This window comes from Paenirhodobacter sp. (assembly GCF_047600745.1).
Taxonomy (GTDB): domain Bacteria; phylum Pseudomonadota; class Alphaproteobacteria; order Rhodobacterales; family Rhodobacteraceae; genus Rhodobacter.
Map to the genome: position 1 here is coordinate 114,237 of NZ_JASGKI010000003.1, position 56,190 is coordinate 170,426.

Genomic DNA, 56,190 nt, shown 5'->3' on the forward strand with positions numbered 1-56,190 from the left:
GGGGGCGGCGCTGTTCGGCGCGGCCTGGGCGGCGGTGCCCGCGTGGCTCCAGGCGAAGCGCGGCAGCCATATCGTCATCACCACGATCATGTTCAACTATATCGCGGCGGCGCTGATCGTCTTTCTGCTGGTCGAGGTGCTGCGCCCGGTGGGGCAGATGGACCCCGCCTCGGCGCGCTTCGGGCCGGGGGCGGCGCTGCCGAATTTCAGCCAGATCCCGGGGCTGAACCTGATCTTCGCGAAGAAAGTCCCGGCGAATGTGAGCTTCTTCGTCGCCATCGCGGCCTGTGTCGGCGTCTGGGTGCTGCTGTGGCACACACGGCTCGGCTATGAGATCCGCGCCTTCGGCAAATCGCAGACCGCGGCGCGCTATGCCGGGATTTCGGCGGTGAAGGTCATCGTGCTGTCGATGCTGATTTCGGGCGGTCTGGCCGGGCTGATGTCGGTGAACAATGTGATGGGCGAGGCCGGTCGGCTGTTGCAGAACTCCTCCGAAGGGGCGGGTTTCATCGGCATCGCGGTGGCGCTGATGGGGCGCAACCATCCGCTGGGGGTGTTTCTGGCGGCGCTGCTGTTCGGGTTCCTGTATCAGGGCGGGGCGGAGATGGGCCTTTGGACCACGATCCCGATCGAACTGCGGCTGCTGATGCAGGGGCTGGTGATCCTGTTCACCGGCGCGCTGGATACGATGGTGCGGATGATGCTGGCGCCGTTCTTCCGGGGGGCACGCTGATGGATATCGAGACGCTGATGCAGATCCTCGCCTCGACGCTGCGTCTGGGCACGCCGTTGCTGTTCGCCTGTCTGGCCGGGCTGTTTTCCGAACGGGCGGGGATTTTCGACATCGGGCTTGAGGGCAAGATGCTGATGGCGGCGATGGCATCGGGCGCGGTGGCCTTTCTGACGGGTTCGGCCTGGGTGGGGCTGGGCGCGGGGGTGGTGGCGTCGCTGGCGCTGGCGGCGGTGCATGGGGTGGCGGCGATCACCTTCCGGGGCAATCAGCTCATCTCGGGCGTCGCGCTGAACTTCATCGCCTCGGGCGCGACGGTGCTGATCGCGCAGAGCCTGTTCCAGCAGGGCGGGCGGACCCCCGCGCTGGCCGGAGAGGCGCGCTTCGGCCCCATAGCCCTCCCCTTCGCCGAGGCGCTGCGCCCGGTGCCGGTGCTCGGTCCGTTCTATGCCGATGTGCTCTCGGGGCAGTCGGTGCTGGTCTATATCGCGCTCGCCTCGGTGCCACTGTCGTGGTGGGTGCTTTACCGCACGCGCTTCGGGCTGCGGCTGCGGGCGGTGGGGGAGAACCCGGAATCGGTCGATACGGCAGGGGTTTCGGTGACCCGGCTGCGGTTTGCGGCGGTGGCGATCACCGGCCTGCTGTGCGGGCTGGCCGGCACCTATATGGCGACCGCGTTGCAGGCCGGTTTCGGGCGCGAGATGACCGCCGGGCGCGGCTATATTGCCCTCGCCGCGCTGATTTTCGCGAAATGGCGGCCGTGGTATGCGCTCTGGGCGACGATGCTGTTCGGTTTCCTTCAGGCGCTGGCGCTGCGCCCCGATGTGATCGAGGGGGTGGCCCATGTCGCGGTTCCGGTGCCGCTGCTGGACGCGCTGCCCTATATCCTGACCGTGATCGTGCTGGCGGGCTTCGTCGGCAAGGCGATCCCGCCGCGTGCCGGAGGAGAACCCTATGTCAAGGAACGCTGATCTGGTGCGCGACCGCGCGGGGGCGGAGCCGCCGCGGATCGGGCTGGTGCTGGGCTCGGGCCTCGCGGCGCTGGTGGGGGCGGTCGATGGCGTAGCGATCCCCTATGCCGACCTCGACGGGTTTCCGCAGGCCGGGGTGTCGGGGCACAGCCCGCAACTGGTGATCGGCACGCTGGAGGGCACGCGCGTCGCGGTTTTCGGCGGGCGGGCGCATTACTATGAACACGGCAATCCGGCGGCGATGCGGGCGCCGCTGGAACTCCTGCGCGATCTGGGCTGCGGCGATCTGCTGCTGACCAATGCCGCCGGGTCGCTGCGTGACGATATTCCGCCCGGCGGGCTGATGCTGCTGAGCGACCATATCGCCTTTGCCGGGACCAATCCGCTGATCGGCGAACCGACGGATGCCCGCTTCGTCCCGATGACCGAGGCGCATGACCCAACGCTGCGCGCCGGGCTGCGCACTGCTGCGGCGGCGGAGGGGATCGCGCTGCCCGAGGGGGTCTATTGCTGGTTCTCCGGCCCCTCCTTTGAAACCCCGGCCGAAATCCGCGCCGCGCGGATTCTGGGCGCCGATGCGGTGGGCATGTCCACGGTACCGGAGGTGATCCTCGCGCGGTTCCTGGGCCTGCGGGTCGCGGCGGTGTCGGTGATCACCAACATGGGCGCGGGGTTGTCCGGCGAAAGCATCAGCCACGACCACACGAAGGCAATGGCCCCCCAGGGTGCGGCGAAACTCGAACGCATTTTCCGAAGATTCCTGCGCGGGCTCTGACGCGGCCCAAAGCGTCATTTGACACGCCCCGCCCGCCGGGCGACACTCAGCCAGCCCGCCAATCGGATCAGCCATGCAGATCTATCTTCCCATCGCCGAGGTATCGGTCAACGCCTTCATCCTGCTCGGCCTTGGGGGAGTCGTCGGCCTGTTGTCGGGGCTGTTCGGCGTGGGGGGCGGGTTCCTGATCACGCCGCTGCTGTTCTTCATCGGCATCCCGCCCGGCGTCGCGGTGGCGACCGGGGCGAATCAGGTGGTGGCCTCCTCCGTCTCCGGCGTTCTGGCGCAGTTCAAGCGCAAGGCGGTGGATGTGCCGATGGGCATCGTGTTGCAGATCGGCGGGCTGATGGGGTCGCTGATCGGGATCTGGGTGTTCAACCGGCTGACCGCGATCGGGCAGATCGACGTGGCGGTGCAGCTTTGCTATGTCGTCTTCCTCGGCTCGGTCGGGCTCTTGATGCTCCAGGAATCCATCCGCGCGCTGGTCAAAAGCCGCCGCGCCGTCGCCGTCAAGCGCAAGCCACATGGCTGGATCCATCACCTGCCGTTCAAGATGAAATTCCGCGCCTCGGGCCTGTATATCTCGGTGATCCCGCCGATCCTGATCGGCATGGGGGTGGGGATTCTGGGCGCGATCATGGGGGTGGGCGGCGGCTTCATCATGGTACCGGCGATGATCTACCTGCTCGGCATGCCGACGAAGGTGGTGATCGGCACCTCGCTGTTTCAGGTCATCACGGTGTCGGCCTTTACCACGATGATGCACGCGGTCACCAATCAGTCGGTGGACATCGTGCTGGCGCTGCTGCTGATCCTCGGCGGCGTGATCGGGGCGCAGCTCGGCACGCAACTGGGCGGGCGGCTGAAGGCGGAGCAGCTGCGGATCCTGCTCGCGCTGCTGGTGGTGGGGGTGGCGCTGAAGCTGGGGCTCGACCTGCTGATCCAGCCGTCGGAACTCTATACCGTTTTCGCGGGGAAAGAGTGATGCGCTTTCTCCTCGCGCTCGTGCTGCTCGCCCTGCCCGCCCATGCGGCGGATGAAAAGGTGGTGGCCGGGCTGAGCCATGACAACATCGGCATCACCGCCGCCTTCAACGGCTCCGAGGTGCTGATCTACGGCGCCGTCAAGCGCACCGCGCCCGAGCCCGAAGGCCCGCCGCTCGCCGTCATCGTCACGCTCGAAGGACCGGCGCAGCCGCTGGTGATCCGGCACAAGTCGCGCAAATGGGGGATCTGGATCAACACGACAAAGGTCCGCGTCGCCTCTGCGCCAAGCTATTATTCCGTCGCCACCTCCGGCCCGATGGAATCGGTGCTGAGCCTGAAGACCGACGTGACGCAGCGGATCTCCGTCCCCACCGCGATGCGCGCCTTCGCCGGCCCGCTGGAGGTCGAAGACGCCCGCCCCTACACCGCCGCGATGCTGCGCCTGCGCGAGGAGGAGGGCATCTATTCCGTCCACGAAGGCGCGGTGCGCATCGTCGAGGATACGCTCTTCCGCGCCGATTTCAGCCTGCCCGCGAACCTCGTCGAAGGGGATTACAAGATCCGGATCTTCCTGCTGCGCGGCGGCGAGGTGCTGGACAGCCGCAATGCCGCGATCGCGGTGCGCCGGGTCGGGCTGGAACGCTGGCTGCATATGCTGTCGCGCGAACATGCGCCGATCTACGGGGCGCTGGCGCTGGCCATCGCGGTCTTTGCCGGATGGGCGGCGGCGGCGGCGTTCCGGCTGCTGCGCCGCTGACGGCCAGATATAGCGGGCGGCGCCGGATCGTCCCGCCAATGATTGTGGCATGGCGGCTTTTCATGAGCGGAAAACTGCTTTACCAAGGTAAAGATCCTCCGTGCCGTTCCCGCGGCGCGGCTCCCTGTGCCAGAGCTTCCGCATGAAACCAGGATTTGCGCTCAACCTCTCTCACGACGGCATCGGCCTGTTGCGGCGCACCGCGACGGGGTGGGAGACGCTGGGCGAGGTTCCGCTCGATTCTCCCGATCTGAGCGGGCGGCTGGCCGATCTGCGCGACCGCGCCGCCGTCGATGGCCCGGTGGCAAGCAAGATCGTGATCCCCGGTTCGCAGGTTCTGTATACGACCATCCGGGCCCCCGGCCCGGACCCCGAGGCCCGCCGCGCGCAGATCGCCGCCGCGCTGGACGGCATGACGCCCTATGCGGTCGCCGATCTGGTCTTCGACTGGTGCGGCGAGGGCGAAACCGTGCAGGTCGCCGTCGTCGCGCGCGAGACGCTGCGCGAGGCCGAGTGTTTCGCCGAGGATTGGGGCTTCCACCCGGTTTCCTTCGGGACGATCCCGGAGCCCGGGCAGTTCACCGGCGAGCCGTGGTTCGGCCTCAGCACCCCGGAAGCGCAGGCGGACCGGGATCCGCTGCCGCTGCAAGTTCAGACCGACACACCCGCCGCCGAACCGGAAGACAACGCCTTCGAGCCCCCGGAAGACACCGCACCACCCGAAGCCCCAGAGTGCAACGCCGGACCCGAAACCCCGGAAAACGCGCCGGAGGGCCGCGCCACCGATTCAACGCCGGACGCTGCCGAAGCGCCCGGCACCGAGGGCGCTCCGGACGCCCCCCCGGACATGGAACCCGAGGCCGCGCCCCCGGAGAACGTGGCCGAACCATCGGAAAACGATACGGAAATGGCGCCGGGCCCGGAGATGCCTCCAAACATGGCGGTCCCTGCGGAGGAACCCGTTCCGCAGGACGCCCTCCTGTCCGAAGCGCCGCAGGATACCACCCCTTCGATGGAGGATGAGCCGTCCGCTTGCGAAGAACCCGAACTGCCTTTGGCGGGGGCGGCACCGGCGGAGGAATCGGTTCCGCAAGACACCCCTCCGGCACCGCAGGATACCACCCCTTCGGCGGAGGATGAGCCGTCCGCCTGCGAAGAACCCGAACTGCCTTTGGCTTCGGCGGCACCGGCGGAGGAACCCGTTCCGCAGGACGCCCCCCCGCCCGAAACCGCGGAGGCCCCGCCGCAGGAGATCCTCCCCCCTCCGGCGATGGACGCCGAGGATTCGGACGAGGCTTTGGCTGTCGTGGAAGAGCCCGTTCCGGAGCGCGAGGAACCTGAGCCCCCCAAGCCCACCCCCGTGCCTCCGGCCCCGCTGACCGCCGTTCCGGCGGGGCGTTTTGCGGACCCTTCGGACCATCGCGCGCCTGCCCTGCCCGGGGTTGCGCGCGGCGCGGTGCGTTCGGGTGTCGCGCAGCGGCCGGCGCGGAGCGCGGCGGCGCAGCGGGTCATGATCGGGCTGACGGCGGGGCTTGTGCTGGCGCTGCTGACGGCTTCGCTCTGGGCGTCCCGGGCGGAGGACGCCATTCCCGTCGAAGCGCCGGTCGTCGCGGACATCGCCCCGCAGATCGTGGACCCCGAGTTGATGATGCCAGAATGGGTGGTGGATGCCGCGCTGACGGTCGAAACGCCCGCCGGGGACGTCGCGCCAGAACCCCCGATCGTCCTGGCCGCGAATGACATCGTGCCGACGGCGAAGGGCGTCGTCACGCCGCAGGGGATCACGCTCTATTCCGGCCGCCCGCCGCAGGCCCCGAAGCCGCGCCCCGAAGGTATAGCGGAGACGGCTGCGCAGAAATCGCGTCCGGAGGCGCCGCAACCCGAACCGGCGGATCCGGCGCTGGCCGGGGTGCGCCCGAAGCCGCGCCCGATGGCCGTGATCAGTGCCGGGGAAACCACCCGGCAGGCCGAAGCGGAAACCGAGGGCGCGACGGAACAGGCGGTCTCCGTCTCGCGCCGTCCGGTCAGCCGGCCGCGCAACTACCGGCAATCGGTGGAACAGGCGCTGGCGGCGGCGATCGCGTCGGAACCCGTTCCGCCCGCCCCGCGCCAACAGCCCCCCGCGCCCGTCGTGCAGCCCGCGCCCGCACCGGTCGTGCAACCGGCTCCGCAGCGGCAGCAGCCCCGGCAACCGGCGGTGCAGCAGCCCACCGCCCGCGATCCGGTTGTCGTTCTGGACGAGCCGGAGCCGACGCAGCCCACGCGCAAGGCGCCCACATCGGCCTCGGTCGCGAAACAGGCGACGCAGAAGGACGCGATCCGGCTGAAGGAGATGAACCTGATCGGCCTTTACGGCGCGCAGGGCAGCCGCCGCGCCCTGATCCGGATGCCGAGCGGCAAGATGATCAAGGTCGGCGTCGGCGACGCGCTCGACGGCGGGCGGGTCACGGCGATCGGCGAGGGGCAACTGACCTATCAGAAGGGCTCGCGGCTCTATCAGTTGAAACTGTTGCAGGGCAGCTAAGATCACGGTCGCGGAATCGCGCGTGTTTTCCGGGTTTTCGCCTTGTCGCGACGGTCAGTTGCGCTATGGCTGAACCCGTCCCGCCGCCCGAGTCCCGCCATGACCAGCTTTCTGCTTCAAGCCACGCTTTACCTGTTCGCGATGGTGATCGCCGTCCCGTTGGCGACGCGCTCGGGGCTGGGCTCGGTGCTGGGCTACCTGATCGCCGGGATCGTGATCGGGCCGGTGCTGCATCTGGCGGGCTCCGAGATGAACAGCCTGCAACATTTCGCCGAATTCGGCGTGGTGATGATGCTGTTCCTGATCGGGCTGGAACTGGAGCCCAAGGCGCTGTGGCAGATGCGGGACAAGCTGATCGGGCTCGGCGGGTTGCAGGTCGTGCTGACGATGGCGGCGGTCTGCGCGGTGATGCTGGCCTGTGGCGAGGAATTCCCGACGGCGCTGGCGCTCGGCATGATCTTCTCGCTGTCCTCGACCGCTATCGTCTTGCAAACGTTGAACGAAAAGCGGCTGTTGCAGACGGCGGGGGGGCGGTCGGCCTTTGCGGTGCTGCTGACACAGGATATTGCGGTGATCCCGATGCTGGCGATCCTGCCGCTGCTCGCGCTGCCCGGGGCGCGGGCGCTGGCCAAGGCCGAACATGGCGAAAATGCGGCGGTGCATTTCATCCAGGAACTGCCCGGCTGGGGGGTGACGCTGATCACGCTGGCCGCCGTCGCGCTGATCGTGGTGGCGGGGCACTATCTGGCGCGGCCGCTGTTCCGCTTCGTCCACCTCGCGCGGCTGCGCGAGATCAATACCGCGATGGCTCTGCTGATCGTGGTCGGGATCGCGTCGCTGATGAATACGGTCGGGCTGTCGCCGGCGCTCGGCACCTTTCTGGCGGGCGTCGTGCTGGCGGACAGCGAATTCCGGCACGAGTTGGAATCCGACATCGAGCCGTTCAAGGGCCTGTTGATGGGGCTGTTCTTCATCACCGTCGGCGCCGGGATCAAGTTCGAGGTGATCTGGGCGCAACCGTTCCAGATCGCCGGGCTGGTGGCGGCGCTGATCGCGCTCAAGGCGGCGATTCTCTATGGCCTCGCGGTGGCGTTCCGGCTGCGCGGCGCGGACCGGGGGCTGTTCACGCTCGGCCTCGCGCAGGCGGGGGAGTTCGGCTTCGTGCTGGTGTCCTTCGCGGTCGGGCAGCGGATCCTGCCCGCGGCGATCGCGGAAAAGACGCTGGTGGTGATCGCGCTGTCGATGCTGATTTCGCCCCTGCTGTTCATCGCCAACGAACATCTGTCGCGCCGCCTGCGCCGCGAGGACACGCCCGAGGAAGACCGGATCGAGGAGCAGCAGCCGATCATCATCGCCGGGGTCGGCCGCTTCGGGCAGGTGGTGAACCGGATGGTCACCATGTCGGGCTTTCGCACCACGGTTCTGGATACCGATCTGAAGACGATTCAGGTGATGCGCACCTTCGGCTTCAAGGGCCATTACGGCGATCCGACCCGGCCGGATCTGCTGGCGGCGGCGGGTCTGGCCAAGGCGCGGGTGCTGGTGGTCAGCCTGGACGACCGGGCTTCGGCGAACCGGCTGGTGGCCTATGCGCGCAAGATGCGGCCCGATCTGCATATCATCGCCCGGGCGAAGGACCGCGAACATGTGTTCGAGCTCTACAAGGCCGGGGCCAATGACATCGTGCGCGAAATGTTCGATTCAAGCCTGCGCGCCGGGCGCTATGTCCTTGAAAACGTGGGGCTGAGCGAATTCGAGGCGGCGGAACTCGAACGGCTGTATTTCAAGTTCGACCGGGCCTCGCTGCGCGATCTGGCGAAATACTGGCAACCCGGCGTGCCGATCATGGACAGCCCGGGATACGTCCGCCGGGCGCGGGAGTTGAACACCGAACTCGAAGCCGCGATGATGGCGCGGTTCTCGCGCCGCGCGGATCTGACGGAGGAAGACGAGAAGCCGTTGCAGGCGGACTGATCCGCGCGCCGCAAATGCAAACGGGCGGCACCGAAGCGCCGCCCGCCAGATATCAGGCCGCGCGGCCGACCAGAACGTCATCCACCTTCTTCGCCGCACCGGCTTCGTCGGTGCCCGAAACGGCGGCGACTTCGCGGGTCAGCCGTTCCAGCGCCGCTTCATAAAGCTGACGTTCGGAATAGCTCTGCTCGCGCTGATCGTCGGCCCGGTGCAGGTCGCGCACCACTTCGGCGATCGACAGCAGGTCGCCCGAGTTGATCTTCTGTTCGTATTCCTGCGCCCGGCGGGACCACATCGCGCGCTTGACCTTGGCCTTGCCCTTCAGCGTCTCCAATGCCTTCGTCACCACATCCGGGGTCGAGAGGCTGCGCATTCCGATATCGAGCGCCTTGGCCGTGGGAACCCGCAGGGTCATCTTGTCCTTCTCGAACGAAATCACGAAAAGCTCCATCCGAAGCCCCGCAATCTCCTGCTCCTCGATCGAAATGATCTTTCCGACACCATGAGCGGGGTAGACAACGAAATCATCCGGACGAAACTCGGCCTTCTTGGTCTTGATCATTCAGTCGCTTCCTTGCAGCCAGACCTTCTCCGCCTGTTCAGCACAGAAACACCCACGGCACCCAGATGCCGCGATGTTATGGACTCTCACTGAAACAACCCGGGGGCGGGCTTGGCCACCGGGTGGAAAGGTCGAATTCTTGTAACACTTATATAGCACAAAATCGCGGCGCTTCAAAGCGCCACGGCACAACGGCGCGGCACGAATTGCCACGAATCCGTGACAAAATGCCCCTTCGACACCGCAAATCCGCGTTCTTCCCCCGTCCGGCGGAGAATCAGTCCCCCGTGCCGGGATTCGGGGAAAAATACTTCTCGCGCTTGTTCGGCTCGCCGTCGCGCTCCTCGTAACCGGGGAGCGGATCCTTCTTCTGCGTGATCACGGGCCAGACCTCCGCATATTGGCGGTTGAATTCGACCCATTCATCCATGCCGGGCTCGGTATCCGGGCGGATCGCATCGGCGGGGCATTCCGGTTCGCACACGCCACAGTCGATACATTCATCCGGGTGGATGACCAGCGTGTTTTCGCCTTCATAGAAGCAATCCACCGGGCACACCTCGACGCAATCGGTGTATTTGCAGGCGATGCAGTTGTCTGTGACGACATAGGTCATGGATAGCCCCGGAGGTTGTCTCGCGTTCGCCGCGTTACCTAGACCCGGCGGGCGGATCAATCAAGAGCGCCCCGACCGGAAAGACCGCCTGCCCCGAAGATCGCATCCGCCCCGGACGGCTGTTCCCCCGCGGCATCGAGATCAAGGAACAGCGTCACCGCCTCTGCCGCCGGGCCGCGACGGGTGCCACAGTCCACCACCCGCAGCAGGCGCACCCGGCCCGCCACCGCCACGGTCAGCACATCCCCCGGGCCGACGGCGCGGCCCGGTTTGTCGATTTCGGGCGCCATTCACCCGCACATGCCCCGCCGAAACCAGATCAGCCGCCAGACCGCGCGTCTTTACCAGACGCGCGTGCCAGAGCCATTTGTCGATCCGGATCCGGCCCTCGCTCACTTACGGTCGCGCAGCGCGGCCAGCACGGCGAAGGGGTTGTCCGGGTCGATCGGCTTGTCCTTCTTCGGCGGGCGGGCCTCGAAATGCCGGGCCTTGTCCTCGGGCTTGCCATGCGGCTTCTTGCCCTTCGGCTTGTCGAACTTGCGCTCGCCCTTGTCGCCACGGGGCTGCCGCTTTTCACCCTCGCGGCGCGGGGCGCGTTCGGGGCGCGGGGCACGCGGGCGCGGCGCCCAGGTGAAGGTGTAGAACACCTCCATCTCGGGCACAGCCTCAACGGCTTCGGCCTCCGCCTCGGCGATCGGGGATGCCTCCTCCGGGATCGGGTTCTCGGCCCCTTCGACGGGCGGCTTCGGCTCGGGCGCGGGGCGGGTCTTCGCCCGCTCGCCCTTCTCGGCCTTGTAGCCCAGCCCCTGCATCAGGTCGGCGAACTGTTCCAGCGTCATGCCGGTGATCGACAGCATGTCGGGATTCGCCTCGAACCCGCCGCGCGTGTCCTGCGTGCGCAGAATGTCGGCCAGCCGTTCCAGCATGTCGATCCGGATCGCGCGCACCCCCGCCGGACGATAGCCCGACAGCGTATAGGCCGAGGTCGGAACCTCCGCGATATAGGGGATCGTCACCAGCCCGGGCGGCGGGCTTTCCGGGAATTCCTGCAACCCTTCCCACAGCGACGACAGCACCAGCCGCAGCCGCGTCGGCGCGGGTTTCAGCAACGCCTGCTGGAAGATCGTATATTGCCCGAACCGCACGCCATGCTTGCGCAGCTGCCCGCGCGCGTCCTGATCCAGTTCCTTGACCTCGGCCGCCACGGTTTCGCGCGGGATCACGCCCAGATTCTCGGCCAGACGGAAGGCAAAGCCGCGCGCCAGCCCCGTCAGCGCCTCGTCATGGCTCATCGCCAGAAGCGGCTCGAACAGCGCGGTCACCTTGCGGTCGATGAAATGCTGGAGCCGGCGCTTGACCTTTTCGGCCACCTCCGAACCCGCTTCCTCATCGACAAACGCCTCGACCCCGGGTTTCAGCGTCTCGGAGCCCTTCACCAGCTTGCCCACCGCGGTCGTGCCCCACATCAGGCCGCCCTGTTCGGTGAAATCCATCTCGGTGTCGGGCGCGTTATAGAAGCGGTCAGCGCGCAGGCTGAACTCGGGCTTCAGCGCCTCATAGGCGGCCCGCGCCAGCATCTTCGCCTCGTCAGGCGAGGAAGTCCCGTCCTGCCGGAAGCGGAACCCGTCCAGACGGCCGGCGAATTCGCCCTCGACCGTCACTTCGCCCTTGTCGTTCACCTCGGCCACGAGGGTCTCCTTCTGCTTGAGCCGGCGCAGCAGCACAGAGGTGCGCCGGTCCACAAATCGTTGGGTCAGCGCGCCATGCAGCGCATCCGACAGCCGATCTTCTACCGCACGCGTTTCCTCGCGCCAATGGGCTTCGTCATCGACCCAGCCCTTGCGCTGTGCAACATAGGTCCATGTCCGGATGAAGGCCAGACGACGCGACAAAGTGTCGATATCGCCCTGCGCCCGGTCGATGCGCTCGATCTGGCCGCGCAGCCAGTCCGACGGCACACCCCTGCCGGTTTGCAGAAAGCCGAAGATCCGCGCCAGCAGCGTCGCATGCTCCGCCTCGGAAATCGAGCGGAAATCCGGGATCCGGCACACATCCCACAGCAGCCGCACATCGTTCGGATGGCCCAGCCGGTCCGCGATCTCCGGCATCCCCGCCAGCGCCTTGAGCGCGCGCAGGTCGTCCGCCTCCCGCCCCCGGGTCAGCCATTCGTTCTGCGGGCTGTCCTCAAGCGACCGGATCAGCCGTTCCACCGTGCCGAATTCCAGCCGCGCGTTGCGCCATTGCAGCCGCTGGATCGGGGCGAAGCGGTGTTCCTCCACCGCCGCGATCACTTCGGGCGGCAAGGGCGACGCATCCCCCGTCACGCCAAAGGTGCCGTCCATCGTATGGCGCCCGGCGCGGCCCGCGATCTGGCCGATCTCATGCGGGAACAGATGCCGCATCCGCCGCCCGTCGAATTTCGCCACCGCCGAAAACGCCACATGCCCGATGTCGAGGTTCAGCCCCATCCCGATGGCATCGGTGGCGACCAGATAATCCACATCGCCGTTCTGATACATCGCCACCTGCGCGTTCCGGGTGCGCGGGCTGAGCGCGCCCATCACCACCGCCGCGCCGCCCTTCTGCCGCCGGATCAGTTCCGCGATGGCATAGACGTTTTCCACCGAAAACCCGACGATGGCCGACCGCGCCGGCATCCGCGAGGTCTTCTTCGACCCCGCCCAGGACAGCTTTGACAGCCGCTCGCGGCGCATGAACTGCACCCCCGGCACCAGCGCCGCAATCGCCGGGCGCATGGTGTCGGAACCAAGGAACAGCGTCTCGTGCAGCCCGCGCATGTTCAGCAGCCGGTCGGTGAAGACATGGCCGCGCTCCGGGTCCGCGCAGAGCTGGATCTCGTCGATGGCGACGAAATCGGCGCCCACCTCGGGCATCGCCTCGGTGGTGGCCACCCAATACGCCGCGCGTTCGGGGACGATCCGCTCCTCCCCCGTCACCAGCGCCACGACCGAAGGGCCGCGCGCCGCGACCAGCCGGTCATAGACCTCGCGCGCCAGCAACCGCAGCGGCAGGCCGATCACCCCCGTGCGATGCGCCAGCATCCGCTCGATCGCATAATGCGTTTTGCCCGTGTTGGTGGGCCCCAGAACCGCCGTGATCCGTCCAGCCATATCGTGATGCAGGGGTCACAGCGCGACGCCCGCAAGCTCCTTTTCCAGCCGCGCGATCGCGTCCTTCACCTCGTCCTGATGCGGGTTGAGCGCCCAGGACGCCCGAAAGGCCGCCAGCGCCGGTTCCGTCAGGTCCATCTCCTCATAAACCTGCCCGAGCGTCGCCAGCGCCCCCCAGTGCCGCGGTTCGAGCGCGAGCACCTGCCGCAGATCCGCCAGCGCCGGGCCGAACTGCCCCGCCGCGATCCAGGCATTCGCCCGCGCGTTCCAGCCCTCCGGAAACTCCGGCGCGTGATCGGTCAGCGCGGTGAGGTGTTCGATCGCCGCCCCCGCATCGCCCGCGTCCAGCGCCTGCTCCCCGCGTTTCAGCAACAGATCCATCGCCGGAGAGCCGGATCGCGACCACGCCCGCTCGATATCCGATTCGGCCCGCGCCCATCCGGCATAATCCGGATCGGCCAGTTCCTGAAACTGCCGCTCCAACCCCCCGCTTTCCGCCCATGCGGGCAGGATCGCGAAAGTTGTCGCGACGAGAGGATTGAGAATGGCCCACGGGATGCGCATAGTCCGACTGTATCCCATGCGGCGGGAAAAGCGAGTGCCCCGCCTTCACTTTTCGGAGGACATGATGAGCGACCTGATCGACAAGGCTGTGGAAGCATTGGCGAAACGCCTGCCGGACGGCTTTGCCTCGACGGCGAAATTCGTCATCGAGGATGAGGGGGCGATCATCGCCGATCCGGACGGCGTGCGGGCGGGCGACGATCCGGCCGATGTCACCCTGACCGCCGATGCCGATACCTTCATCGGCATCCTGAAGGGCGAGGTCAATCCGACCATGGCCTTCATGTCGGGCAAGCTGAAGATCGACGGGCCGATGGGGCTGGCGATGCAACTGGGGTCGGCGCTGAGCTGATGGCCCCCCTGCGCAACGACCTTGCCCGCGGCCCGGCGGGCGAGGCGATGTGGATCCACGCGGCGGACGGGCTGCGGCTGCGGATGGCGCATTGGCCGGGCACCGGCGGCACGGTGTTCGTGCTGCCCGGACGCACGGAATATATCGAGAAATACGGCCTCGCGGCGGGCGATCTGACGGCGCGGGGCTATGGCGTCGTGGCGCTCGACTGGCGCGGACAGGGGCTGTCGGATCATCTCCACCCCGATCCCGCGCGCGGCCATATCCGGCGTTTCGCGGAGTTCCAGCTGGATCTGGATGCCCTTCTGATCGCGGCGCAGGGCCTGCCGAAGCCGTGGTTCGCGCTGGCGCATTCGATGGGGGGCGCGATCCTGCTGCGCCGGCTGATGGATCCGCATCCCTTTGCCGCCGTGGCCTTTACCGCGCCGATGTGGGGGATCCACCTGCCCGGCTGGTTCCGGCCGCTGGCGATGGGTCTGGCCCGGACGCTGAAAGGGCGGCGGATCGCGGAACGGTATCTGCCCGGCTCCGGCCCCACGGGCTATGTCCCCGGCACGGCGTTTCAGGGCAATCTGCTGACCCCGGATCCGGCGATGTGGGGCTATCTGCTGGAACAGATGGCGGCGGAGCCGGGGTTCGTGCTGGGCGGGCCCTCGCTGAACTGGGCGGCGGAAAGCCTGCTGGAATGCCGGGCGCTGGCGGCGCTGCCCGCGCCGGATCTGCCCTGCCTCACCGCGCTCGGCTCCGAAGAACAGGTGGTCGATCCACAGGCGATCCGCGCCCGCATGGCCGCCTGGCCAAAGGGGCGGCTGATGGATTTCCCCGGCGAGCGGCACGAGGTGATGATGGGCACCACCCGCGCCGCGTTCTTCGATGCCGCAGACGCGCTGTTCAGATCTGGATCTTCGTAAACCCGTCGCGCAGCGCCTCGGACCACATCTGCGACATGCGGGAAAATTCCGGATCGCCCTTCGCGATCCGGCTCCGCGTGGCCGTACATTCGTCCTTGAGGATCACCGCCAGATCGAGCGGCATCCCCACCGACAGGTTCGAGCGCAGCGTCGAATCCATCGACAGCAGCATCGCCTTGCGCGCATCCTCAAGCGACATGTCCATCCGCACCACCCGGTCGAGGATCGGCTTGCCGTATTTGTGTTCGCCGATCTGGAGGAAGGGCGTGTCCTCCGTTGCCTCGATGAAATTGCCCTCGGGATAGACGAGGAACATCCGCATCGCGCCGCCGCGCCGCTGCCCCGCGACGATCATCGAGGCCGAGGTGGAGACCTTGCTCGCCTCCATCTTCGCGTCGATGTCCTGCCGCACCGTGGCCAGCGTATTGCCGACCAGTTCCGCGACCTTGAGCATCGTCGGCGCCAGCATGATCGAGGTTTCCGACGTCGCCTCGGTGTCGTCGATCGCCTCGCGGATGCGCGCGAGCGCCGTCTGCGTCACCGACAGCGACCCGGCCGTCAGAATCCCGATCACCCGTTCCCCGGGATCCTCGAACAGGAACATCTTGCGATAGGTCGCAATATTGTCCAACCCCGCGTTGGTGCGGGTATCGCTCAGCAAAACGATGCCTTCATTGAGCAGAAGGCCAACACAATACGTCATGATCAGTCCCGAAACGGCCTGAGCCCTTTTATTGCTGCACCGCATCGAGAGCAACCGTCACGTCGAGCGCCTCTTCCCCCTGACCAAGCGCGATGCCCTTGATCGGCGCCGCCTCGCGCGCATCGAGCCCGGACCCGAGCCGGATATAATTCTCGTCGGGGCAACATTCGTTCGCCGCGTCGAACCCGATCCAGCCGATCCCCTCGACCCAGATTTCCGCCCAGGCGTGGCTTGCCTCATGCGGGGCGCCATCGTCGCGCGCGTAAAGATACCCCGAGACATAGCGCGCCGGCATCCCCACCGCGCGCGCCGCCGCGCATAGCGCATGGGCGTGGTCCTGGCACACCCCCTCGCCCTGCGCCAGCGCCTCGGCCGCCGTGGTATGGGTGTCCGTCGCGCCCGGCACATAGGCAATCGCCTTCGACACCGCGCGCGAGAGCGCATGCGCGCGCGACAGCGGATCCGTTCCCCCCGCCTCCTGCGCCAGCGTCTCGACCGCATCGTCGATCCATGTCGCGGCGGTTTCGCGCAGATAGGCAAAGGGATGGACCAGTTCCCGATGCCCGCGCAGCACGCCCGCAAGGTCGATCGTCTCGACCTGCCCCGTCACCGCGACAGAGACCTCCGACACCGGGCCGCGCACGGACCAGCCCTCGACCCGATCGCCCGCGCCGTCGCGGAAACTGCCGCCCCGGGTGCCGCCCTCGACCTTGACCTCCCAGCCGATCACCCGCTGCCCGTCGAAGCGCGAGGGGAACAGCCGCAGCGACTGCACCGCCGAGCGCATCGGCGCCTCATAGCGGTAGGTGGTGACGTGATTGATGGTGAAGATCATCGCGCCTCTCCGGACAGGTAGCTGTTATAGACCATATCGGACAATTCGCCGATGTCGCGGATGAAGCGGGTCAGGAATTCGTGCAGCCCCTCCTCGAAGATCTCCTCGACATGCAGTTCCGCCAGTTCGCCGATCAGCGCCCGCGCCCGCATCTGCGCCGGGCCGGATTTGTGATAGGCATGTGCCAGATCGTCCAGTTGCTGCATCGCGCTCAGCGTCGCGGTGATCAGCGACCGGGGCGATTGCCGGTTCAGGATCAGGAAATGCGCGATCTTCTTCGCCGTGATCTCGCCGCCATAGGCCCAGTGGAACGCCCGCTGCGCCGACATCGCGCGCAGAAGCGTCTGCCACTGGTAATTGTCCAGCCCCGTGCCGACGAAATCCACCGACGGCAGCAGGACGTAATATTTCACGTCGATCAGCCGCGCGGTATTGTCCGCCCGTTCCAGCGCGAACCCGAGGTTGAGGAAATTATACCCGTCGTTGCGCAGCAGCGTCGCCTCGATTGCGCCGCGGATCATCGCCGCCTGCGCCATCACCCATTCGGTCAGCTCCGTCAGTTCCAGTTCCGACCGCGGCCGCCGTTCCAGCTTGCGGATTTCCTGGAACGCCAGGTTCAGCGCGTCCCAGACCTGCGCCGTCAATGCGGTGCGCACGATCCGCGCATTCTCCCGCGCGCGTTCGATGCAGGACATCACCGAAGACGGGTTGTCGCGGTCGAAGAACAGGTAGCTTTCGATGTTGCGCTGCACCGGGTCGCCGTATTTCCCGGCAAAGCCCTCGGCCGTGCCCGAGGCCTGCAACAGGCTCTCCCACTCGCTTCGGTAGCCATGCCCGGCCGAGGGCATCAGCGCGATCCGGGCGCCCACTTCGAGCAGGCGCGCCATCGTTTCCGCACGTTCGATATAACGCGCGATCCAGAAAAGGTTTTCCGCCGTCCGGCTCAGCATGGTCTTACTCCGCCAGCACCCAGGTATCCTTGACGCCCCCGCCCTGCGACGAGTTCACCACGAGCGAGCCTTCGGTCAGCGCGACGCGCGTCAGACCTCCGGGCACCAGTTCGACCTTTTCGCCCACAAGGCAATAGGGCCGCAAGTCCACATGCCGCGGCGCGATCCCCTCTTCGACGAAGGTCGGCGTGGTCGATAGCGCCAGCGTCGGCTGCGCGATGTAATTGTCCGGGTCGTCCTCGATCTTCAGGCGGAACGCCTCGATCTGCTCCTTCGTGGATTTCGGCCCGACCAGCATGCCGTAGCCACCCGAGCCATGCACCTCCTTCACCACCAGTTCGGAGAGATGTTCGAGCACATATTTGCAATCGTCCGCCTTCGCGCATTGCCAGGTGGGCACGTTGTTCAGGATCGGCTCCTCGCCCAGGTAGAACCGCACCATCTCCGGCACGAAGGTATAGATCGCCTTGTCATCGGCCACCCCTGCGCCCGGCGCGGAACAGATCGTCACACCGCCCGAACGATAGGCATCCATCAGCCCCGGCACCCCCAGCATCGAATCCGGCCGGAAGCACAACGGATCAAGGAACGCGTCATCAATCCGCCGATAGATCACATCGAGCTTCTTCGGCCCCTCCGTCGTGCGCATCCACACGAAGCCGCCTTCGACGAACAGATCCGCGCCCTCGACCAGCTCCACCCCCATCAGATCGGCAAGGAAGCTGTGTTCGTAATAGGCGCTGTTGAAATGCCCCGGCGTCAGGATGCCGATCGTCGGCTCCCGGTCGCATTTCGCGGGCGCGACAGAGGCCAGCGTCCGGCGCAGCGCATCGGCATAGCCATCCACCGGCTCGATCCGGTTTTCGCGGAACAGATGCGGGAACATCCGCATCATGATCTCGCGGTTCTCCAGCATGTAGCTCACGCCCGAAGGCGTGCGGCAGTTGTCCTCAAGGACGAAGAAATCCTCCGCCCCGGTGCGCACGATGTCGATGCCGACGATATGGCTGTAGATCCCGCGCGGCGGGGTGAAGCCTGCCACGGCGCGCTCATAGGCGTCGTTCTGATAGACCAGCTTCGCCGGGATCTTGCCCGCCCTGACGATCTCGCCCCGGCTGTAGACATCGAGCAGAAAGGCGTTGAGCGCCCGCGCCCGCTGCTTGATCCCGCGTTCCAGCTTGCGCCATTCGTTCTGCGTGAACACGCGCGGGAACATGTCGAACGGGATCAGCCGGTCCGGGTCGCCCCCCTCGCCATAGACAGCGAAGGTGATGCCGATGCGGCGGAACAGGGCCTCCGCCTCGGCCTGCTTCATCTGCCGCAGTTCGGCGGGCATTGACTTGGTCCAGTCCTCAAGCCGCGCATAGGGCTCCCGGACATTTCCTTGCTCATACATTTCGTTGAAGTAGTCGCTCATCGCGCTGTGATTCCTCCGGCATTGAGGAAACCTTATGCAGCGGTTTCGGCGAGCGGAAGCGGCCCCGGGCGCGAATTGTCTGCAACAGGCGAATACGCGGTGATTTTATGGGCGAACGTGCAAATTATAGGCATATTTTCCGCTGAACCGGCCCGCTCAACCGGCAAAGCCCCGCCTTCCCATCGTTTCCGCCCCTTGCGTGCGGCGCTGCGGGGTGCCTATCTCTGCGGCAACACGAAAGCGAGGACGTCATGACCAGCATTCAACCGCAGCCCCAACAGCAGGACGGCACCGGGGCCTTCGGCGCCCTGCCCGACTGGAACCTCGACGATCTTTATACTGCCCCGGACGCGCCGGAAATCGCGCAGGACATGGCCTGGCTCGAAGACGAATGCGCCGCCTTCGCGCGCGACTATCAGGACCGGCTGGCGACGCTGGACGTGGAGGGCATGGCGCGCTGCATCGCGCGCTACGAGGCGATCGACACCACCGCCGGGCGGATCATGTCCTATGCGGGCCTGCGCTATTACCAGAACACCGTGGATGCCGCGCGGGCAAAGTTCCTGTCCGATGCGCAGGACCGGATCACCACCTTCACCACGCCGCTGGTGTTCTTCTCGCTCGAATTCAACCGGGTCGAAGATGCGGTCTATGACCGGCTGTTCGCGGATCCGAAGCTCGCGCGCTACAAGCCGGTGTTCGACCGGATGCGCGCGATGAAACCCTATCAGCTGTCGGACGAGCTGGAAAAGTTCCTGCATGACCAGTCGGTCGTGGGCTCGGCGGCGTGGAACCGGCTGTTCGACGAAACCACCGCCGCGCTGGAATTCGACGTGGACGGCGAAAAGCTGAACCTCGAAGCCACCACCACCCTGATGCAGGACCACGACCGCGCGAAACGCGAAGCCGCCGCGCGCGAAATGGCCCGGGTGTTTACCGAGAACCTCAAGATCTTCTCCCGCGTCCACAACACCCTGGCGAAGGAGAAGGAGATCGAGGACCGCTGGCGCAAGATGCCCACGCCGCAGACCGCGCGCCACCTGTCGAACGATGTCGAACCCGAGGTGGTGCAGGCGCTGCGCGATGCGGTGGTCGCGGCCTATCCCCGGCTCAGCCACCGCTACTATGCGCTGAAGGCGAAATGGCTGGGGCTGGACCGGTTGCAGGTGTGGGACCGCAATGCCCCCCTGCCCACCGAAACCCCGCGCACCATTATGTGGGACGAAGCGAAATCCACCGTGCTGAACGCCTATGGCGCGTTTTCGCCAAAGATGGCAGAGATCGCCCAGCCGTTCTTCGAAAAGGGCTGGATCGACGCCGGGGTGAAGCCCGGAAAGGCGCCCGGCGCCTTTGCCCATCCGACCGTGGTCACCGTCCACCCCTATGTGATGCTGAACTATCTGGGCAAGCCGCGCGATGTGATGACGCTGGCGCATGAGCTTGGCCACGGTGTGCATCAGGTGCTGGCGGCAGGTCAGGGGGCGCTGCTGTCCGACACACCACTGACCCTTGCGGAAACCGCGAGCGTCTTCGGCGAAATGCTGACCTTCCGCGCGCTTCTGGATCAGGCACAGACCCACGCCGAGCGCAAGACGCTGCTGGCGGGCAAGGTCGAGGACATGATCAACACCGTCGTGCGGCAGATCGCGTTTTACGACTTTGAATGCAAGCTCCACGCCGCCCGCGCCCAGGGCGAACTGACGCCCGAGGACATCAACGCGATCTGGATGTCGGTGCAGGCCGAAAGCCTTGGCCCGGTGTTCGACTTCATGCCGGGCTACGAAACCTTCTGGGCCTATATCCCGCATTTCGTGCATTCGCCGTTCTACGTCTATGCCTATGCCTTCGGCGACGGGCTGGTGAACGCGCTTTATGCCGCCTATGCGGGCGGGCTGCCGGATTTCCAGGCGAAGTATTTCGACATGCTCGCGGCGGGCGGGTCGAAACATCACCGCGAACTGCTCGCGCCCTTCGGGCTCGATGCCTCGGATCCGGCGTTCTGGAACAAGGGGTTGGACATGATCGCGGGCTTCATCGACGAGCTGGAGGCGATGGAAGCCTGATTGTCAGCGGCGCGGGCTGCGCATAGTCTGGGGCCAGACTCACGGCCGGGCACCGCGCCCCGGCCGCACCAACAACGGGGATGGAACCATGATTCACCTGCGCAAAATGCTCGGCCTTGGCGTATGTGTCGCGGCGCTGGCCGCCGGGATGCCCGCGCTGGCCGCGACGCCCGCCGATACGCTGGTCGAAGCCTTCGCGATCGACGACATCATCAGCCTCGACCCCGCCGAGGCGTTTGAACTCAGCACCGCGGAAATCACCTCGAACAGCTATAGCCTGCTGGTGCGGCTGGACCTGAACGATACGTCGAAGGTCACGCCCGACCTCGCCGAAAGCTGGACGCTCTCCGACGACGGCATGACCTATACGTTCAAGCTGCGCCCCGGCGTCACCTTCGCCTCGGGCAATCCGCTCACCGCCGCCGATGTCGCCTATTCGTTCGAGCGTGTGGTGAAGCTGGACCTCAGCCCCGGTTTCCTGTTCACCCAACTGGGCATCACCGGCGAAAACGTGGCGGACAAGGCGAAGGCGGTGGATGACCTGACCTTCCAGCTTACCGTCGACAAACCCTATGCGCCGAGCTTCGTTCTGAACGTGCTGTCCTCCACCGCGGGCGCCGTGGTGGACAAGAAGGTCGTGGAGGCGAACGCCAAACCGGCCGAAGGCGCCTGGCCCACCGATTTCGGCAATGCCTGGCTGAAGACCAACCACGCCGGTTCCGGCCCCTTCGTTACCCGGGTGTGGAAGGCGAACGAGGCCGTGGTGATGGAGCGCAACCCGAATTATTTCGGCGAAAAGCCGAAGCTCGCCCGCGTGATCTACCGCCATATGAAGGAAAGCTCCGCGCAGCGGCTCGCGCTTGAGGCCGGGGATGTGGACGTGGCGCGCAACCTCGACCCGAACGACCTGACGGCGGTGGAAAAGAACGCCGATCTGAAGATCGACAGCGCGCCGAAGGGCACGATCTACTACATCAGCTTCAACCAGAAGAACCCGACGCTGGCGAAACCCGAGGTCATCGAGGCGATGAAATACCTCGTGGATTATGACGCGCTCGGCAAGACGCTGCTGACCGGCGTGGGCGAAATCCACCAGACCTTCCTGCCGAAGGGGCAGTTGGGCGCGCTGAACGAAACGCCCTACAAGCTCGACATCGCGAAGGCGAAGGAGCTTCTGGCCAAGGCCGGCCTGCCCGACGGTTTCACCGTGACGATGGATGTGCGCTCGACGCAGCCGGTTTCGGGCGTGGCCGAGTCGATCCAGCAGACGGCGGCGCAGGCGGGCGTGAAGATCGAGATCATCCCCGGCGACGGCAAGCAGACGCTGACGAAATACCGCGCGCGCAACCATGACATCTATATCGGCCAATGGGGCGCGGATTACTGGGATCCGAACTCGAACGCGCAGACCTTCGCCTATAACGCCGACAACACGGATGACAGCGCGCTGAAAACCGTGGCCTGGCGCAATGCCTGGGACATTCCGGAACTGTCGAAGCTGACCGATGCCGCGCTTCTGGAGCAGGATCCCGAAAAGCGCGCCGCGCTTTATGCCGATCTGCAACGCGAAGTGCTGAAGACCGGCCCCTATGCGATCATCTGGCAACAGGTTGAAGTGGCGGGCGTTTCGGCCAAGGTTTCGGGCTACAAGCTGGGGCCGACCTTCGATTCCAACTTCCTGTCGCCGGTCGCGAAGGACTGACGCATGAGCGCAGACAGCCCCCGGGCCGCACGCCTGTTTCGCGGCGCGGTCCGGTTCGCGGTGGTGATCGTCACCACCTACCTCGGCCTTCTGGCGGTGACCTTCTTCATCGGCCGCGTGGTGCCGGTGGATCCGGTTCTGGCGGTGCTGGGCGACCGGGCACCGGCGACGGCCATCGCGCGGGTGCGCGAACAGATGGGGCTCGACCTGCCGCTGTGGCAGCAGTTCGGGATCTACCTGAAACAGGTGCTGGGGGGTGACCTCGGCACCTCGGTCCTCACCACCCGCCCGGTGGCGGAGGATATTGCCCGCGTCTTCCCTGCGACGCTCGAACTCGCCACCTTCGGCACCATCATCGGCACGATCCTGGGGGTTCCGCTCGGCGTGCTGGCGGCGGTGAAGCGCGGGACGTTCATCGACCAGCTGGTGCGGATCGTCGGCCTTGCGGGCTATTCGATCCCGATCTTCTGGCTGGCGCTGCTGGGCCTGTTGCTGTTCTACGCCCGGCTGCATTGGGTGGCCTTTCCGGGGCGCATCGACGTGGTGCATGAATATACCTTCACGCCGATCACCGGGCTGTTCCTCCTTGATGCCATGCTGCAACGGCAGTGGGAAATCGCCTGGGACGTGTTCCGCCATATCGTCCTGCCGGGCTGCCTGCTTGGCTATTTCTCGATGGCCTATATCAGCCGGATGACCCGCTCCTTCATGCTCACCGAAATGTCGCAGGAATATATCGTCGCCGCCCGTGCCAAGGGCCTGTCGGAGGCGCGGATCATCTGGTTCCACGCGCTGCGCAATGCCGCGGTGCCGCTGGTGACGGTGATCGCGCTGTCCTATGCGGGGCTGCTCGAAGGCTCCGTGCTGACGGAGACGGTGTTTTCCTGGCCGGGGCTGGGCATGTATATCACCAATTCGCTGCAAAACGCCGATATGAACGCCGTGCTGGGCGGCACGCTGGTGATCGGGTCGGTGTTCATTGCGCTCAACCTGCTGTCCGATCTGCTGTATCGGACGCTCGACCCGAGGACGCGCGAGAAATGACCCGTGACTGGCTGCTCAGCGACCGCCCCGCCTCGCGCACGCAGGCCCGGCTTGGGCGCGCCTACAGGGTCTGGCTCAGCTTTGCGTCGAACCGGCTGGCGCTGGTCGGGCTGGGGATCATCCTTGCGCTGGTGGTTCTGGCCGCGCTGGCCGGGGTGCTGGCGCCGCATTCGCCCTATATCGGCAATCTGGCCGAGGCGCGTCTGCTGCCCCCCGGCACGCCCGGCTACCTTCTGGGCACCGACGATCAGGGCCGCGACATCCTCTCGCGGCTGCTTCACGGCGCGCGGCTGACGCTGATGGTGGTGGTGCTGGTCGCGGTGATCGCGGCGCCGGTGGGCCTGCTGGTCGGCACGGTCGCGGGCTATGCGGGCGGCTGGGTCGATGCGGTGCTGATGCGGATCACCGATATTTTCCTGGCCTTCCCCAAGCTGGTTCTGGCGCTCGCCTTCGTGGCCGCGCTCGGCCCGGGGATCGAGAATGCCGTGCTCGCCATCGCCATCACCTCCTGGCCGCCCTATGCCCGGATCGCCCGGGCCGAAACGCTGGGCGTGCGCAATTCGGATTACATCGCGGCGGTGCGGCTGATGGGGGCGCGGCCGTGGCGGATCGTGGCGCGCCATGTGATGCCGATGTGCCTGCCCTCGCTCATCGTGCGGGTGACGCTCGACATGGCGGGGATCATCCTGACGGCGGCGGGGCTCGGATTCCTGGGCCTTGGCGCACAGCCGCCCTTGCCGGAATGGGGGGCGATGATCGCGTCGGGGCGGCGCTTCATCCTTGATCAATGGTGGGTGGCGACGATGCCGGGGATCGCGATCTTCGTCGTCTCGCTCGGCTTCAACCTGCTGGGCGACGGGCTGCGCGATGCGCTCGACCCGCGGGAGGCCGGGCAATGACGCTGCTGCATGTCGAGAACCTGAAGGTCCATTACCCCACCCGCACCGGATTGGTCGAGGCCGTGCGCGGCGTCACCTTCACCCTCGGGCGGGAGCGTCTGGGCATCGTCGGCGAAAGCGGCTCGGGCAAGTCGCAGACCGGCCGCGCGATCATGGGCCTGACCCCGCCGAACGCGCGCATCACCGCCGACCGGATGGAGTTTTCCGGCATCAACCTGCTCCACGCCAGCCCGCGCGAACGCCGTGCCCTGCGCGGCGGCCGGATCGCCATGGTGTTGCAGGATCCGAAATATTCGCTCGACCCAGTGATGAAGATCGGCAAGCAGGTGGCCGAGACCCTGCACACCCACAGCCGGATCAGCGGCGCCGAGGCCAAGCGCCGCGCGCTGGAGATGCTGGAGGCGGTGCAGATCCGCGATCCCGAACGGGTCTACAACCTTTACCCGCACGAAGTGTCGGGCGGCATGGGTCAGCGCGTGATGATCGCGATGATGCTGATCGCCGGGCCCGAGATGCTGATCGCGGACGAACCGACCTCGGCGCTTGATGTCACCGTGCAGCTCGAAGTGCTGAAGATCCTCGATGCGCTGGTCGCCGATCGCGGCATGGGCCTGATCCTGATCAGCCACGACCTGCGGCTGGTCAGCAGCTTCTGCGACCGGGTTCTGGTGATGTATGCGGGCCGGGTGGTCGAGGAAATCGCCGCCGCCGATCTGGCCCACGCGAAGCACCCCTATACCCGCGGCCTGCTCGACTGCGTGCCGAAGATCGGCGCCGACCGCCACCCCCTGCCCGTTCTCGACCGCAAGCCGGAGTGGCTGACATGATCCTCACCGCGCGCCATCTGGACGTTCGCTTCGATGATTTCCACGCGCTCCGGGATGTCACCGTCGCGGTGGCGAAGGGCGAATCCTTCGGTCTGGTGGGGGAATCCGGCTCCGGGAAATCCACGCTTCTGCGCGCCATCGCGGGGCTTGCGCCCTTTACCGGCGACATCACCGTGCTGGGGGAAACGCTGCGCGGCACCCGCCGGTCGCGCGCCTTTTACCGCAAGGTGCAGATGGTGTTTCAGGATCCCTACGGCTCGCTGCACCCGCGCCAGACGGTGGACCGGCTGCTGCTCGAACCGCTCGCCGTGCATGGCATCGCCGATACCGATGCCCGGATCCGCCGCGCGCTGGACGAGGTGGGCCTCGGCGCCGGGTTCCGTTTTCGCTACCCGCATCAGATGTCGGGCGGGCAGCGGCAGCGGATCGCCATCGCCCGGGCGCTGATCCTCGAACCGGAGATCCTGCTGCTCGACGAACCCACGTCGGCGCTCGATGCCTCGGTGCAGGCGGAGGTGCTGAACCTGCTCGAACAGGTACGGCGCGACCGGGGCCTGACCTTCCTCATGGTCAGCCACGACCTCGGCGTCGTCACCCATATGTGCGACCGGCTGGCGGTGATGCGCGCGGGCGCTGTGGTCGAGGAACTCACCGCCGATGCGCTGGCCCACGGCGCCCCGGCACAGGACTACACCCGCCAGCTCCTCACCGCGAGCCGGGGTTTCAGCCGGGCCTGAGCCTGCCCTTCGCCGCCGCGATCCCGGTCCTGTGCATCTTCGGGCTGGTGTTCTGCACTGGCCGAAATCTGGCAGCACCGACCGCCGCCATCGCCGATCTTGAGGGCATCCGCCGCACGATCCGCGGCTGGCTCAATGCCCCAGGAACTGCCGCAGTTCCGGCGTCTGCGGCGCGCTGAACACCTGCTCGGGCGGGCCGATTTCGTGCACCCGGCCCTGGTGCATGAAGACGACGCGTGAACAGACGTCGCGGGCGAAGCTCATCTCATGCGTGACCATCATCAGGGTCATCCCCTCGGCGGCCAGTTCCCGCACCACGGCCAGAACCTCCGCCACCAGTTCCGGATCCAGCGCCGAGGTGATTTCGTCGCACAGGAGCACCACCGGATCCATCGCCAGCGCGCGGGCGATCGCCACCCGCTGCTGCTGCCCGCCCGAAAGCTCATCCGGGAAGGCGTCGAACTTGTGGCCCAGCCCCACCCGGTCCAGCATGCGCCGCGCCATCGCCTCGGCCTCCGCCCTGCCCCGCTTCTTCACCACCTGCTGCGCCAGCATCACGTTCCCCCCCGCCGTCAGATGCGGGAACAGGTTGAACTGCTGAAAGATCATCCCGACCTTCAGCCGCAGTTCCCGCAGGTGGAGTTCGTCGTTCAGCAACTGCGCCCCGGCCACCGAAATCGCCCCGGAATCAATCACTTCCAGCCCGTTGACACAGCGCAGCAGCGTCGATTTCCCGGACCCCGACTTGCCGATGACCGCGATCACCTCGCCCGGGTCGATGTGCAGCGTGATGCCCTTGAGCACCTCGTTCTCGCCGAAACTCTTGCGAACGTCGTCAATGCCGATGAGGGGCATGAAGTTTCCTTTCCAACGCGCGCGCGCTCATCGACAGCGGATAGCAGAGCGCGAAATAGATAAGCGCGACAAGGCCATAGACGGTGAACGGCTGAAACGTCGCATTGGTCAGCACCGTCCCCGCCTTGGACAGTTCGACAAAGCCGATGATCGAGGTCAGCGCCGTGCCCTTCACCACCTGCACCGAAAACCCCACCGTCGGCGGCACCGCGATTTTCAACGCCTGCGGCAGGATCACATGCCGCATCTGCTCCAGATAGGTCATGGCGAGGGAAGAGGACGCCTCCCACTGCCCCTTCGGGATCGACTGCACGCAGCCGCGCCAGATCTCCGTCAGGAAGGCCGCCGTCCACAGGATCAGCGCCACCCCGGCGGCAAGCCAGGCGGGCACATCCACCCCGAACAGCCCCAGCCCGAAGAAGGCGATGAACAGTTGCATCAGAAGCGGCGTGCCCTGAAACAGTTCGACATAGCCCGCCACCGCCCGGCGCAGCCAGCCCACCCGGCCGATCCGCGCGAACAGCAGCACCAGCCCCAGCACCCCGCCGCCGACAAACGACACCAGCGACAGAAGCACCGTCCAGCGCGCCGCCAGAAGCAGGTTGCGCAGAATGTCCCATGTGCTGAAATCCGTCATGTCGCGGCCCTCCGGCGCGGGAAGATCAGCCGCCCTGCCCCCGCCAGCACCTGCCGCAGCGCGATGGCGAGCAGCAGATAGATCAGGGTCGAGACGATATAGGCCTCGAACGCGCGGAAGGTGCGCGACTGGATGAAATTCGCGGCGAAGGTGAGGTCTTCGGCCGCGATCTGGCTGACCACGGCGGAGCCCAGCATGACGATCACCACCTGCGACGACAGCGCCGGCCAGATCTTTTGCAGCGCCGGCACCAGCACCACCCGCCAGAAGATCTGCACCGGAGACATGGCGAGCGAGGCCCCCGCCTCGAACTGCCCCTTCGGCGTCGCGTTCAGCCCGGCGCGGATGATTTCACAGCTATAGGCGCCCAGATTGACGATCATCGCCAAATTCGCCGCCGTCATCTCCCCCATCTGCACCCCGGCGGCGGGCAGGCCGAAGAAGATGAAGAAAAGCTGAATCATGAAGGGCGTGTTGCGGATCAGTTCGACATAACAGGCGACCAGCGCCGCCAGCCAGCGCGGCCCGAACCCCCGCGCCCATGCGCACAGGATCCCAAGCCCGATCCCCACCACCCCGCCGACAACCGTCAGCAGGCAGGTGACCCAGACCCCCTTGAGCAGCACCGGCCAGTATTGCGCCAGCCAACCGAAATCAAACTGATAGGCCAAGTTACAGATCCGCAGGCAGCGCCGCGCCCAGCCATTTTTCCGAAATCGCGTTCATCGCGCCATCCGCCTTTGCCTGCGCCAGGATCTCGTCCACCTTCGCGCGCAGGGCCGGTTCGTTCTTGTTCAGCCCGATGAAACAGGGCGAATTCTTGATCAGGAACTTCGGCTCCGGCTTCTTCGGCGGGTTGCGTTCAAGGATCGCCGCCGCGACGACATTGCCCGTCGCCACCGCCGTCACCTGCCCCGAGAGAAACGCCGAGATCGTGCCGTTGTTGTCCTCATAGCGCTTGATCGTCGCATCGGACGGCGCGACCTTCGTCAGTTCCAGATCCTCGACCGCGCCGCGCGTGACGCCGATCGTCTTCCCCGACAGGTCCGCAGGCCCCGCGATCTGCACATCCGCAGGCGCGAAGACCCCGTTGAAGAACGGCGCATAGGCGGTGGAAAAGTCGATCACCGCCTCGCGCTCCGCATTCTTGCCCAGCGACGAGATCACCAGATCCACCTTGTTCGTTTGCAGATACGGGATCCGGTTCGCCGAAGTCACCGGCACCAGTTCGACCTTCACCCCCATCCGCTCGGCGATCAGCTTCGCCATGTCGATGTCATAGCCCTGCGGCGACATATCCGCGCCGACCGAGCCGAAGGGCGGGAAGTCCTGCGGCACCGCGACGCGCAGCTTTCCGGCGGCGGTGATGTCGGCCAGCGCATCGGCCGAAGCGGTCATCGGCGCGGCGAAGGCCAGCGCCAGCACGGCGGCCTTGAGGAAGGAGCGTTTGTTCATGGCAGTGTCCTGTGCGTGGTTGATGTCTTCGCCGGTTCGACCGGATCGTGCGCCTCGCGGATGTCGTGGATCAGGCCCAGCTCGCCGGGCGTCATGCGGCGCTCCGACAGGGCGGCGAGGATGGTGTGTTCGATGTCCACGGGCATGTCAGTCATGTATTCAAGGGCTGTCCAGCTTTTGCCGCAGCCATCGCCGAACGCCACGCCCGCCCGCCGCCTTTTCGCCGCCGCCCCGGGGAATGCCCGGAATCTGCCCCGCGAATCGGCGCATTGCCCGGAATTTCGGCGCTTCCCGACTCCCCGATGCGGCGATTCCGGCCTATCTTGCCCGTTCAGGGGCACGAAACCGTGACGAAGCCCTTGCCCGAATCTGATTTCTGCCGCATTCATATACGCCAAGAGCAGAAATAATCGCTCAACGGCGTAACAAACGCCAGCAAAGGGCAGTCATGGGCGAAGAGATCCGAATTGATCGGTTGGTGGGGGAGCATGCCGCGAAGCTCTCCGAACGGTTGCTGGCGCATCGCGAACAGCTGTTCCCGCCGAATGCGTCGAAACAGCTGCGGCGCTTCACCTCGGGCGAGGTGGCCGAACTTCTGGGCGTGAAGGACGCCTATCTGCGCAAGCTCTCGCTCGAAGGCCGGGGGCCGCAGCCCGAAACCGGGCCGGGCGGGCGCAGGCTTTATACGCCGCAGGACATCATGGACCTGCGCCGGATGCTCGAAGCCGGGGCGAAGACGCCGGGCACCTACCTGCCCGGGCGGCGCGAAGGTGACCACCTTCAGGTCATCACCGTGATCAATTTCAAGGGCGGCTCGGGCAAGACCACGACCGCCGCGCATCTGGCGCAGAAGCTCGCGCTCGACGGTTATCGCGTGCTGGCGATCGACCTCGACCCGCAGGCCTCGCTCTCGGCGCTGCATGGCTATCAGCCGGAATTCGACCTGCTCGACGGCGGCACGCTGTACGACGCGATCCGCTACGACGACCCCGTGCCGCTGCGCAGCGTGATTCGCAGCACCTATTTCACCAACCTCGACCTGATTCCCGGCAACCTCGACCTGATGGAGTTCGAGCACGATACCCCCCGTGTCCTCGCCGCGCGCTCCGGTCAGATGTTCTTCACCCGGATCTCCGAAAAGCTGGCCGAGGTCGAAGCGGATTATGACGTTGTTGTGATGGACTGCCCGCCGCAACTCGGGTTCATCACGATGTCGGCGCTTTCGGCCGCCACCGCGGTGCTGGTCACCGTCCATCCGCAGATGCTCGATGTGATGTCCATGTGCCAGTTCCTCCTGATGACCTCGAACCTGCTCGGCGTCGTCGCCGATGCGGGCGGCAACATGAGCTATGACTGGCTGCGCTACCTCGTCACCCGCTACGAACCGGGCGACGGGCCGCAGAATCAGATGGTCAGCTTCATGCGCTCGCTGTTCGGCGACCATGTGCTGAACAACACCGTGCTGAAATCCACCGCGATTTCGGATGCGGGCATCACCAAGCAGACGCTCTATGAAATCGAGAAATCGGCCTTCACCCGCTCGACCTATGAACGCGCGATGGAGAGCCTGAACGCCGTGAACCACGAGATCGAGGATCTGATCCAGCGTGCCTGGGGAAGGGAGCCGCGCTGATGGCCCGCAAGAACCTGCTCGAAGGACTGCTCGGGAGCGAAAAAGGCTCTAACCCGCCCGCAGAGACGCATGCGCCGCGGATGTCACGCGGGGCGATCGGCGCGATTTCGCGTTCGGTCGCGGATCTTCAGGCCCGCGCGCTGATCGAGATCGACCCCCATCTGATCGACCCCGGCGGGGCGCAGGACCGGCTGGAAACCGACGAGGCAGAGGATGCCGCGCTGCGCGAGTCCATCGCCGAATATGGCCAGCAGGTGCCCGTTCTGGTCCGCCCCCACCCGACCGAGGAGGGCCGCTATCAGATCGTCTACGGCCGCCGCCGGGTTCTGGCGATGCGCGACCTGGGCCGCCCGGTCAAGGCGCTGCTGCGCAACCTCGACGACCGCGACCTGTTGATCGCGCAGGGGCAGGAAAACACCGCCCGGCGCGATCTGAGCTTCATCGAAAAGGCGAATTTCGCCCGGCAGATGGTGGCGGCGGGCTATGACCGCAAGGTCATCGGCGATACGCTGACGATGGATAAGACATTGATTTCACGTCTTCTTTCTGTCGCGGAGCGGATCGACCCGGAGCTGGTTCATGCGATCGGCGCCGCCCCTTCGGTGGGGCGCGAACGCTGGCTGGCGCTGGCCGATGCGCTGGAGGAAAGCCGGTTGGGGACGGAGGATCTGATCGCGCTCGTCAACCTCACCGAGGGCAATTCCGACGCCCGGTTCGAGGCCGCGCTGGCCCGCGCCAAGGGCAGCACCCGCCGCGCCCCCCCTCCCCCGGAGGTGATCCGCAGCACGAATGGCGTCCCCATCGCCGAGGCCAGCCGCAAGGGCGGCCGCCTGACCCTGCGCTTCGAGAAGAAGCAGAGCAGCGGCTTCGAGGACTGGCTTCTGAACAACCTCCCCGATCTCCACAGCAAATGGAGCCAGGGGAACTGATCCGCAACCGAAAGCAACAGGAGGCACGGCCCGACAAAAAGTAAGCCCCCCAGGACATACATCCCGAGAGGCCCGTTCTTGATCTAGCACCTCAAAGATACGGCACCGATCGAATTCATGTCAACACCGTTACGGCGGTGATCGGCTTTCTTTTGTCTCGTGACAGCGAAAATGAGGCATATTTCCACGACGCCCTTCGGGCGCCGGGCGGTCGATCATGGCCTGCTCGTGTCGCAGGCGCTGGCCGAGGCGCCCGCGCCGGTGGCACAGGTCGACAAATGGCAGGTGTTCCACGCCCTGCGCACCGCGCGCGCGCAGTTCGGGTTAAGCGATCGTGACCTGACCGTGCTGAACGCCCTCCTCAGCTTCCTGCCCGAGCGGACGCTCGCCGAAGGCGCCGGTCTGATCGTGTTCCCGTCGAACGCGACGCTTTCCGACCGCGCGCATGGCATGGCCGAAAGCACCCTGCGCCGGCATCTGGCCGCGCTGGTCAATGCCGGCATGATCGCCCGCCACGACAGCCCGAACGGCAAGCGCTACGCCCGCCACGACCGCAGCGGCGCCGTCACCCGCGCCTTCGGCTTTTCCCTGCGTCCGCTGCTGGTGCGTGCGGGGGCGATCCTGAACGCCGCCGAGGCGATCCAGGCCGACCTCCACCGCTGCACCCTGCTGCGCGAAACGATCACGCTGCGGCTCCGCGACGCGGGCAAGCTGCTGGCCTATCTCGAAGCGACCGGCGTGGTGGACAGCGCCCTGCCCCAACGCTTCGCCGATCTGCGCCGGATCGTACGGCGCAAGCTGCCGCAAGCCGAGTTGACCGCCCTGCTCAGTGCCGCTGAAACGCTGCTGAGGATGGTGCAGGAACAGGTCGAAGCCGTCTCTGTTCCAACGGAAATGAGCGGCAAAGACAGCGAAAATGAGCGGCACTATCAGAGTTCAAAACCAGAAAAACTTGAATCTGAAAGCTGCACGGAAAAGGGAGAAGCCCTGCCGCAACCGACGGCCCTACCCCTTGAGGTCGTGCTGGAGGCCTGTCCGGATGTCGCAACCTATGCCCGGCACGAGATCCGCAGTTGGCCCGATCTTGTCTCCGCCGCCGGTGATATTCATCCGATGATGGGGATTGATTCCGGAACCTGGTCCGAAGCACGCCGTGCGATGGGACCGGTGGGGGCCGCGGCGACGCTTGCCGCCATGCTTCAGAAAATGTCCACGATCCGAAATCCCGGCGGCTATCTGCGGCGATTGAGCGCGAAGGCGGTGGAGAACGCATTCACGCCGGTTCCGATGATCATGGCCTTGCTGACGCCTTCCCGGCCTCGGCCGCTCCTGAGTTGACAGCTGTCAACTTTGCTATGGTGGTTGGGTTGGTCCGATAGTTTCTTGCATCGGATCTCCGGCGGCTTGGGCTGGGGCGGGTGATTCCGTTGCGGGCGGGCCCAGAGGCAACTGGGTATAACGGCTTTTGTTCGGGGGTGGGTTCGTGGTCGAGGTCAGGTAATTCAACCTGCGCGGGCGGATTCGGGAACGGGTCTTCATGTCCTCTTCGGCGAGGTGTTTGCCGAGGGGTAGCCGCACCTCCATAATATTGTGAATTTTCTGTTTCAGGGGCGCCCTCTGACATTATGTGGCAGGGGCAATCTTCGCGGGCCCGCAGTCGGTTAAGGGCCGAAGCGTATCGGTGCTTTTATGGCGAATCGCTGCGAAGAGGGCTGGACGCTGCCGCGTCAGGCTGGTCTGCTTCCTCTGTGCTTCCTCTGCTTCCTCTGCTTCCTCTGCTTCCTCTGCTTCCTCTGCTTCCTCTGCTTCCTCTGCTTCCTCTGCTTCCTCTGCTTCCTCTGCTTCCTCTGCTTCCTCTGCTTCCTCTGCTTCGCAGCGTCACGGCGTCGATACCGGGAGAGGGGTTGGGCGGGGGCTGTGTTTGCTTGCCGCTTTGGCTCTGGTTTGGATGGTGGCCGCTTTGATCGGGGGTTGCGCTGTGGCCGCTGTCCGTGGGGTGAGCCGAGCATAAGGGCCGGGGGATTGTCCGTGGTCTTTCTGGGAAACGGGAATTGTGTCTAAGCGGAGTGGCCGGGGGCGTGCCTCGGTGATGGGCGGCTTTCGAGCGGGGCAGGGGTATTTGGGCGGTGGTGCGGTTTGTCTGGGTCTGTGAGCAATGAGGCGGAGCCCGTCGGCGATGGGGCTTTGTATTGCGTAAGTTATGTAAGTCATGCAATATGCGGCGCATGGACAGGGAACTCAAAACCACCCGATTGAACCTCGTGATTGCGCCCTCGCAGGTCCGGGCCATTGATGCCTGGCGCAGGACGCAGGACGATCTGCCCAGCCGGTCGGAGGCGATCCGGCGGCTGGTTGATCTTGGGCTGAGCGCTTCGGCGGCGGATGAGGCGTAAGGGCCTTAGCCAGCGGGTCGTGGTGTCGGGGCCATCGGCAGCCCCGGCAGATGGACAGGCCCCGGTCAAGCGGGGAATATGTCATCACTGGTGGAAATGTCCCGATCATCAATGGACGGGCCCTGGCCATGCGGCGAATATTCTACGGCGAGCCTTGGCGCGTATACGGAGAGGCGATCCACGATGCGGCGTGTCCGGTTCCTGTCACGCAGGGCCGGGCGCTCTTGCCCGGATGGGGTAGGGAGGGGTAAGGGGCGGGGAGCTTTTACGAGGAACGCCATGACCGATCAGCCCACGACTGTCACCATCGGCTCCGGCCGGTTGCGCGCCACGGTGAGCAGCCTGGGCGCGGAGATGCAGGCGCTGAGCTTCGACGGGGTGCCGCTGCTGTGGCATGGCGATGCCGCGTTCTGGGGCGGGCGGTCGCCGGTGCTGTTCCCGATCGTGGGCCGGGCGGAGGGCGATGTGATCGCGGTCGCGGGGCGCAGGGCGGCGATGGCGCAGCACGGCTTTGCCCGGCGCAGCGGGTTCCGGCTGATCGCGGCGGAGGAGGGGGCGTGCTGCCATGAGCTCTGCGCGGACGAGGCGAGCCGCGCGGTCTATCCCTTCGACTTCCGGCTGCGGCTGAGCCATGCGATCGAGGGCACCGTGCTACGGGTGCGGGCGGAGGTCGAGAACCTAAGCGACGGGGTGATGCCGTTCGGGCTGGGGTTCCATCCGGCGTTCCTGTGGCCGCTGCCGGGATGCGCGGGGCAGGGGCATCGGATCGTGCTGGACAATGGGGCGGAGCCCGTGGTGGCGCGGCTGTCGGGCGGGCTGCTGACTGACGCGCGGGGGCCGTCGCCGTTCACGGACGGGGCGCTGGTGCTGAACCCCGCGATGTTCGCCGAGGATGCGATGATCTTTCCGGAGGGCGCAGGGGAGGGGCTGACCTATCGCGCGGAGAGCGGGCCGGGGCTGCGGTTCCGGTTCGAGAACCTGCCCAACCTCGCGCTGTGGTCGAAGCCGGGCGCGCCCTTTGTCTGCATCGAGCCGTGGCACGGGATGGCGGCGCGGAAGGGCGCGGGGCCGGAGATCGCGGCGCGTCCGTTCTCCGTGCTGCTGCCGCCGGGGGAGGGCAGGGCGTTCGGCTTTTCGGTCGAGATCGTCTGAGGGGGGCCGCCCGAAGGCGGCCCGCAGGGTCAGGCCGCTTTGCGGCGGCGGTGGTTGAAGGCCGCATCGACCAGCACGAAGAACAGCGGCACGAAGAAGATCGCGAGCGCCGTGCCCGTCAGCGTGCCGAACAGCGTCGCATAGCCGATCGCCTGCCGCGCGCCGGAGCCCGCGCCGGTCGAGAGCACCAGCGGCACCACGCCGAGCGAAAACGCCATCGAGGTCATCAGGATCGGGCGGAACCGCAGCCGCGCCGCCTGAACCACCGCGGTGATCGCGCTTTCGCCCATGTGCACCATCCGGTCGCGGGCGAATTCGACGATCATGATGCCGTTCTTCCCCGTCAGGCCGACCACGGTGAGCAGGCCCACCTGGAAGTAGACGCCGTTCGCCTGCCCGCCGATCCACGCGCCGATCAGCGTGCCGATGATGCCCACGGGCATCGCGAGGATGACCGCGATCGGGATCGACCAGCTTTCGTACAGCGCGGCGAGGCAGAGGAACACCACCGCGAGCGACAGCGCATAGAGCATCATCGCGCCGTTGCCGGCCTCTTTTTCCTCAAGCGACAGGCCGGTCCATTGCAGGGTGAAGCCGGGGGGCAGCTTGGCGGCCAGTTGCTCCATGGTGTTGAGCGCCTCGCCCGAAGAGACGCCGGGGGCAGCGGAGCCCTGGACCTCCATCGCGGGCAGCGCGTCGTAGCGCACCACCTGCTGCGGGCCATAGACCCATTCCTGCGTCGCGAAGGTGGACAGCGAGACGAAATCCCCGTTCGCGTTCGGCACCCGCCAGAGGGCGAAATCCTCGGGCGTGGCGCGGGCCCAGGGTTCGCCCTGAACGTAGACGCGCTTCACCCGGCCCTCATACAGGAAGTCGTTGATGTAGGAGGACGACCACACGGTGTTGAGGAATTCGCCCACCTGCGCCGCCGTCAGCCCGACCGCCCCGGCCTTCGGCCAGTCGATGTTGAGCTTGAACTGCGCCGCGTCCTCGACCCCGTTCGGGCGGACGGCGGTGAGGGTGTCGGCGCCCTTCGCCATGCCCAGAAGCATGTTGCGCGCGTTCAGAAGTTCCTCATGCGTCTGGCCGGTGCGGGCCTGAAGGAAGGCGGTGAAGCCGTTCGAGTTGCCGAGTTCGATCACTGCGGGCGGCACCAGCGGGATGACGATCCCTTCCTTGATCCCGCCCATCAGCGGGCCGAAAGCGCGCTGGACAATGGCTTCGGCGCGGTTATCCGGGCCCTCGCGCTGGTCCCAGTCCTTGAGCTTGACGAACATCATCGCCATGTTCTGGCCCTGCCCGGCGAAGGAGAAGCCGACGACGGAGAACACCGCCTCGACGTTATCCTTTTCGGCGTTCAGGTAATATTGTTCCGTCTTTTCAACGACTTTCTTCGTCTGCTCGGCGGTGGTGCCCGAAGGCGTCTGGATCACGGTCATCAGCACGCCCTGATCTTCGTCCGGCAGGAACGAAGTCGGCGTGCGGTTGTAAAGCAGCACCATCCCCGCGACCAGCGCGGCATAGACGACGAGCGCCTTGACCGGGTTCGACACCACCCATTTCGTGATCCCGCCATAACCGTTCGTGAGCCGGGTGAAGCGCCGCTCGAACCCATCGGCGAATTTGCCGCTGGCGCCGGGGACATGGGGTTTGAGCATGGTGGCGCAGAGCGCGGGGGTAAAGATCAGCGCGACCAGCACCGAAAGCGTCATCGCCGAGACGATGGTGACGGAGAACTGTTTATAAATCTCCCCCGTCGAGCCGCCGAAGAAGGCCATCGGCACGAAGACGGCGGAGAGCACCATGGCGATGCCGACCAGCGCGCCCTGAATCTCGCCCATCGACTTCTTCGTCGCTTCCTTGGGGGAGATGTGTTCCTCCGCCATGATCCGTTCGACGTTTTCCACCACGACGATCGCGTCATCGACCAGAAGCCCGATCGCCAGCACCATCGCCAGCATGGTCAGGGTGTTGATGCTGAAGCCAAAGGCCGCGATCACGCCGAAGGTGCCCAGCAGAACCACCGGCACCGCCATCGTCGGGATCAGCGTGGCGCGGATGTTGTGCAGGAACAGCAGCATCACCAGGAACACCAGCACGATCGCCTCGGCCAAGGTGTGGATCACCGCCTCGATCGAGAGCAGAACGAAGGGCGTGGTGTCATAGGGGATCACATATTCGACGCCCGAGGGGAAGAACGGCACCAGTTCCGCCAGCCGCGATTTCACCAGCTCGGCGGTGTCGAGCGCGTTTGCCCCCGAGGCGAGCTGAATCGCCATCCCGGCGGAGGGCTTGCCGTCGTAATAGGCGTTGACCTCATAGGTCTCGGCACCCAGTTCCACCCGCGCCACGTCGCGCAGCAGCACCAACCCGCCATCGGTATCGGCGCGCAGCACGATCCGCTCGAAATCCTCGGGCGTCTTGAGCAGCGATTGCGCGGTGATGGTGGCGTTCGAGAAGCTGCCCCGTGGGCGCGGGCTGCGCGCCGAAAGACCCGGCGGAGATCTGCGCATTCTGCCCCCGGACGGCGGCGATCACCGCGCCCGGCGCCATGTCATAGGCCTTGAGCTTCAGCGGATCGAGCCAGATCCGCATGGCGTATTCCGAGCCGAACACCTGCACCGAGCCCACCCCCGGCAGGCGGGAGAAGTTCTCGACCATGTTCGAGTTCATGTAGTCGGCCAGTTCGACCTGACTGCGCGATCCGTCCTGTGAAATCAGCGACACGACCATGAGGAAGCCGGTCGTCGATTTCTTCACCGTCACGCCCTGACGGGTGACGGCCTCGGGCAGCATCGCTTCGGCCTGGGACAGTTTGTTCTGCACCTGCACCTGCGCGATGTCCGGGTCCGTGCCCAGTTTGAAGGTGATGGTGATGGTGGCCCGGCCGGTCGAGGTGGTCGATGAGTTGATGTAGCGCAGCCCGTCAAGGCCGGTCATCTGCTTTTCGATCACCTGCACCACGGTATCGGCCACGGTTTCTGCCGAAGCACCGGGGTAGGTTGCGTTGATCACCACCGAGGGGGAGGCGATGGAGGGATATTGCGAAATCGGCAGCCGCAGGATCGACAGCACGCCGAGCCCCATGATGACGATGGCGATGACCCAGGCGAAGATCGGCCGGTCGATGAAGAAGCGCGACATTCACTTCGCTCCTTCGGCGGGGACGATCTGCACCGGGGCGCCCACGGCGGTCTTCTGGAAGCCCGAGGTGATGACCTGATCGCCGGGGGCGATGCCATCGGTCACCACCCATTCGTTGCCGGAGGAGGTGGCGATATGGACCGGGCGCTGCGCGACCTTGCCATCCGCGACGATCCAGACGAAGGGATTGCCCTGCCGGTCGCGCATCACCGCGCTTTGCGGCAGCGCGACGGCGTTTTTCGCCACGGCCTGCGGCAGGTCGACCTCGACATACATCCCGGGCAGCAGGATGTGATCCGGGTTGCGATAGGTCATCCGCAGCGTCACCATGCCGGTGGTGGGTTCCACCTGCGGTTCGGCGGCCTCAAGTCGGCCCTTGTGGGCATAGATCGAATCGTCGGCAAGGCGCAGCGCGGCCTCGCCCTGTGCGCGGGTCTCGCGGCCCTCGGCGGTCGAGGTCCAGCGCAGGATGTCGGTCGCCGATTGCGTGACATCGACATAGACCGGATCGAGGTCGCGGATCGTGGCGAGCGCGGTCGGCTGCTGCGCGGCGACGAGCGCGCCGGTCGTGGTCTGCGACAGGCCGATGACGCCGGTGATCGGCGCGCGGATCGTGGTGCGGTCGAGGTCGATTTCCGCGCTGTTCAGCTGTGCCTCGGCGGCCTGAAGCGCGGCGGCGGCGGCCTGCCGGGCGGCGATGGCGGAATCGCGTTTCTGCGCCGATCCGGTCCGCGCGTCAAAGAGTTCGACGGCGCGTTTCGCTTCGATCACGGCGAGGTCGTGGTTCGCCGTCGCCTGCGCCACGGCGGCCTTCGCGGCGGCCACGGCGGCGACATAGCTGTCATCCTCGATCTTGTAGAGCGGCTGGCCCTGCGTCACGGCGGCGCCTTCGTCGAACAGCCGTTCGCGGATGATGCCCGACACCTGGGGGCGGACCTCGGCCACGGTCGAGGCCTTGATCCGGCCGGGCAGCCGCGCGGTCAGCGGGTAGTCCTGCGCGGTGGCGGTGAGCGCGGTGACGGGGGCGGGGCCGCCCTGCTGCGCGGCGGCAGGCAGGGCGGAGAGGCAGAGCGCGGCGCACACCACGCCGAAGCGGAGGGAGGGGAGGATCATGGCAAACCTGTCGGATGGGGAGAATCGGAGGCGGCAAGGACTATCTGCACGGAAGCCCCGCCTGATCGGTGGATCTGCCATTCCTGTCCCTTTCAGGCCGGGGCGTTTCACGCCGCGCAGCCGGTGCCGCGTCGTTGCCATTTACAGACATTCGTGTATGTTTGTAAAGTGCGGATCTGCGCGGGGGAGGAAGATGTGAGACGCTGCAAGGCCGATGCCGAACGGACGCGGGTTGCCATTCTGGACGCGGCCGAACGGGTGTTCTGCGAGCGCGGGGTGGGGCAGGCGACGCTCGAACAGGTGGCGCGGGCGGCGGGGGTGACGCGCGGCGCCGTCTACTGGCATTTCAAGGACAAGGACGATCTGCTGTGCGCGCTGCACGAACGGTTCCGCCCGCCGCAGGCCGCGATGATCGAGGCGGCGGCGCAGGACGGGCACGAGGATCCGCTGCATCTGCTGGAAATGACGGGGGCGGGGTTCCTCGCGCTGTTCGAGGGCGACGAGAGCCGGCAGCGGATGTATGCGATCCTCTGCGCGCCGGGCAACCCCGACGACCGCCACGCCGCGCAAAACGAGGAAATGTTCCGCCTGCTGCTGCAACTGATGCGGCAGGCGCGGGAAAAGGGCCTGCTGGCCGGGGATCTGAGCCCGGAGGAGGGGGCGGTGTCGGTGATGGCGCTGATGAACGGGCTGATGAGCGAATGGCTGCGGTCGGGGCGGTGCTTTGGGCTGCGCGAGGTCGGCGGCAAGCTGATGCACCGGCATATGGCCGCGCTGCGGGCGTGAGGTTTGCGCGGGCTGCGCCGCGCTGCGGGCTTAGGCGGAGATGACGTAGGTCGCGCGTTCGTCGGTGTTTTTCCGCGTCGGGCTGCGTTTGCCGATCCAGCCGACATGACGCGCGAGGATGGCGCAGGCGCGATCCGTCTGGCCCCGGCGCAGCGCGTCGAGGATGGCGCGGTGGTCGTGGTCGGTGCGCGCCTCCCAATCCTGCCGCCAGGCGGCAAAGAGGAAGCGCGCGCTGGCGGCCTGTAGGTCGTCGATCGTGCGCAGCAGGCGCGGCATGTGGCAGGGCGCGAGGATCATGCGGTGGAACTCGCGGTTCGCCTCCTCCCACTCGCGGACGTTGCTGGCGCTGTCGCCGCGCAGGGTGACCTGTTCGGCCTCGTGCAGGATCGTGCGGGTGATGTTCGGCGCGGCATGGCGCAGCGCGAGGGATTCGAGGCTGGCGCGCATCTCGGCGACCTCGCGCAGTTCGGCCACGTCGAAATCGGTGACGCGCACGCCCCGGCGGGGCAGGTTCTCGGCCAGGCCCTGGGCCTCAAGATCGCGGAACGCCTCGCGCACGGGGACGTGGCTCGTGCCGAATTCGGTGGCGATATGGTCCTGCCGCAGGCGCACCCCCGGCGCGAGGACGCCCGAGATGATGCGGTCGGCGAGGGTGCGGGCGATCCGCGCGGCGATGGTTTCCTCGGGGGCTTTGCTCATGGATTATAGATAAAACCGCCGCGCGGGTTTGTCGATGCCGATCTGTGGCCCGGGGGAGGGCATCCCCCGGGGCCGTCTCAGATCACGCCCTGCTGGCGCATCGCCTCGGCCACGCGCACGAAGCCCGCGATATTGGCGCCCATGACGTAATTGCCCGGCGCGCCGTATTCCTCGGCGGTTTCGGCGCAAAGGTCGTGGATGCCGCGCATGATCGCGGCCAGCCGCGCCTCGGTCTGCTCAAAGCTCCAGCTGTCGCGCGAGGCGTTCTGCTGCATCTCCAGCGCGGAGGTCGCGACGCCCCCGGCATTCGCCGCCTTGCCCGGCGCATACAGCACGCCCGCATGCTGAAAGACGCTGATCGCCTCGGGGGTGCAGGGCATGTTCGCACCTTCGCCCACCGCGATCACGCCATTGGCGACCAGCTTGCGCGCATCCTTCCCGGTCAGCTCGTTCTGCGTCGCCGAGGGCATCGCCACATCGCAGGGCACATCCCAGATCGAGCCGCCCGCGACGTAATAGACGCCCTTGCCCTCGCCCTTCAGCCGGGCATATTCCGCGATCCGCTGCCGCCGGGCCTGTTTGATCTCCTTCACCAGCCCAAGGTCGATGCCGTTTTCATCCACCACATAGCCGTTGGAATCCGAGCACGCGATGACCTTGCCGCCGTATTGCGTCACCTTGTCGATGGTATAGGTCGCGACATTGCCCGAGCCCGAAACCACCACGGTGCGGCCGTCGAAATCCAGCCCCTTCGTGCCCAGCATGGCGCGGGTGAAATAGGTGTTGCCGTAGCCCGTCGCCTCGGGCCGGGCGCGCGAGCCGCCGTAGAGCAGGCCCTTGCCGGTCAGCACCCCGGCCTCGAACCGGTTCGTCAGGCGCTTGTATTGGCCGAACATATAGCCGATCTCGCGCCCGCCGACGCCGATATCCCCGGCCGGAACGTCGGTGTATTCGCCGATATGGCGGTGCAGTTCGGTCACGAACGACTGGCAGAAGCGCATGATCTCGCGGTCCGAGCGGCCCTTCGGGTCGAAGTCCGAGCCGCCCTTGCCGCCGCCGATCGGCATGCCGGTCAGCGCGTTCTTGAAGGTCTGCTCAAAGCCCAGGAACTTGATGATGCCGACATTCACCGAAGGGTGGAAGCGGATCCCGCCCTTGTAGGGGCCGAGCGCCGAATTGAACTGCACCCGGAAGCCGCGGTTGATCCGCACCTGATTGCTGTCGTCGATCCACGGCACGCGGAAGATGATCTGCCGTTCCGGCTCGCAGATCCGTTCGATCAGCGCCTCTTCGGCATATTCCGGGCGCTTGGCGATGACGGTGTTCAGGCTTTCCAGCACCTCGCGCACGGCCTGATGGAACTCCGGCTCGCCCGCGTTGCGGCGCATCACCTCGGCCAGGATCGTTTCGAGCGTCTCATGAAGTTGCACCAATTCGTTCACCCTTCGCTTAATTTTCGCGCTTTGTGCGGGCAGAATCGGCGCTTTTTCAACCTCTTTCTGAACAATTCGCGGAAAAATCGTGCGATTTGCCGGAAGGGTCAGCCTTGCAGCCGGATTTCCTGCTCGGCGCTGGCGAAATCGCCGCTGGCATCGGTCCAGACCATGCGCAGCAGGCCACCGTGCCGGGCGGCGAAGGTGAATTCGATATAGGGGTTCTGCGCCACGGCGGTTTCGGGCAGCCATTCCAGAAGCAGGGCGCCGTCCAGCGTGGCGGCGAAGCGGGTGACGATGTTCATCGGCAAGGGGCCGTCCGGGCCGGAGCGGAAGCCGGTCTCCATCGGGTGGGCGACCTGTGCGCGCACGCGCAGGATTTCGCCCGGCGCGGGGGTGGTGTTGCTGATCCAGATCCGGGGTTTGCTCATGGTGCCCTCACATGCCGCAGCCGCCGGCGGCGACGGTGATTTCGCCGCGCGCCTCAAGGAAACGGCCATCGCTCATCCGCGCGATCGCCCGCAGCCCCATGCTCTGCATCAGCCGCAGCCGCAGCGCCACATCGACCGAACCGGTCAGCGGCGTGAACCGGAACCGGCAGGCGAGCGGCTTCGGGTTGCGCTGCGCCAGCACGATCAGTTCTTCGCACCAGGCCCCGGTCGGCTCGGTCAGATGCACCCGCACCGGCACGGCGGCGGGGTTGTCGCCAAGCGCGGGCAGGTCGAGCGCCAGCCCCCGCGGCAGGGGCGTGGCCCCGTTCAGGAAGGCCGTGGCGATGCGGTCGGATTCGGCGTCGTCCGGCTGCGGCACGGCGCGGCTGTCGGGCTCTGCGGCGGCGACCCCCGCCGCCAGCACCGCCGCCCCGGCCAGCACCGCCCGGCGGCTGAGCTCAGCGCAGGAAGTCATTATACATCCCCTGCACCCAGGCGAAATCTTCCTCCAGCAGGTCGGGGGTGCGCACGTCCACGTCGATCTGGGTCTGCCGCACCAGCCCGTCGGCGCCGATGTCATAGTCGAACTGCACCGAAATCGCCTCGCGCGGGTCGCCGTTGACGAGCATGTAGCACAGATTGTTGGGCAGTTCCGCCACCACCTCCTGGCCGCGCACCCGTTGGCCAAGGTTCTTCGCGACGATATGGGCGATGTAATTCGCGACATGGCCGCTTTTGGGGTAATGGCCGAAATGGGGGGAAATCGCGCCCATGCTGTCGCCGACGATATACACGCTGTCATCGCCCCGGGCGTGGAAATAACGCGGGTCCATATCGGCCCAGCCGGTGGGTTTGCCCTCGGCATCGGTGCCGATCAGCCCGGCGTGGTAGACGATTTCGGCGGCGCGGTGCGGCGGCATCAGCACCGCTTCGTCAAAGTCGAAATCGCCCGCTTCGGTCATGATCCGCTTGTTGTAGGGGTCGAGCTCGCGCACCTTCGCATTCGGCACATGGGTGATGATGTCGGGATACAGTTCCTCGAACGCCGCGCGGTAGCCGCCGCCGATCGGCGCGATGCCGGGCTTCGGATCGAGGATCAGGATCTTCGCCGGGATCTTGTTGACCTTGAAATGCCACGCCATCACGCAGGCCCGTTCATAGGGCGAGGGCGGGCAGCGATGCGGCGGCGGCGGCAGGGTCATGACGATGGTGCCGCCCTTGAAATTCCGGATCTTGTCCTTCAGCGCGAGGTGTTCCGCGTTCGGGATATAGGCCGAGGGGAAATGCGTCCGGGTATACTCCGCCGCCGCGAGGTCATCGCCGAACCAGGCGTCATAGGCGTTGCGGATCCCGCCCGACAGGATCAGGAAGTCGTAATCCACCGTGCCCTTCGAGGTCCGCACGATCTTGCGGTCCCGCTCGATCCCGGTGATTTCGCATTGCACCAGCTGATAGCCGTATTTGTTCGCGGGGGCGAGCATGTCATGGGTCAGATAGGCGGTATCCACCACGTCGATCAGCCATTTGTTCGACATCGGGCAGGACCAGAAGATCGGGTTGCGCTCCAGCACGGATGACATCGGCGTTCGGGATTTCCTGCCGCAGGTAGCGCGCCGCCGTCAGCCCGCCCCAGCCGCCGCCGCAGATCACGATGCGCGGGCCCGCGCCCTTGCGCGGCAGCAGCGTGGTTTCGGGCGTGAGCAGGGTGGGCGCCGCAAGGGCGGAGCGGCCCAGAAGGGCGAGCGCGGGCGCGGCGGCGAGCAGGGTGCGGCGGCGGATCATCAGGTCGGCTCCTTGCGAGGGTCGAAGACCAGTGCGACCGCAGTTCCGGCAAGAATACCTGAAAACGCGACCAGACTGGCCAGCGAGAGTGTCGAAATACCGCTCAGACCTTGCCCGATCGAGCAGCCCAGGGCAAGCACCCCGCCAAAGCCCATCAGCAGGCCGCCGAGGAGGGCGCGTGGCAACTGCGCGCCGGTGGGTTCGAGCCGCAGGTCCCGGCGCAGCGCGGCAATGGTGAAGGCGCCGATCACCGTTCCCGCCACCACCGCGATGCCGAAGTTCAGCGCCCGCCCGGTGGACAGCATCAGCCACAGCAGCCCGTCCGCCACCGGGCCGATGAAGCTGAGCGAGGTCAGCGCGCGCGGGTCGAACGGGTCGTCGGTCGCATGGCTCACCCACCAGCCCGCCGCGATGGTGAGGCCGATCACCGTGGCGCAGGCGGCCTCGGTCCGGTTGCGCAGCGGCAGGGCGAAGGCGGCGAGCAGCACCGCCAGCCCCAGCCCCGCCGCGAGGGGCAGCGTGCCCGCCTGCGCCGTGCCCAGCCCCTGCACCCACAGGCGCAGCGGCGCGAGCACCCCGGTCATGCTGGCCTGCGCCGAGACCCCGAGCGCCAGCAGCACCAGCACCATGCGCATGTTGCCCCCCGCCGCCAGCACCAGCGCCCGCGCCCCGCAGGCATTGGCCAGCACCATGCCCAGCCCGAAGACCGCGCCGCCAAGGAACATCCCCGGCCAGGCGCCGCCGCGCAGGGGCAGGGCGGCCGACAGGTCCACGCCCCGGGCCAGCCCCTGCGTCGTGCAGATCGCCACCGCCAGCGCCAGCGCAAAGGCCCGCAGCGGCCCGAATTCGCCCCGGCGCGCGGATTTCATCCCGCGCAGCAGGCACAGCCCTCCGGCCCGCGCCGCCGCGCCGAACACCGCGCCAAGCGCCAGCCCGAGCAGCACCGGGCTCATGCGGTGCCCCAGATGTCGGCGGTGATCGACGCATACCAGCCCGCGCCATAATCGGCTTCGGCCCGGCGGAAGGCGGCATCGGCGTCAAGCGGGCTGACCCCGCCCGCGACCTCGACGATGGCATCGCCTTCGGTGCGGTAGACCCCGGCGACGGAAATCCCCCAATCCTGCCCGACAAGGCTGTAGCAGGTGTTCAGGAACTGCGCGGGCGGCGGATCGGCGATGGAGCCACCCGCCAGATCCACCGCGATCGCCGCCGCCGCGACCTTGGCCTGAACATTGGCGCAAAAGCCGGATTTCGGCATCGGCGCGGCGATGGTGGCATCGCCCACCACATAAACCCCCGGCACCCGCGCGGATTCAAACGTCCGCCCCCGCACCGGAACCCAGCCGGTCGCATCCGTCACCCCGGCGCGTTCGGCGATCCGGCCCGCCTGTTGCGGCGGCACCACGTTCAGCACATCGGCCCGGTGGATCGTGCCGAAGGTGGTCTCGACCTCGCGCGCCGCGGCATCGACCCGCGCGACCTGACCGTCATCGCTTTGCCCGACCCATTCGATCATGTCACCGTAAAGCGCCGTCCAGCCCTGTCGGAACAGCGCCTGTTTCGAAAAGCTGTCCTTGCTGTCGAGCAGCAGGATCTTCGATTTCGGTTTGTGCGTCTTGAAGTAATGCGCCACCATCGAGGCGCGCTCATAGGGCCCCGGCGGGCAGCGATAGGCGCCATCGGTGATCGACATGACGAAGGTGCCGCCGTCCTCCATCGCCAGAAGCTGCGCGCGCAGCGCCTGTGTCTGCGGCCCGGCCTTCCAGGCGTGCAGCGCGATCTCCCCCGCCGCCCTGTCATAGCCCGCGAGCGCGTTCCAGCGGATGTCGATGCCGGGCGAGAGGATCAGCCGGTCGTAGTCCAGCGCGCCGCCGTCGGCCAGCGTGACCCGGCGCTGTGCCGTGTCGATGTCCTGCGCGGTGGTGTGGAGCACCGCGATCCCCGCCGCGCGCAGCCCGTCATAGCCATGGCCGAGGCTGTCCCAATCCCGCAGCCCGCCGAGATAGAGGTTCGAGAACGGGCAGGTGAAGAACCGCCGCGTGGGGTCTATTAGCGTGATCCGCACCTCAGGGCTCAGCCGCCGCAGATAGCGCGCCGCCGTCGCCCCGCCGAAGCCGCCGCCGACCACCACCACATGCGCCGCGCCCTGCGCCCGCGCGACCGAGGGCAGGGCCAGCGCCCCGAGCCCGGCCAGAACCTGCCGCCGTGTCGTCATCGTGCATTCTCCGCGAACCAATGGGCGAGGGCGGCGATTTCGTCTTCGCTGTAGCCCTTCATCAGCCGGGTCATCACCGTGGCCGGGGCGGTGCCGTCGCGAAAGGCGCGCATCCGGGCGCGCAGGTCATCTTCGTTTTGGCCCGCAAGGGAGGGGATCGCGCCCGGCGAGCGCCCATCCGGGCCGTGGCAGGCGGCGCAGGGTCCGGCCAGAACGGTGGCATCCATCCGGTCCCCGGCCCAGCCCGCACAGGCGGAACCGGCCAGAGCCATCGCCACGACGCAACGCGTCAGAACAGCGGGCATGGGAATCCTTTCGTGGTGATCGTGCGATCTTGTCGCAGGCCGCCGGGGAAACGGCAAGCGGGGCTATTGCTGCCAGACCACCGCGCCCCAGATCGTCCCGGCACCGAAGGCGGAGAGCAGCACCGGCCCCTGCGGCAGCGCGCCGCCGTGCCACGAAAGCGCGAGCGGGATCGTCGCCGCCGAGGAATTCCCGTGCTGCGCCAGCGTGCCAAAGGTGGGCGTGCCGCGCATCCCCAGCCGGTCCGCCACCTTCGCCAGGATCCGCGCATTGGCCTGATGCGGCAGCCAGAGCGCGACTTCCGCCGGGGTCAGCCCGGCCTCGCGCAGGGCCTGTTGCGCGGAGCCTGTCATCGCCTCGACCGCGCGGGTGAAGACCGCGCGCCCGTCCGGCATGGTCATGTCGAGCCCGTCCTGCCCCGGCGCGGTGAAGGGCAGGCGCGAGCCGCCCCGCGCGATCCGGATCGCATCGTAATCGCCCCCGTCCGAGCACAGCACCACCGCGCGCGGCCCTTGCCCCGCCCGCCCGGGTTCGAGCAGCACTGCCCCCGCCGCATCGGCGAACAGAACCCGGGTCGCGGCCTCGGCCCGGTCGATCCGGCGCGAGAGCAGATTGGCCGCGATCACCAGCACCGCCCGCCCCGTCATCCGCACCTGCGCGGCGCCAAGGCTCAGCGCGTGCAGGAACCCGGCGCAGGCCCCGGCCAGATCCACCGCCCCGCAGCGCAGCCCAAGTGCCCCCGCCACCAGCGGCGCGGTCGGCGGCAGCAGGTGATCCGGCGTCGAGGTCGCGAGCAGCAGCAGCCCGACCCGCGCCGGATCCACCCCCGCCAGCGCCATCCGCCCGGCGGGAATCGCCAGATCGCTCAGCGCCTGCGTGTCGGCGGCGTAGTGGCGGGCGCGGATGCCGCAGCGCGCTTCGATCCAGCCGGGGGGCAGGGCGAGTTCGGCCTCGATCTCCGCGTTCGGGACGCGGCGTTCGGGCAGGTAATGGCCGAAGCCCGCCATCCGCACACCCTCAGCCGAAAACATCGGCGGCCTCAAGGATCGCGTCGTGACAGGCCGACAGCTCCGCCGCCGTCGCGCAATAGGGCGGCAGCAGGTAGACCGTGCGGCCAAGCGGGCGGATCAGCAGGTCGCGGTCGGCGAAGAACCGCATCAGCGCGGGGCCCGTCTCGGCCAGATAATCCGCGCCCCGGCCGATTTCGGCGGCAAGGATGGTGCCGATCTGGCGCACCTCGGACAGGTTCGGGTGGCGGCGGAAGCGGGCGGCGCCCTCGGCCTGTGCCGCGGCCACGGCGTCGATCCGGGCCTGAACGGGTTCCTCGGCCCAGATCGCCAGATTGGCGCAGGCGGCGGCGCAGGCGATCGGGTTCGCGGTGTAGGAGGACGAATGGAAGAAGGTCCGCCGCCGGTCGGTGGAGAGATGCGAGCGGTAGATCTCTTCGCGGCAGAGCGTCACGGCCAAGGGGAGGTGCCCGCCGGTGATGCCCTTCGACAGGCACAGCACATCGGGCGCGACGCCTGCGTGATCACAGGCGAGGAACCGCCCGGTGCGGCCCCATCCGGTCATCACCTCATCCGCGATCAAGAGCACGCCATGCCGGGCGCAGACCGCCGCCATTTCGGCCAGAATCCCCGGCGCATAGACCCGCATCCCGCCCGCGCCCAGAACCAGCGGCTCGACCAGAAGCGCGGCGGTTTCGGGGCGGCGGCAGACCCGTTCCAGCGCGTCCAGCGTGGCCTGCCCGTCGCCGGTGGGAAAGGGGATCCGGTCCACGGCGAAAAGCAGCGGGTCATAGGGCTGCGTAAAGGCCCCGCGCTCGCCCGCCGACATCGTGCCGACGGTATCGCCGTGGTAGCCGTCCTGCATCACCACGATCCGGTGGCGCGGGCTGCCCCGGTGGCGGAAATGGCCCAGCACCATCTTCAACGCGACTTCGACCGAGGTCGAGCCGCTGTCGCTGAAGAACACACGGGTGAGGGTGTCCGGCACGCGGGGCAGCAGGGCGCGCGCGAAATTCTCTGCCGGGTCGTGGGTGTAGCCCGCGAAGATCACCTGATCCAGCCGCCCGGCCTGATCGCGGATCGCCTGCACGATGCGGGGGTGGCAATGGCCATGCGTCACCACCCACCACGACGATATGGCGTCGAAGATCCGCCGGCCATCGGTATCGGTGAGCCAGGCGCCCTCGGCCCGGGCGATCGGGCGCATGGTGGGGAACAGGGCGTGCTGCGTGAACGGATGCCAGATCGGGGAGGTCATGCGATATCCCCGAAGGCCGCAGCGAATTCCGCGTGCAGGGTGGAAAGGTCGTGCAGCAAGGGCAGGCGGCCAAGGCGGCGCACCTGCCCCATGTCGGCGATGGTGTCTTCGGTCGCGGGTTCCGGGTCGCCGATGAAGGCCACGCCATGCACCATTAGCCCCGCGCCGCGCAGTGCGGCGAGCGACAGCAGCGTGTGGTTGATCGTGCCGAGCCCCGTCCGCGCGCACAGGATCACCGGCAGGCGCCAGCGCGCGAAGAGGTCGAGGAAGGTTTCGCGCTCGGTCAGCGGCACCATGACGCCGCCCGCGCCCTCGATCACCAGCGGGCGTTCGGGCGGCAGGGTCAGGGTGGCGGGGTCGATCCGCGTGCCCTCCGCCCGGGCCGAGATATGGGGCGCGGCGGGCAGGCGCAGCCGGTATCCTTCGGGCAGCACCGGGCGGCCCGAGAGGCGCGCGACGGCCTGGCTGTCGGTCTCCTCCTCCAGCCCCGATTGCACGGGTTTCCAGTAATGCGCGCCCAGATGCCGGGTCAGCGCGGCGGAAAACACGGTCTTGCCGATGCCGGTATCGGTGCCGGTCACGATGAATGCGGTCATGGTTCGCTCAGCAGTTCGGACAGCGCCGCGAAGGCGGCGTCGATGTCGCTGTCGGTGGGGTTGAGGGTGAGGGAGAGGCGCAGCCGCTCGGCGCCCTTCGGCACGGTGGGGGCGCGGATCGCGCGGATGTCGAAGCCGCGATCCGCCAGCCACCCGGCGGCGGCGAGACAGCGCGCATCGCCGGGCAGAATCACCGGCTGAATCTGCGTGCCGCTGGGGATGAGGTTCAGCGCGCGGATCCGGTCCTGCACCCCCGCCACCCGGGCGCGCAGCGCGTGGCGGCGGGCGGGGTCCGCGGCCAGATCCGCCAGCACGCCGCGCAGCGCCTCGGCCAGAAGGGGGGAGGGGGCGGTGGAATAGATAAAACTGCGCGCCCGGTTCACCAGCACCGAAATCAGCGGGGCGGCCGCACAGACCAGCGCGCCCTGCACCCCCAACGCCTTGCCGCAGGTGTGCAGCGTGACCACGTTTTCCCGCCCGGCATGGGCGGCGGCGAAACCGCGCCCGCCGGGGCCCCAGATGCCGGTGGCATGGGCCTCGTCCACGATCAGGAAGGCGTCTTCCTCATCCGCCAGCCGGATCAGATCGTCGAGGGGCGCGGTATCGCCGTCCATGGAATACAGGCTCTCGACCGCGATCCAGACCCGCCCCGTGCCCGTCCGGCGCCAGTCGCGCAGGGTGCGCCGCGCGGCCTCCGGATCGTTATGCGCGAAGGGGCGCGCCTGTGCCGCGCCAAGCCGCATGCCGTCCAGCGAACTCGCATGGATCAGCGCGTCATGCAGCACCAGATCGCGCGCCTGCGGCAGGGCCTGAAAGATCCCCAGATTGGCGGTGTAGCCGCAGCCGAAATACAGCGCGGCGGGGGCGCCGAAATGCGCGGCGGCCTCGGCTTCGAGATGGGTGAACGCGTCGTGATTGCCGCGCAGGAGCCGCGCCGCCCCCGCCCCCACCGGCGCCCCGCCGCCGAGCGCGGACCCGGCGAGGCCGAGGTAATCGTTCGAGGCGAAATCCACCCCCGCAATCGGGCGCAGCTCGCGCAGCCTGCCCCGCTGCGCGAGGCTGTCGAGCAGGCCGCGATGCGCGCTCAGTGGCATGCGGATCCCTCGGGCAGGATGCCGAGACGGTCCATCAGCCGCCGGTCGGCGCTTTCCTCGGGGTTCCCCGCCGTCAGCAGCGTATCGCCCATGAACAGCGAATTCGCCCCGGCAAAGAAGCACAGCGCCTGCATTTCGTCGCTCATCGCGGTGCGCCCGGCGGAAAGGCGGACATGGCTGCACGGCATCAGGATCCGCGCCAGCGCGATCACCCGCACGAAGTCGATCGGGTCCACCGGCGGCGCCTCGGCCAGGGGGGTGCCCGCCATCGGGATCAGCATGTTGATCGGCACGCTTTCGGGATGTTCGGGCAGCGTCGCGAGCGCGAGCAGCATGTCGATCCGGTCGCCGTCGTTTTCACCCAGCCCGAGGATGCCGCCCGAGCAGACCTTGATCCCCGCCTCGCGCACACGCGCCAGCGTGTCCAGCCGCTCGGCGAAGGTGCGGGTGGTGATGACGTTGGAATAATGCGCCTCCGACGTGTCGATGTTGTGGTTGTAGTAGTCGAGCCCGGCGTCCTTCAGCCGCAGCACCTGCGTGTCGGAGAGCATGCCGAGCGTCATGCAGGTCTCCATCCCAAGGGCGCGGACCCCCTGCACCATCGCCTCGATCGCGGGCATGTCGCGGTCCTTCGGCTCGCGCCAGGCGGCGCCCATGCAGTAGCGGGTGGCGCCCGCGGCCTTGGCCTTGCGCGCCTCGGCGATGACACGTTCGACCTGCATCAGCTTCGAGGCCGAGAGCTTCGCGCCGTTGCGCGCCGACTGGCTGCAATAGCTGCAATCCTCCGGGCAGCCGCCGGTCTTGACGGACAGCAGGCGGCTCATCTGCACCCGGTTCGGGTCGAAATGCGCGCGATGCACGCTCTGCGCCTGAAACAGCAGGTCCATGAAGGGCTGATGGAAGATCCGCTCGGCTTCCTCGCGGGTCCAGTCGCTGCGGGGCGACGCTTGCATATCCTTGGGCATGGCAGCTCCTTTATCGACAAAATCGGGCGCAGTCCTGCGCGGTTCCCGTTTTGTAGATTTACAGGAGGTCACATTTTCAGGTCATCACCAATTATAGATAATTGGCAGAAGTAACGAAACGCGGGCTGTCGGGCGCCTTCGCGCCCGGTGTGTCAGGGACAAGACGGGCGGCGGGTTGCCCCGCCGCCCGATCCATGGACACCGCCCGAAGGCGGCGTCCCGAGGGAACCTTAGCCCTTCTTGCGGCGCTTCGCGGCGCCGAGGCCGGCGAGGGCAGAGACCAGCAGCATACCGGCAGCCGGCACCGGCACGGCGGCCGGGGTCGCGGTGAAGGTATAGGTCGCTTGCAGGTCCTGCGTCCCGGCGGCGTCATAGGCCATCGAAATCGCAAAGCTCTTGCCTGCGTCGATCGCGAATTCATCGCTGTAGGAGAAGCCGAAAGTCACCTTGCCGCCCGGAACGGTGATATATTCCCAAGTGGTGCCGGTAAAGCCATTGCCCTCGGCCAGAACCTTTTCGATATTCGATTTCACAACCGTATCGAGCCCCGCGCCATTCAGCGTATAGCCGATTTGCGAAATGTCAAATGCCTGCCCGGCATTCCAGACCGTGCTGTGCGTTTCGCCCGGCTTCAGGGTAAATGCCTCGCCATTCGAGCCAGCGGTGACCGTGGCCGCATTAACCGCGACCGGAGCTGCCAGAGCCAGAACCGCCGCCGTGAAAGCCATCTTCATGTTCATAACGTTTCCCTCGTTACTGTGCCCCAACCGGGGGCGAACCATTTTCAACTTTGTCCCGATCCGGAGCGAACTCATTCGGAACAAGGGTTTTTTAGCCGGTCCGGGCGGGCCGCGCCATAGGCTTGTTTTATGCCAAAGGGGCGGTAACCATTTCCATTACGGTTAAGGAAGGGAAATCCCGTTACGGATCAACACGGTATTAAAATGGCGTTAAGATTAATGCCGCAGGCGGGCGGGGGAATGATTCCGGAGGGGAATTGGTGAATGTTTCCAGAACCCGCAGGATGGGAAAGGAATCACCGAGCCATGGGCTGTGTCAAAATGCGCCCCCCGCGCCGAAGCGGAGAATATGATTCCCTAAAACGCATCCATATGCGCATCGGGCCCGATGGGGGCATTCAGGTCTGCGCCGCAGCGGCAAAGGCGCTTGCAAATAGCCTCGGCCGGTTTCAGCCCTCGCGCGGCAGCGGCGCACACCCGGATTCGCGGAGATTGTAGAGCGGGACGACGGCGCGGCGTTCCGCGCTGCCGACCGTGAAACGCAGGGTCCGGACCGGCAGGCCGTACAGCGCGCTCAGGCGGGCGTCGGTGATCACCGTATCGCAGGGGCCGAAGGCCGCGCCCTCGGGCAGCATCAGCAGCGCCATATCCGCCACCGCCAGCGCATGATCCGGCTGATGCGTGGTGAAAATCACCGCAAGCCCCGCGTCGGCCAGTTGCCGGATCAGGCTCAGCACCCGGTCCTGATTGCGCAGGTCGAGCGCCGAGGCCGGTTCGTCCAGCAGCAGGATCGCGGGCTCCGCCGCGATGGCGCGCGCGATCAGCACCATCTGCCGCTCTCCGCCCGACAGCCGGTCAAAGGCCAGATCCGCCTTCTGCGCCATGCCGGTGACCTCCAGCGCGCGCCGCGCCGCCGCCTCATCCGCCGGGCGCGGCATCCGCAGCAGGCCGATATGCCGCGCGCGCCCCATCAGCACCATGTCCAGCGCGCGATAGGCCGGGCCGCGGTCCAGAACCTGCGGCACCAGCGCGGGGTCTCCGGTCAGGTCGACCCGGCCGCGCGCGGGCCGCAGCAGCCCGGCGATGGTGTGCAGCAGCGTCGTCTTGCCGCGCCCGTTCGGCCCGAGGATCGCCATGACCTGCCCCGCGCGCAGGGTGAAATCCAGATCGCGGAACTGCCAGACCCTGCCGTCATGGGAATGGCCCGCGCCCCGGGCGATGACGCGCGCCTCAGCCATGGCGATAGGTGCCCCAGAGCAGCAGCGCAAAGACCGGCGTGCCGATCAGCGCCGTCAGGATGCCGAGCGGGATTTCCGACGCCGTGGCGGTGCGCGCGACCGTATCCACGCCCAGCAGCATCAGCCCGCCCAGCAGCGCCGAGGCCGGCAGCAGCGCGCGATGCTCCACCCCCACCAGCATCCGCGCCAGATGCGGCACCACCAGCCCGATCCAGCCGATCATGCCCGACACCGCCACCTGCGCCGAAACGATCGCCGCCGTCAGCAGCAGCACGCACCAGCGCAGCCGCCCGACCGAAAGGCCAAGCGCGCGGGCATCCGCATCCCCCATCGACAGGATGTTGATCCGCCAGCGCAGCGCGAGCAGCCCCCCGCCGCAGGCCATGACCGGCCCGGCCAGCAGGGCGGCCTTTTCCATGTTCGCCGTCGCGAAGCTGCCCAGCAGCCAGAACACGATCACCGGCAGCTTGTCCTGACTATCGGCGAGGTATTGCACCAGGCTGACCAGCGCGCTGAAAAACCCCGAAACGATCACCCCGCCCAGCACCAGAACCAGCAGATCGTGCCGCGCGACCAGCCGCCCCAGCAGGAACACGACGACCAGCGCCATGAGGCCGAAGCCGAAGGCCGAGCCCAGCAGCCCCGCGTGGTGCCAGCCGAGCAGGATCGCCAGCGTGCCGCCGAAGGCCGCGCCCGAGGACACCCCCACCACCTGCGGCCCGACGAGCGGATTGCGGAACACGCCCTGCAACGTCGCCCCCGCCAGCGATAGCCCCGCCCCGGCCAGAACCGCCATGATCACGCGGGGCAGGCGCACGACGACCACCACGCTCCATTCCAGCGGCGTGACCGGCACGGCGGGCGCGATCCACGGCGACAGCAGGATCCGGATCACCCGCGCGACCGGAATATCCAGCCGCCCGACGCCGAGCGAGGCCACCGCCGCCAGCCCGAGCGCGAGGGCGAGCAGGGCTGTCCGGCTCACGGCTGATAGGGCTGGCGGTAGAAGCGGCGATAATAGTCATCCGCCATCCGGTCCATGTCGATGTCGGCGAACTGGTCGGGATAAAGCGCCTTGGCCATCCAGACCTCGCCAAGCGCCATGGCTTCGGGCATCGGGTAGCCCCAGGCTTTGGCGTATTCGGGCATCAGGTAGACGCGGTTGTCCTGCACCGCCCTGATCGGCTGCCAGGCCGCGCCCTGCCGGATTTCATCGACCACCTGCGGATAGCGGTCCTGCACGAAGATCACCTCGGGGTTCCAGCCGAGGATTTCCTCCATCGACACCTGTTTGTAGCCCTTGATCGAGGCGGCGGCGACATTCTCCGCCCCGGCATAGGCCATCATCAGGCCGGTATATTTGCCGCTGCCATAGGTGGTCAGGTCGGGGTTGGCCATATAGGCGCGGACGCGTTTCGCCGGGTCGATGTCCTTCAGCCGTTCGGCCACCAGCGCGCGGGTTTCGCCCGCGGCGGCGATCAGCGCCGCGCCCCCGGCCTCCTTGCCGAGGACCTCGGCGATCAGGCGCACGCCCTGCCGGAAGCCGTTGTCATAGGCGGCGCGTTCATCGGTGAAGGCCGGGTTCATCTTGACCGCCTCTTCCGGCGGCACGTCGAGCAGCGAGACCGCGACGACCGGCAGGCCCGCCGCCTCGATCTGCGCGCGCATTTCCGCAGGGGCGTAGTTGGTGACGAAGACCACATCGGGGCGCAGGCGCAGCAGTTCCTCGATGTTGACCGAGGTCAGCCCGCCGGGCGTCGCCATGTCGCCGATCCCGGGCGCCAGCCGCGCGAAGCCGGGGCCGAGCTGCTTCTTCCACTGGTCCAGCACGCCGACGACCTGCCCGAGCGCATCAAGCTGCACCGCGATGTTCAGCGTCTGATGTTGCAGCACCACGGCCCGTTCGATCGTATCGGGCAGGGTGACGTCCCGCCCGATCTGGTCCCGGATCACCCGATCGGCCAGCGCCGGGGCGGCGATCAGCCCGGCCATGAAACAGGCCACCGGCAGGAAGGACAGACAGGGTTTCATCGCGGGCTCCGGCATTTGCGTTGGATTCGTTATGTCCATACAAACATATGGCGGAAACGGCAAGGAACGACGGAGGATGCGATGGCGATGGTGTTTGTGGCGGGCAGCGTGGCGCAGGCCGCCGCCCGGGCGGCGGAGGCGTTCGGGGCGCCGATCGCGTTCCGCCGTGGCCCGGCGGGGCTGCTCGCGGAGCGGATCCGGGCGGGGGATCGCTGCGACCTTTACATTTCGGCGAGCGAGGCGGGGCCGCGCAGCCTGTCCGGCTTTGCGC

The 56,190-nt window shown here is 67.1% G+C and carries 55 protein-coding genes and 2 pseudogenes (2 of these 57 running past the window's edge); 22 read left to right on the forward strand and 35 right to left on the reverse strand.

From position 1 onward, the window contains the following. The 7 genes from QM789_RS07110 to QM789_RS07140 all read left to right on the forward strand — a co-directional run. Positions 1-733 carry the 3' portion of an ABC transporter permease gene (locus tag QM789_RS07110; RefSeq protein WP_420351259.1) on the forward strand. Its footprint begins 347 nt before the window's first position, so 733 of the gene's 1,080 nt are visible here — the last part of the coding sequence; its start codon lies off the left edge, out of view; its stop codon occupies positions 731-733. Then, the gene (locus QM789_RS07115) at positions 733-1,701 is read left to right on the forward strand and encodes an ABC transporter permease (RefSeq protein ID WP_420351260.1); all 969 of its coding nucleotides are present in this window, start codon (positions 733-735) and stop codon (positions 1,699-1,701) included. Before QM789_RS07110 ends, QM789_RS07115 begins: the two co-directional genes overlap by 1 nt. Next, on the forward strand, positions 1,685-2,476 hold the full coding sequence (locus QM789_RS07120) for a purine-nucleoside phosphorylase (protein WP_420351261.1): 792 nt from the start codon (positions 1,685-1,687) through the stop codon (positions 2,474-2,476). Before QM789_RS07115 ends, QM789_RS07120 begins: the two co-directional genes overlap by 17 nt. Before the next feature lie 73 nt (positions 2,477-2,549). Further along, positions 2,550-3,461 (forward strand): sulfite exporter TauE/SafE family protein, encoded by a 912-nt coding sequence (locus QM789_RS07125; protein WP_420351262.1) that lies wholly within the window; start codon positions 2,550-2,552, stop codon positions 3,459-3,461. Beyond that, positions 3,461-4,219, forward strand: coding sequence for a TIGR02186 family protein (locus tag QM789_RS07130; protein ID WP_420351263.1), 759 nt, complete (start codon positions 3,461-3,463; stop codon positions 4,217-4,219). The genes QM789_RS07125 and QM789_RS07130 overlap by 1 nt, the downstream gene beginning before the upstream one ends. Before the next feature lie 142 nt (positions 4,220-4,361). Beyond that, positions 4,362-6,743 (forward strand): hypothetical protein, encoded by a 2,382-nt coding sequence (locus QM789_RS07135; protein WP_420351264.1) that lies wholly within the window; start codon positions 4,362-4,364, stop codon positions 6,741-6,743. A gap of 99 nt (positions 6,744-6,842) precedes the next feature. Then, entirely contained in the window at positions 6,843-8,717 is a 1,875-nt protein-coding gene (locus QM789_RS07140) for a monovalent cation:proton antiporter-2 (CPA2) family protein (RefSeq protein WP_420351265.1), read from the forward strand. Between the two features lie 52 nt (positions 8,718-8,769). Here the strand turns inward: QM789_RS07140 and QM789_RS07145 are convergent, their stop codons facing one another. The 6 genes and pseudogenes from QM789_RS07145 to QM789_RS07170 form a co-directional block, all read right to left on the reverse strand. After that, the gene (locus tag QM789_RS07145) at positions 8,770-9,279 is read right to left on the reverse strand and encodes a CarD family transcriptional regulator (RefSeq protein ID WP_420351266.1); all 510 of its coding nucleotides are present in this window, start codon (positions 9,277-9,279) and stop codon (positions 8,770-8,772) included. Positions 9,280-9,556: 277 nt separating this feature from the next. After that, the gene (fdxA, locus tag QM789_RS07150; RefSeq protein ID WP_420351267.1) at positions 9,557-9,895 is read right to left on the reverse strand and encodes a ferredoxin FdxA; all 339 of its coding nucleotides are present in this window, start codon (positions 9,893-9,895) and stop codon (positions 9,557-9,559) included. Between the two features lie 56 nt (positions 9,896-9,951). Then, positions 9,952-10,185 (reverse strand): hypothetical protein, encoded by a 234-nt coding sequence (locus tag QM789_RS07155; RefSeq protein WP_420351507.1) that lies wholly within the window; start codon positions 10,183-10,185, stop codon positions 9,952-9,954. Positions 10,186-10,219: 34 nt separating this feature from the next. Beyond that, positions 10,220-10,291: pseudogene (locus tag QM789_RS07160) on the reverse strand (RNA-binding S4 domain-containing protein); the annotation flags it as partial. Continuing rightward, on the reverse strand, positions 10,288-13,026 hold the full coding sequence (locus tag QM789_RS07165; RefSeq protein ID WP_420351268.1) for a helicase-related protein: 2,739 nt from the start codon (positions 13,024-13,026) through the stop codon (positions 10,288-10,290). The pseudogene QM789_RS07160 and the gene QM789_RS07165, both read right to left, overlap by 4 nt. Positions 13,027-13,041: 15 nt before the next feature. After that, positions 13,042-13,590 (reverse strand): tetratricopeptide repeat protein, encoded by a 549-nt coding sequence (locus QM789_RS07170; protein ID WP_420351269.1) that lies wholly within the window; start codon positions 13,588-13,590, stop codon positions 13,042-13,044. Between the two features lie 64 nt (positions 13,591-13,654). Between QM789_RS07170 and QM789_RS07175 the strand changes: the two genes are divergently transcribed. Together QM789_RS07175 and QM789_RS07180 are read left to right on the forward strand one after the other, a co-directional pair. Beyond that, the gene (locus tag QM789_RS07175) at positions 13,655-13,942 is read left to right on the forward strand and encodes an SCP2 sterol-binding domain-containing protein (protein WP_420351270.1); all 288 of its coding nucleotides are present in this window, start codon (positions 13,655-13,657) and stop codon (positions 13,940-13,942) included. Further along, a complete protein-coding gene (locus tag QM789_RS07180) occupies positions 13,942-14,853 on the forward strand; it encodes an alpha/beta fold hydrolase (RefSeq protein WP_420351271.1) in 912 nt (303 codons plus the stop codon). The genes QM789_RS07175 and QM789_RS07180 overlap by 1 nt, the downstream gene beginning before the upstream one ends. Here QM789_RS07180 and QM789_RS07185 read toward each other — a convergent pair. From QM789_RS07185 to QM789_RS07200, 4 genes are read right to left on the reverse strand one after another with little or no spacing between them, the layout of a single operon-like run. Further along, a complete protein-coding gene (locus tag QM789_RS07185) occupies positions 14,834-15,556 on the reverse strand; it encodes a peptidase (RefSeq protein WP_420351272.1) in 723 nt (240 codons plus the stop codon). The genes QM789_RS07180 and QM789_RS07185 overlap by 20 nt on opposite strands. Before the next feature lie 28 nt (positions 15,557-15,584). Further along, positions 15,585-16,391, reverse strand: a complete 807-nt coding sequence (locus QM789_RS07190; RefSeq protein WP_420351273.1) for a transglutaminase family protein — start codon at positions 16,389-16,391, stop codon at positions 15,585-15,587. Continuing rightward, the gene (locus tag QM789_RS07195; protein WP_420351274.1) at positions 16,388-17,341 is read right to left on the reverse strand and encodes an alpha-E domain-containing protein; all 954 of its coding nucleotides are present in this window, start codon (positions 17,339-17,341) and stop codon (positions 16,388-16,390) included. Before QM789_RS07195 ends, QM789_RS07190 begins: the two co-directional genes overlap by 4 nt. A gap of 4 nt (positions 17,342-17,345) precedes the next feature. Further along, entirely contained in the window at positions 17,346-18,758 is a 1,413-nt protein-coding gene (locus QM789_RS07200; protein WP_420351275.1) for a circularly permuted type 2 ATP-grasp protein, read from the reverse strand. A 251-nt stretch (positions 18,759-19,009) separates the two neighbouring features. On the opposite strand from QM789_RS07200, the gene QM789_RS07205 reads away from it, so the two are divergent. The 6 genes from QM789_RS07205 to QM789_RS07230 all read left to right on the forward strand — a co-directional run bounded on the left by QM789_RS07205 (position 19,010) and on the right by QM789_RS07230 (position 26,030). Next, complete coding sequence (locus tag QM789_RS07205) at positions 19,010-20,821, forward strand: M3 family oligoendopeptidase (protein WP_420351276.1); 1,812 nt, start codon at positions 19,010-19,012, stop codon at positions 20,819-20,821. 88 nt (positions 20,822-20,909) lie between these two features. After that, a complete protein-coding gene (locus QM789_RS07210) occupies positions 20,910-22,523 on the forward strand; it encodes an ABC transporter substrate-binding protein (protein WP_420351277.1) in 1,614 nt (537 codons plus the stop codon). A gap of 3 nt (positions 22,524-22,526) precedes the next feature. Further along, a complete protein-coding gene (locus QM789_RS07215; protein ID WP_420351278.1) occupies positions 22,527-23,567 on the forward strand; it encodes an ABC transporter permease in 1,041 nt (346 codons plus the stop codon). Continuing rightward, positions 23,564-24,466, forward strand: coding sequence for an ABC transporter permease (locus QM789_RS07220; RefSeq protein ID WP_420351279.1), 903 nt, complete (start codon positions 23,564-23,566; stop codon positions 24,464-24,466). The genes QM789_RS07215 and QM789_RS07220 overlap by 4 nt, the downstream gene beginning before the upstream one ends. Next, entirely contained in the window at positions 24,463-25,293 is an 831-nt protein-coding gene (locus QM789_RS07225) for an ABC transporter ATP-binding protein (RefSeq protein WP_420351280.1), read from the forward strand. The genes QM789_RS07220 and QM789_RS07225 overlap by 4 nt, the downstream gene beginning before the upstream one ends. Continuing rightward, a complete protein-coding gene (locus tag QM789_RS07230) occupies positions 25,290-26,030 on the forward strand; it encodes an ABC transporter ATP-binding protein (protein ID WP_420351281.1) in 741 nt (246 codons plus the stop codon). Before QM789_RS07225 ends, QM789_RS07230 begins: the two co-directional genes overlap by 4 nt. 132 nt (positions 26,031-26,162) lie before the next feature. Here QM789_RS07230 and QM789_RS07235 read toward each other — a convergent pair whose 3' ends face one another. The 5 genes from QM789_RS07235 to QM789_RS07255 are packed head-to-tail and all read right to left on the reverse strand — an operon-like array spanning position 26,163 to position 29,180. Beyond that, positions 26,163-26,885, reverse strand: a complete 723-nt coding sequence (locus tag QM789_RS07235; protein WP_420351282.1) for an amino acid ABC transporter ATP-binding protein — start codon at positions 26,883-26,885, stop codon at positions 26,163-26,165. After that, entirely contained in the window at positions 26,866-27,522 is a 657-nt protein-coding gene (locus QM789_RS07240) for an amino acid ABC transporter permease (RefSeq protein ID WP_420351283.1), read from the reverse strand. Before QM789_RS07240 ends, QM789_RS07235 begins: the two co-directional genes overlap by 20 nt. After that, positions 27,519-28,193 carry an amino acid ABC transporter permease gene (locus QM789_RS07245; RefSeq protein WP_420351284.1) on the reverse strand — a complete coding sequence of 225 codons (675 nt, stop codon included), beginning with the start codon at positions 28,191-28,193 and terminating at the stop codon, positions 27,519-27,521. Before QM789_RS07245 ends, QM789_RS07240 begins: the two co-directional genes overlap by 4 nt. Before the next feature lies 1 nt (position 28,194). Then, on the reverse strand, positions 28,195-28,977 hold the full coding sequence (locus QM789_RS07250; RefSeq protein ID WP_420351285.1) for a transporter substrate-binding domain-containing protein: 783 nt from the start codon (positions 28,975-28,977) through the stop codon (positions 28,195-28,197). Then, positions 28,974-29,180 (reverse strand): hypothetical protein, encoded by a 207-nt coding sequence (locus QM789_RS07255; RefSeq protein ID WP_420351286.1) that lies wholly within the window; start codon positions 29,178-29,180, stop codon positions 28,974-28,976. Before QM789_RS07255 ends, QM789_RS07250 begins: the two co-directional genes overlap by 4 nt. 245 nt (positions 29,181-29,425) lie before the next feature. Here QM789_RS07255 and repA point away from each other — a divergent pair, with 245 nt between their 5' ends. The 5 genes from repA to QM789_RS07280 all read left to right on the forward strand — a co-directional run bounded on the left by repA (position 29,426) and on the right by QM789_RS07280 (position 35,084). Continuing rightward, a complete protein-coding gene (repA, locus tag QM789_RS07260; RefSeq protein WP_420351287.1) occupies positions 29,426-30,610 on the forward strand; it encodes a plasmid partitioning protein RepA in 1,185 nt (394 codons plus the stop codon). Next, positions 30,610-31,539, forward strand: coding sequence for a plasmid partitioning protein RepB (gene repB, locus QM789_RS07265; RefSeq protein ID WP_420351288.1), 930 nt, complete (start codon positions 30,610-30,612; stop codon positions 31,537-31,539). Before repA ends, repB begins: the two co-directional genes overlap by 1 nt. A gap of 171 nt (positions 31,540-31,710) precedes the next feature. Beyond that, positions 31,711-32,877, forward strand: a complete 1,167-nt coding sequence (gene repC / locus QM789_RS07270) for a plasmid replication protein RepC (protein ID WP_420351289.1) — start codon at positions 31,711-31,713, stop codon at positions 32,875-32,877. A 914-nt stretch (positions 32,878-33,791) separates the two neighbouring features. Next, positions 33,792-33,932 (forward strand): hypothetical protein, encoded by a 141-nt coding sequence (locus QM789_RS07275; RefSeq protein ID WP_420351290.1) that lies wholly within the window; start codon positions 33,792-33,794, stop codon positions 33,930-33,932. A gap of 279 nt (positions 33,933-34,211) precedes the next feature. Further along, positions 34,212-35,084, forward strand: coding sequence for an aldose 1-epimerase family protein (locus tag QM789_RS07280; protein ID WP_420351291.1), 873 nt, complete (start codon positions 34,212-34,214; stop codon positions 35,082-35,084). A 29-nt stretch (positions 35,085-35,113) separates the two neighbouring features. Here the strand turns inward: QM789_RS07280 and QM789_RS07285 are convergent. Together QM789_RS07285 and QM789_RS07290 are read right to left on the reverse strand one after the other, a co-directional pair. Continuing rightward, positions 35,114-38,228: pseudogene (locus tag QM789_RS07285) on the reverse strand (efflux RND transporter permease subunit). Further along, a complete protein-coding gene (locus tag QM789_RS07290) occupies positions 38,229-39,341 on the reverse strand; it encodes an efflux RND transporter periplasmic adaptor subunit (RefSeq protein ID WP_420351292.1) in 1,113 nt (370 codons plus the stop codon). Positions 39,342-39,536: 195 nt separating this feature from the next. On the opposite strand from QM789_RS07290, the gene QM789_RS07295 reads away from it, so the two are divergent. After that, the gene (locus tag QM789_RS07295; protein WP_420351293.1) at positions 39,537-40,127 is read left to right on the forward strand and encodes a TetR family transcriptional regulator; all 591 of its coding nucleotides are present in this window, start codon (positions 39,537-39,539) and stop codon (positions 40,125-40,127) included. Between the two features lie 30 nt (positions 40,128-40,157). Here QM789_RS07295 and QM789_RS07300 read toward each other — a convergent pair whose 3' ends face one another. From QM789_RS07300 to QM789_RS07385, 18 genes are all read right to left on the reverse strand, one after another. Further along, positions 40,158-40,826: a GntR family transcriptional regulator gene (locus tag QM789_RS07300; RefSeq protein ID WP_420351294.1), complete on the reverse strand. Its 669-nt coding sequence runs from the start codon at positions 40,824-40,826 to the stop codon at positions 40,158-40,160. A 77-nt stretch (positions 40,827-40,903) separates the two neighbouring features. Then, positions 40,904-42,259 carry an NADP-specific glutamate dehydrogenase gene (gdhA, locus tag QM789_RS07305; protein WP_420351295.1) on the reverse strand — a complete coding sequence of 452 codons (1,356 nt, stop codon included), beginning with the start codon at positions 42,257-42,259 and terminating at the stop codon, positions 40,904-40,906. Positions 42,260-42,366: 107 nt separating this feature from the next. After that, the gene (locus tag QM789_RS07310; protein WP_420351296.1) at positions 42,367-42,690 is read right to left on the reverse strand and encodes a thiosulfate oxidation carrier complex protein SoxZ; all 324 of its coding nucleotides are present in this window, start codon (positions 42,688-42,690) and stop codon (positions 42,367-42,369) included. A gap of 7 nt (positions 42,691-42,697) precedes the next feature. Continuing rightward, positions 42,698-43,165 carry a thiosulfate oxidation carrier protein SoxY gene (locus QM789_RS07315; RefSeq protein WP_420351297.1) on the reverse strand — a complete coding sequence of 156 codons (468 nt, stop codon included), beginning with the start codon at positions 43,163-43,165 and terminating at the stop codon, positions 42,698-42,700. Then, positions 43,149-44,270, reverse strand: a complete 1,122-nt coding sequence (locus tag QM789_RS07320) for an NAD(P)/FAD-dependent oxidoreductase (RefSeq protein ID WP_420351298.1) — start codon at positions 44,268-44,270, stop codon at positions 43,149-43,151. Before QM789_RS07320 ends, QM789_RS07315 begins: the two co-directional genes overlap by 17 nt. Beyond that, on the reverse strand, positions 44,173-44,472 hold the full coding sequence (locus QM789_RS07325) for a hypothetical protein (protein ID WP_420351299.1): 300 nt from the start codon (positions 44,470-44,472) through the stop codon (positions 44,173-44,175). The genes QM789_RS07320 and QM789_RS07325 overlap by 98 nt, the downstream gene beginning before the upstream one ends. Beyond that, a complete protein-coding gene (locus tag QM789_RS07330) occupies positions 44,472-45,425 on the reverse strand; it encodes a YeeE/YedE thiosulfate transporter family protein (RefSeq protein ID WP_420351300.1) in 954 nt (317 codons plus the stop codon). The genes QM789_RS07325 and QM789_RS07330 overlap by 1 nt, the downstream gene beginning before the upstream one ends. Next, positions 45,422-46,687: an NAD(P)/FAD-dependent oxidoreductase gene (locus QM789_RS07335; RefSeq protein WP_420351301.1), complete on the reverse strand. Its 1,266-nt coding sequence runs from the start codon at positions 46,685-46,687 to the stop codon at positions 45,422-45,424. The genes QM789_RS07330 and QM789_RS07335 overlap by 4 nt, the downstream gene beginning before the upstream one ends. Next, entirely contained in the window at positions 46,684-46,992 is a 309-nt protein-coding gene (locus QM789_RS07340) for a c-type cytochrome (RefSeq protein WP_420351302.1), read from the reverse strand. Before QM789_RS07340 ends, QM789_RS07335 begins: the two co-directional genes overlap by 4 nt. 63 nt (positions 46,993-47,055) lie before the next feature. Next, on the reverse strand, positions 47,056-48,021 hold the full coding sequence (locus tag QM789_RS07345; protein ID WP_420351303.1) for a beta-ketoacyl-ACP synthase 3: 966 nt from the start codon (positions 48,019-48,021) through the stop codon (positions 47,056-47,058). Beyond that, positions 48,008-49,255, reverse strand: a complete 1,248-nt coding sequence (locus QM789_RS07350; RefSeq protein WP_420351304.1) for an adenosylmethionine--8-amino-7-oxononanoate transaminase — start codon at positions 49,253-49,255, stop codon at positions 48,008-48,010. The genes QM789_RS07345 and QM789_RS07350 overlap by 14 nt, the downstream gene beginning before the upstream one ends. Further along, complete coding sequence (gene bioD, locus QM789_RS07355) at positions 49,252-49,851, reverse strand: dethiobiotin synthase (RefSeq protein WP_420351305.1); 600 nt, start codon at positions 49,849-49,851, stop codon at positions 49,252-49,254. Before bioD ends, QM789_RS07350 begins: the two co-directional genes overlap by 4 nt. Then, positions 49,848-50,945 carry an 8-amino-7-oxononanoate synthase gene (locus QM789_RS07360; RefSeq protein ID WP_420351306.1) on the reverse strand — a complete coding sequence of 366 codons (1,098 nt, stop codon included), beginning with the start codon at positions 50,943-50,945 and terminating at the stop codon, positions 49,848-49,850. The genes bioD and QM789_RS07360 overlap by 4 nt, the downstream gene beginning before the upstream one ends. Continuing rightward, complete coding sequence (gene bioB / locus QM789_RS07365) at positions 50,936-51,910, reverse strand: biotin synthase BioB (protein WP_420351307.1); 975 nt, start codon at positions 51,908-51,910, stop codon at positions 50,936-50,938. Before bioB ends, QM789_RS07360 begins: the two co-directional genes overlap by 10 nt. Positions 51,911-52,140: 230 nt before the next feature. Beyond that, positions 52,141-52,644: a VPLPA-CTERM sorting domain-containing protein gene (locus QM789_RS07370; RefSeq protein ID WP_420350317.1), complete on the reverse strand. Its 504-nt coding sequence runs from the start codon at positions 52,642-52,644 to the stop codon at positions 52,141-52,143. Between the two features lie 455 nt (positions 52,645-53,099). Beyond that, on the reverse strand, positions 53,100-53,888 hold the full coding sequence (locus tag QM789_RS07375) for an ABC transporter ATP-binding protein (protein WP_420351308.1): 789 nt from the start codon (positions 53,886-53,888) through the stop codon (positions 53,100-53,102). Beyond that, on the reverse strand, positions 53,881-54,873 hold the full coding sequence (locus tag QM789_RS07380; protein ID WP_420351309.1) for a FecCD family ABC transporter permease: 993 nt from the start codon (positions 54,871-54,873) through the stop codon (positions 53,881-53,883). The genes QM789_RS07375 and QM789_RS07380 overlap by 8 nt, the downstream gene beginning before the upstream one ends. Then, complete coding sequence (locus tag QM789_RS07385) at positions 54,870-55,919, reverse strand: ABC transporter substrate-binding protein (protein WP_420351310.1); 1,050 nt, start codon at positions 55,917-55,919, stop codon at positions 54,870-54,872. Before QM789_RS07385 ends, QM789_RS07380 begins: the two co-directional genes overlap by 4 nt. Positions 55,920-56,000: 81 nt before the next feature. Here QM789_RS07385 and QM789_RS07390 point away from each other — a divergent pair, with 81 nt between their 5' ends. Then, positions 56,001-56,190: the beginning of a substrate-binding domain-containing protein gene (locus QM789_RS07390; RefSeq protein WP_420351311.1), read on the forward strand. Its footprint extends 494 nt past the window's final position; the window shows 190 of its 684 coding nt (coding positions 1-190); the start codon lies at positions 56,001-56,003; its stop codon lies beyond the right edge, outside the window.

Coding starts and splice junctions, on each gene's coding strand:
- QM789_RS07115 (WP_420351260.1), top strand. CDS start 733: ATGGATATCGAGACGCTGATGCAGATCCTCGCCTCGACGCTGCGTCTG.
- QM789_RS07120 (WP_420351261.1), top strand. CDS start 1,685: ATGTCAAGGAACGCTGATCTGGTGCGCGACCGCGCGGGGGCGGAGCCG.
- QM789_RS07125 (WP_420351262.1), top strand. CDS start 2,550: ATGCAGATCTATCTTCCCATCGCCGAGGTATCGGTCAACGCCTTCATC.
- QM789_RS07130 (WP_420351263.1), top strand. CDS start 3,461: ATGCGCTTTCTCCTCGCGCTCGTGCTGCTCGCCCTGCCCGCCCATGCG.
- QM789_RS07135 (WP_420351264.1), top strand. CDS start 4,362: ATGAAACCAGGATTTGCGCTCAACCTCTCTCACGACGGCATCGGCCTG.
- QM789_RS07140 (WP_420351265.1), top strand. CDS start 6,843: ATGACCAGCTTTCTGCTTCAAGCCACGCTTTACCTGTTCGCGATGGTG.
- QM789_RS07145 (WP_420351266.1), bottom strand. CDS start 9,279: ATGATCAAGACCAAGAAGGCCGAGTTTCGTCCGGATGATTTCGTTGTC.
- fdxA (WP_420351267.1), bottom strand. CDS start 9,895: ATGACCTATGTCGTCACAGACAACTGCATCGCCTGCAAATACACCGAT.
- QM789_RS07155 (WP_420351507.1), bottom strand. CDS start 10,185: ATGGCGCCCGAAATCGACAAACCGGGCCGCGCCGTCGGCCCGGGGGAT.
- QM789_RS07165 (WP_420351268.1), bottom strand. CDS start 13,026: ATGGCTGGACGGATCACGGCGGTTCTGGGGCCCACCAACACGGGCAAA.
- QM789_RS07170 (WP_420351269.1), bottom strand. CDS start 13,590: ATGCGCATCCCGTGGGCCATTCTCAATCCTCTCGTCGCGACAACTTTC.
- QM789_RS07175 (WP_420351270.1), top strand. CDS start 13,655: ATGAGCGACCTGATCGACAAGGCTGTGGAAGCATTGGCGAAACGCCTG.
- QM789_RS07180 (WP_420351271.1), top strand. CDS start 13,942: ATGGCCCCCCTGCGCAACGACCTTGCCCGCGGCCCGGCGGGCGAGGCG.
- QM789_RS07185 (WP_420351272.1), bottom strand. CDS start 15,556: ATGACGTATTGTGTTGGCCTTCTGCTCAATGAAGGCATCGTTTTGCTG.
- QM789_RS07190 (WP_420351273.1), bottom strand. CDS start 16,391: ATGATCTTCACCATCAATCACGTCACCACCTACCGCTATGAGGCGCCG.
- QM789_RS07195 (WP_420351274.1), bottom strand. CDS start 17,341: ATGCTGAGCCGGACGGCGGAAAACCTTTTCTGGATCGCGCGTTATATC.
- QM789_RS07200 (WP_420351275.1), bottom strand. CDS start 18,758: ATGAGCGACTACTTCAACGAAATGTATGAGCAAGGAAATGTCCGGGAG.
- QM789_RS07205 (WP_420351276.1), top strand. CDS start 19,010: ATGACCAGCATTCAACCGCAGCCCCAACAGCAGGACGGCACCGGGGCC.
- QM789_RS07210 (WP_420351277.1), top strand. CDS start 20,910: ATGATTCACCTGCGCAAAATGCTCGGCCTTGGCGTATGTGTCGCGGCG.
- QM789_RS07215 (WP_420351278.1), top strand. CDS start 22,527: ATGAGCGCAGACAGCCCCCGGGCCGCACGCCTGTTTCGCGGCGCGGTC.
- QM789_RS07220 (WP_420351279.1), top strand. CDS start 23,564: ATGACCCGTGACTGGCTGCTCAGCGACCGCCCCGCCTCGCGCACGCAG.
- QM789_RS07225 (WP_420351280.1), top strand. CDS start 24,463: ATGACGCTGCTGCATGTCGAGAACCTGAAGGTCCATTACCCCACCCGC.
- QM789_RS07230 (WP_420351281.1), top strand. CDS start 25,290: ATGATCCTCACCGCGCGCCATCTGGACGTTCGCTTCGATGATTTCCAC.
- QM789_RS07235 (WP_420351282.1), bottom strand. CDS start 26,885: ATGCCCCTCATCGGCATTGACGACGTTCGCAAGAGTTTCGGCGAGAAC.
- QM789_RS07240 (WP_420351283.1), bottom strand. CDS start 27,522: ATGACGGATTTCAGCACATGGGACATTCTGCGCAACCTGCTTCTGGCG.
- QM789_RS07250 (WP_420351285.1), bottom strand. CDS start 28,977: ATGAACAAACGCTCCTTCCTCAAGGCCGCCGTGCTGGCGCTGGCCTTC.
- repA (WP_420351287.1), top strand. CDS start 29,426: ATGGGCGAAGAGATCCGAATTGATCGGTTGGTGGGGGAGCATGCCGCG.
- repB (WP_420351288.1), top strand. CDS start 30,610: ATGGCCCGCAAGAACCTGCTCGAAGGACTGCTCGGGAGCGAAAAAGGC.
- repC (WP_420351289.1), top strand. CDS start 31,711: ATGAGGCATATTTCCACGACGCCCTTCGGGCGCCGGGCGGTCGATCAT.
- QM789_RS07280 (WP_420351291.1), top strand. CDS start 34,212: ATGACCGATCAGCCCACGACTGTCACCATCGGCTCCGGCCGGTTGCGC.
- QM789_RS07290 (WP_420351292.1), bottom strand. CDS start 39,341: ATGATCCTCCCCTCCCTCCGCTTCGGCGTGGTGTGCGCCGCGCTCTGC.
- QM789_RS07300 (WP_420351294.1), bottom strand. CDS start 40,826: ATGAGCAAAGCCCCCGAGGAAACCATCGCCGCGCGGATCGCCCGCACC.
- QM789_RS07310 (WP_420351296.1), bottom strand. CDS start 42,690: ATGAGCAAACCCCGGATCTGGATCAGCAACACCACCCCCGCGCCGGGC.
- QM789_RS07315 (WP_420351297.1), bottom strand. CDS start 43,165: ATGACTTCCTGCGCTGAGCTCAGCCGCCGGGCGGTGCTGGCCGGGGCG.
- QM789_RS07320 (WP_420351298.1), bottom strand. CDS start 44,270: ATGTCATCCGTGCTGGAGCGCAACCCGATCTTCTGGTCCTGCCCGATG.
- QM789_RS07325 (WP_420351299.1), bottom strand. CDS start 44,472: ATGATCCGCCGCCGCACCCTGCTCGCCGCCGCGCCCGCGCTCGCCCTT.
- QM789_RS07330 (WP_420351300.1), bottom strand. CDS start 45,425: ATGAGCCCGGTGCTGCTCGGGCTGGCGCTTGGCGCGGTGTTCGGCGCG.
- QM789_RS07335 (WP_420351301.1), bottom strand. CDS start 46,687: ATGACGACACGGCGGCAGGTTCTGGCCGGGCTCGGGGCGCTGGCCCTG.
- QM789_RS07340 (WP_420351302.1), bottom strand. CDS start 46,992: ATGCCCGCTGTTCTGACGCGTTGCGTCGTGGCGATGGCTCTGGCCGGT.
- QM789_RS07345 (WP_420351303.1), bottom strand. CDS start 48,021: ATGTTTTCGGCTGAGGGTGTGCGGATGGCGGGCTTCGGCCATTACCTG.
- QM789_RS07350 (WP_420351304.1), bottom strand. CDS start 49,255: ATGACCTCCCCGATCTGGCATCCGTTCACGCAGCACGCCCTGTTCCCC.
- bioD (WP_420351305.1), bottom strand. CDS start 49,851: ATGACCGCATTCATCGTGACCGGCACCGATACCGGCATCGGCAAGACC.
- QM789_RS07360 (WP_420351306.1), bottom strand. CDS start 50,945: ATGCCACTGAGCGCGCATCGCGGCCTGCTCGACAGCCTCGCGCAGCGG.
- bioB (WP_420351307.1), bottom strand. CDS start 51,910: ATGCCCAAGGATATGCAAGCGTCGCCCCGCAGCGACTGGACCCGCGAG.
- QM789_RS07370 (WP_420350317.1), bottom strand. CDS start 52,644: ATGAAGATGGCTTTCACGGCGGCGGTTCTGGCTCTGGCAGCTCCGGTC.
- QM789_RS07375 (WP_420351308.1), bottom strand. CDS start 53,888: ATGGCTGAGGCGCGCGTCATCGCCCGGGGCGCGGGCCATTCCCATGAC.
- QM789_RS07385 (WP_420351310.1), bottom strand. CDS start 55,919: ATGAAACCCTGTCTGTCCTTCCTGCCGGTGGCCTGTTTCATGGCCGGG.